The following is a 56,526-nucleotide window of genomic DNA, read 5'->3' as shown; positions in this document are numbered from 1 at the left end:
CCATCCCATAAGCTAGCGCTGGCGTGTTATTATCAAAGATTGTTTTGATGCGAGGATGCTTTCATGGGTGTTGTGGCCAAGCGGTCGTCGATGATCTTTTACTCTGGTAATGATGATCATTTTAGTCATCGTGTGCGCATTGTTCTGGCTGAAAAGGGGGTGGCGGTTGATATCGTTGATGTCAGCGATGAGCGTCCACCTGAAGAGTTAGCAGACCTCAACCCGTACAACAGCGTGCCTACGCTGCTAGATCGTGACTTAGTGCTCTATGAGTCTAAGGTCATGATGGAGTATCTGGATGAGCGTTTCCCTCATCCTCCTCTGCTGCCTGTTTATCCGGTGGCGCGGGCGCAAAGCCGTTTGTGGATGCATCGTATTGAGCGCGAGTGGTGCCCAATGCTGGAGCAGATACGCACAGGCGGTAAAAAAGAAGCGGAAAAGGCGCGTAAAGAACTGCGCGAAAGCCTCATTGGGATTTCGCCTATCTTTGAAGATATGCCTTACTTTATGAGTGAGGAGTTTACGCTTGTAGACTGCTGTTTAGCGCCGATTTTATGGCGTTTGCCTGAGCTGAATATTGAGTTGCCTGAGAAGCAGGTAAAGCCTCTGTTGGGCTATATGTCGCGAGTATTCGAACGTGAAGCGTTTAAAGCATCTTTAAACGAGCGTGAGAAAGAGATGCGCGCTTGAATTCATGCTGCCTCTTCTCCTTAATCGGGTAAGGGGCATATTTGTCAGGAGGAGGGAGTCTTATGAAATCGAGCCGTCCCTATCTCGCCCGAGCTCTCTATGAGTGGCTGTTGGATAATGAGTTGACGCCTTATGTGGTGGTTGATGCTACTCAGCCAGGCGTGGAAGTGCCGCGTCAGTTTGTTCAAAATGGACAAATTGTGTTGAATGTAGCGCCGACTGCTGTGCGTGACCTGTTTATGGAAAATCAGGCCATGGGGTTTAACGCTCGCTTTGGTGGCCAGCCTATGCAGGTAATGATTCCTACGCCTGCGCTTATCGCGATCTATGCTCGTGAAAATGGTGCTGGTATGGTGTTTGGGCATGAGCCAGAGCTGGATGCGGCAGAGTTTGATGATGCTGAGTTAGATGGCAACTTTTCAGACGCTTTTGATGAATCGTCTAAGCCTGAGTTAACAGTAACAGAGCCTGTCCCTGAAAAAGAGGGCGACGTTTCTGCGCTGCCATCTAAAAAGGCTAAGAAAAAGCCAACGCTACGCGTGGTTAAGTAGCGTGGTTTTTAGCTAAGTTGTTAACTTGTGCTTATGAGCGACAGTTTTTCTTAGCAAAGCAGTTGGTGAAAAAAAACCTCGTCTCGGTGAAAAGCCGGGGACGAGGTTTTTTTTATGGCGGCGTGCTAATCAATCCATATAGTCAAAGACTTTAACGATTCGTTGAATGCCGCCAACCGCTGATACTGCGTTAGCAATTCGGTTGCCTTCATCTCGAGTTACCATGCCCATCAGATACACCGTCGCGTTTTCTGTGGTGATTTTCAGCTTTGATGAGTCGATGCGGTCATTAGTGGCGAGTTGGCTCATGACATTGGTGGTTAGCCAGGTATCGTTTAGGCGTTGGCTAGCGGGTAGGTTTGCAGCAATGCTGAGTTCGTTGTGTACTTGGTCGACGCCGCGTAGAGAGCTGGCGACTTCACCTGCTTTGTTACGTAGTTCCTCGCTAGGCACTTGCCCTACCAGAAGTAATGAGCCGTTATAGCTATGTGCTCTAATTCGTGCATCTCTTAAGCGGGCGTCTGAGCGCTCCAGCGCACGTGGCGCTTCACGTTCAATGGTTGTGTCAATGGCTTCGACATCACTGCTGCGCTGACCATAGTTGGAAGGGTTAGATGCCGCGTTATTAGCACATCCAGTCAGTAAAATAACGCTTAGTGTCGCAACGGCGATCAGTTTGTATAAAGAATAGCGTAGGGCCATGGCGATGACTCCTTTCAAAATGTAAAGTCAGTAGGTATTAATCTACCCGTTTGATTGTGTCTGTGCAGTTTAATCTGCTCAGTTTAATTTGTTTGGTGCTGACTATTTAGTCGACTCCGCCAAAGAGCTGCTCGTCAATTAAATCACATAAGCAGTGGATGACGAGCAGGTGAACCTCTTGAATGCGTGCAGTGGATGTTGCTGGAACGCGAATCTCACAGTCATCCTGGCCTAGTAGTGACGCCATATCGCCGCCATCTCTGCCAGTTAGCGCGACGACCGTCATGTCGCGGTCATGGGCCGCTTGGATGGCTTGAACGATATTGGCTGAGTTGCCGCTGGTGGAAATGGCTAATAAGACATCACCGGGCTGGCCTAGCGCCCTGATCTGCTTGGAAAACACTTCATTATAACTGTAGTCGTTGGCGATTGAGGTCAGCGTTGAAGTATCGGTTGTCAGTGCTAGTGCGGGTAGGCTGGGGCGCTCACGTTCAAAACGATTCAATAGCTCGGACGAAAAGTGCTGGCTATCGCCTGCGCTGCCGCCATTGCCGCAGGCGAGAACTTTACCTTCGTTAACTAAGCACTGAACCATCATTTGGCTGGCGACTTCGATGAAAGGCGGCAGCACTTCGCTGGCATATGTCTTCGTATCTATGCTGGCGTTAAAGTGATTAAGTATGCGTGATTGAAAGTCCATTAGGGCTTCCTAGGTAAAAGTATCAGTAAGCATCAAAAGCCGCTTTTTCCCACTGGAATTCAAGCGCGGGAGGCGTGCCTGTGATCGCTAGGATATCAAAGCGACACGGACTTGAAACAGCATGCCGAGCGATATAAAGCTTGGCTGCTCGTATTAAGCGGTGGCGCTTCTGTGCAGTGACGGTCTCTAAGGGGTGGCCGTAACGAGTAGTGGTGCGATGTTTGACCTCGATAAAGACCAGGATGTCCTGGTCTTTCATCACAAGATCAAGCTCACCGCCTTTAACGTGATGATTGCTAGTGACAAGCGTTAAGCCATGTTGCTGCAGCCATTGAGCGGCTAATTGCTCAATGGCTGCGCCCCGTGTCCGCGCTGTTTGCGGTGTATTGGGATTCTGATAACTATTGGTCATCGTTCAGTAGGCCAGGGATCAAAATGGGCGAAGGTACGCCATTTTGGAATTTCGCCCACGGTAGTTCTCGAGAAACCCTGCCATCACCTGAAAGGCGAAGCGTACCGGTGCTTCCATTCATGCCGTCAAGGGCTGATAAGTCTGATAGGCGGATGCCAAGTTCGTAAGCGTCCACACCCATTGCCATTAGACGGAACATTGAGGGGTCTGACTCGTTGCGAAGCTCTGCATACGTCGAATAAAAGGGCAGCGCCTCTTCCCCGCCAACTGCTGCGTCAGGGATTTGCCAGGGAATATCGATAAACATTACATCATTTAGGTCTTGATCTAAGCGTGTCTGTAGGCGCCCTTCATGGAGATGGGAGGTGGCATAGATAGGCAGGTTGGGGGCGTAGTAGTAGTCCATGGTGGGTGGCACTTGGCGTGCGTATTCGGGAAGTGCCAGTAAGAATAGTGCATCAATGTTCCCTAGGCGGGCGCGATCGCCGCTGACATTGAGGGCTGTTTTGACTGCGTTAGCTACGGCGCTGCTAGGGTTATAGCGGACGGCATTGGTGATTTCGCCGCCTTGGCGTTGCCACTCATTCCAGAAGGCTTCACCGACGCGCCGTCCCCAGGCGTTGTCGGGCACCATGATAGACATTTGGCGGTGGCCGTCCTGAAAGGCTCGGCGAGCTGCTTGGCGGGCTTCATCTTCAGCAGATAAACCATACTGAAGTAGTTGAGGCGCTTGATTACTTGCGCTGTTGCCATAGTTCAGGGCCAGCGTCGGTAGTGGTACACTATTGCGCTGCTCAAGTTGGGTGACTTGACCTTTGTCAATTGGACCAATCAAAAGTTGAGCGTTCATTTGCTCTGCACGTTGGTAAATTTCATCTAATGAATATTGAGACGCATTGATAAAATTAAGTTGTACATTATCTCCGCGCAGGTCGTGATGACGGCGCATGGCAGAAGCGATAGCGTTAGCCACGCTACTTAGTGGGCCAGATTCTGGTAATGCCACTGCTATGCGGCGTATTTCGACACCCTCTAATTCAGGTATGGATACTTTCGTATATTCAGCTTGATCCAAGGCTTGACGTGCCCACTGCTGCCGTTCTGCAAGGGTTTCTTGTTGGTTTGCTTGCATCGGGAGTTCGTCGTCAAGCACCTGGGTCGCGCGGAGGACCGCGCGGGGATCGTCCATGCCACGAGCAAGTTCAGAGAAAAGCATTGCCCAGCGCACCCGATCCGATTCTGAAAGCATGTTTTCATCAACCGCATCGGCTGCGTCAAAAGCATTTTCGCGTTGTCCTTGTCTGGCGAGGATATTAGCCGCTTCGAGTCGCGTCTTGGCGGCTTGTTCAGGCGCTTGCTGCTCTGCTTGACTAAGTAGTCGGCTAGCATCCTGGGCAGGGACGCGGTCAACCACACTTGGGGATTGCATAGCGCATCCTGTAATCAGAAGCGCCATGAAGGCAGTGGCTAGTAATCCACGTATTGACTGTTTCATGTATCCTTCCTTAGTTTCCATTTGCGCTGCCGTCGCTCAATGAGCGGATAAATTTACCATTGCACAAGCATGGCGCACCGTCAGTGCAGGCTATTAACAAATCGGGAGTCACGATGACACACCAGCATCCGGGTATATTGTACGTGGTTGCAACACCAATTGGGAATTTGGAAGACTTATCGCCACGGGCTGCTCGGGTATTAGCGGAGGTATCACGTATTGCTGCGGAGGATACACGCCACAGCGGTCGCTTGTTAGCGCATTTGGGCATTAATAAGCCGATGCTCTCACTGCATGAGCATAATGAAGCACGGCGAGTCGATACGCTGGATGGTTACTTAATGGCGGGGGAGAATGTTGCCCTAATTAGTGATGCGGGGACGCCGCTTATATGTGATCCGGGGTTCGTGTTGGTAAGAGAGTTGCGATTGCGGGGTAGGCAGGTGGTGCCGCTTCCTGGGCCTTGTGCGCTAGTCAGTGCGCTTTCAGCGGCTGGGTTGCCGACTGATAGGTTTACATTTGGTGGATTTTTGCCATCCAAGCCGAGTGCGCGACGGCAAGCGCTTGAAAAATGGCAGTCTCGAGAAGAAACGCTGGTTTTTTACGAGTCACCTCACCGTATTGAGCACACGCTTGAATCGTTATGTGAGCAAATGCCTGAGCGAGCGGTTGTTCTGGCGCGAGAATTGACCAAAACGTATGAGACTTTTTTGCAGGGCTCGCCTTCCTCATTGCTTGAGCAGCTTAGGCAAGACCCTAACCAAGGTCGTGGAGAATTTGTCGTAATGATTGCTGGGGCGCCGCCCGCTGTTCAAAGCGATGAGCAATCTATTACTGCTGATGAGCTGCTTAAAGCAATGCTAGCAGAGGGTGTTGGCGTCAAGCAGGGGGCAGCCGTTGCTGCAAAAATGCTCGGCGGCCGAAAGCAGGAATGGTACGCAAGATTGCAAGCATTGAAAGGTGGGCATTGAGGCGACGGCGGGGCGCTGGTATGCTTGCCGCCGGAGTTGGCCAGACAGTCGCCGCTAATATGCCAGTAATGGCTGCTTAGGGGAGGAAAGTCCGGGCTCCATAGGGCAGAGTGCCAGGTAACGCCTGGGCGGCGTAAGCCGACGGAAAGTGCAGCAGAGAGTAGACCGCCTAAGCCTTTCGAGGCTGGTAAGGGTGAAAGGGTGCGGTAAGAGCGCACCGCGCGCCTGGCAACAGTGCGTGGCAAGGTAAACCCCACTCGGAGCAAGACCAAATAGGGATCCAATGGCGTGGCCCGCGCTGGATCCGGGTAGGTTGCTTGAGCGCTGTGGTGACGCAGCGCCTAGAGGAATGACTGTCCACGACAGAACCCGGCTTATCGGCCGACTCCCCATTTCCATAAAAGGTGCGCCGTTCGCACCTTTCTTAACACTGTGTGAGATTAACATGCCTTCTCCTGACGCTGACCAGGTCACTTCCCATTTTCGCCACACCAGCGTCTTACTAGAAGGGGCGGTAGATACACTTGTTCATAATCCCGATGGTATTTATTTAGACGGCACGTTTGGGCGAGGCGGGCACTCCCGCGTTATTCTTTCGCGCTTGAGCGAACAAGGTCGTTTAATGGCCATGGATCGTGACCCTCAAGCAATAGCAGCCGCTAAAGATATCGATGATCCTCGTTTCGACATAACGCAGCGAGAGTTCGCTCGGTTAGTTGAGTATGCACAAGAGCAAGGGGTTTACGGAAAGCTTTCAGGTGTATTGCTAGATATTGGTGTTTCTTCCCCGCAGTTAGATGATCCAGAGCGTGGCTTTAGCTTTATGCGCAACGGTCCTCTTGATATGCGTATGGACCCTACCCAAGGAGAGAGTGCAGCCGCGTTTTTAGCCCGGGCTAGCGAAAGTGATATTGCCAATGTGTTTAAAACCTATGGTGAAGAGCGTTACGCAAAGCGCTTGGCGCGTGCTGTTGTTACGCGACGTGTGGAAAAGCCTTTTACGCACACTGTTGACTTGGCCGAGGTATTGAAAGAGGCTCACCCTGCTTGGGAAAAAGGGCGTCACCCAGCGACCAAAGCGTTTCAGGGGCTGCGTATTTATTTAAATGGTGAGCTCGATCAACTGGATGCAGCGCTTGAGGGGGCATTGGAAGTGCTGGCTCCTGGGGGGCATCTGGTTGTGATTAGCTTCCACTCGCTTGAAGATCGTCGTGTAAAACGCTTCATTCGTCACCATGTGCGGGGTGATACGCACTTGCCACGGGGCGTGCCGATTCGCGATGATCAGCTAAATCGCCGTCTTGAAGCCTTGGGTAAAGGAGTACGCCCAAGTGACGAAGAGGTAGACGCTAACCCCCGGGCGCGCAGTGCCGTCATGCGAGCCGCCCGTAAACGAGTGTGATCATGAGCATGGATCGGATAGAGCGTTGGGCGTCAACGCTGCGCACCGAATGGCCTTTCAAGCTACGTTTTCGAGCTTGGCCGGTTATCCTTATTGCGCTGTTCTTAGCGTGTATCGTTACCGGTGGTTTAGTGGTTGCCACCACGCATATGACGCGAGTGCAGTATGCGCAGCTACAGCAGTTAGAGCAGGAAAAAAATCAGCTGCAAACCGAGTGGGGGCAGCTGCTATTGGAAGAGGGGGCGTGGTCTACTCCGGCCCGTGTAGAGCAAATTGCTACGGAACGGCTTGAAATGCGCATTCCCGATGTGAATGATGTCGAGGTGATTCGACCATGAAGCGCGAAAGTCGGGGAGGGATATCCCGTCAAATGCCTATTGCGCCGCCATTAGCTGGCGGGCGCTTTTTATTTATTCTCATTGTTGTAATGGTGGCGTCAGCCATTTTAGTCGGCAGGATTACGCTGCTTCAGGTAATTGATCGCCCGTTTTTACAGAGCCAGGGTGATGCCCGTACGCTGCGCCATGAGGCAATACCCGCACACCGCGGTATGATCACTGATCGTAATGGTGAGCCTCTGGCTGTTTCTACGCCTGTTGTGACACTTTGGGCGAATCCTCAAGAGCTGCCTACCGATGCCATTCAGCGAGTAATGCTGGCCCAAGCGTTAGGCATGTCGCTCGATGACTTTGAATCCCGCGTCTCTCGCTATAGCAGTCGAGAGTTTATGTACCTTCGTCGTCAAATGACGCCGGATGCGGCCCAACGTATATTGGATTTACGTACGCCTGGTGTTTATCAACAGCGTGAATACAAACGTTATTATCCAGCCGGTGAAGTGGCGGCGCAGTTGCTGGGTGTTACCAATGTGGATGATGTGGGGCAAGAGGGGCTGGAGCTCTCTTATCAGCCCTATTTGGCGGGACATCCTGGACAACGCCGAGTCTTAAAGGATCGACGCGGTCGGTTAGTTCGTGAGTTGGGTGTTATTCGTGAAGCGCAACCTGGTGGTGAGTTAACGCTGTCGATTGATCAGCGTATTCAATATATGGCCTACCGTGAGTTGCGTGCTGCTGTCGCTGAGCATGAGGCAGACGGTGGGGTGTTGGTAATGCTCGATGCGCGCACAGGGGAGGTGTTAGCAATGGCTAACTTGCCTTCTTACAACCCGAATAACCGCGCTGGGTTGGATCCGCGAGGGTTACGCAACCAGGCACTGGTTGATGTATTTGAACCTGGGTCTGTTATGAAGCCTTTGGCGATGGCTGCAATACTGGAAAGTGGTGTTGTAGATCGCGATGCTGTCGTTGACACCTCGCCTGGCTGGATGCGCCTGGATCAGTTCACTATCCGGGACTTCCGTAATTATGGCGATTTAGATTTAGCGGGGATTCTAGAAAAATCTTCAAATGTTGGCATGTCTCGTTTAGCGCTGCAGCTAAGTGACACGGCCATTTGGGAAAAATACAATCAGCTAGGCCTTGGTCAGGCACCAGGAACAGGCTTTCCTGGTGAGGCGACGGGCAGTTTGCCAGCGCCAGTTCGCTGGTCTCGAAGTGAGCGAGCGACGCTCTCCTATGGTTACGGTCTCTCTGTTTCAGCCGTTCAATTGGCCAGTGCTTACACAGCGCTCGCCAATAATGGCGTGCGTTTACCGCCCTCGCTGTTGAGGCTTTCCGAGCCTCCTCAAGGGAGTCCTGCTATATCGCCCACAGTGGCCAATGATTTGCTGAATATTTTAGAAGCGTCGGTCGCCGCCTATACCGGTGGGCGCCGAGCGCGCGTTGAAGGCTATCGTGTGGGGGGGAAAACAGGCACGGTGCGTAAAATAGGGCAGCAAGGTTATACCACCGATGCTTATCGCAGTGTTTTTGCGGGGATTGCGCCTATTTCCGACCCGCGTATTGTTACCGTCGTTATGATTGATCACCCCCGCGCTGGCCAATTTTATGGTGGCGCAGTAGCTGCTCCGGTGTTCTCTAGCGTGACAGGTAATGCCCTACGTTTGCTGGACGTGCCACCCGATCATGAGGTCGAGTAGCATAAGGAGATTGCATGAGGTTGTCCCCAGAGAGTCTATGGGTAGCGCTAAAGCAGGTTTGGCCTAACGCCGTGTTACCTAAGGAGCTGCCTAAATTGCCAGAGCAGCTTCGCTTAGTGACGGATACGCGTAAGTTGGCGATGGGCGATGTATTTGTGGCTGTCCCTGGTAGTCAGCGTGATGGTTATGAGTTTGTTGATCAAGCATTGGCAGCAGGTGCGTCGCTCGTTTTGGCGCACACGAAAGAAGGGGGTGTTTCACTGGACGGGCAAATACTTTATTTGCCTCATCTGTCTATGCGACTTGGCGAGCTAGGTCGCACACTGTTTTCTGTTCCCAAAGACCTTCAGGTGATTGGGGTGACGGGCACCAATGGGAAAAGCTCTGTTACCCATTACATAGCAGCGTTAAGTGAACTGCTTGGCAAGCCTGCTGGAGTGATCGGAACATTGGGTGTTGGTCGCCTTGGCCAATTGGTCGACACAGGCCTTACTACGCCTGGTTCATTGGCAATGCAAGAAACCTTGGCTGATTTAGCGAATCAAGGCGTCAAGCGTGTGGCGCTTGAAGTTTCTTCACATGCCCTTGAGCAACGCCGTTTAGACGCAGTGAACGTCGCCGCAGGAGTATTCACCAACCTGACACGAGATCACCTTGATTACCATGGCAGTATGGCGGCTTATGCCGCTGCAAAAGCAAAGTTGTTCCGGCGTTCTGAGCTAGTGCTTGCGGTCGTCAATGCAAATGATCCTCTTGCGCGGCTAATGTTGGCAGGCTGTGATAGCCGTGTGCGTGTTTTGGCAGTAGGCGACGATGAAGCAGTGACGCTGCGCGTGATTGGTTGGCATCCCCATGAGCATGGTCAACAGGCTCTTGTTGCTACGCCAGAAGGTGAAAAGACGCTTAATCTTGGTTTGATGGGGCGGTTTAATCTAGACAATGTGCTGTTAGCCATTAGTGTGCTTTATGGGTTGGGCGAGCCTTTAGACCAGTTGTTTGAGTCGGCAACTGAGTTGGGGCCAGTACCTGGGCGTATGGCGTTATACCGCGAGGTTAATGCGCCCAGCGTTGTTATCGACTATGCCCACACGCCGGATGCATTAGCTAATGCTCTCGAAGCGCTGAAAGAGCATTTAGGGAGCACTGGAAAGCTATGGTGCCTGTTCGGTTGTGGTGGTGAGCGTGATACGGGGAAGCGAACAGAAATGGCTGCAGTGGCGGAGCAGCGAGCTGACCGCGTGATCGTTACTGACGATAATCCGCGTACGGAGTCTGCCGAGCAAATTCGTCAACAAATTATTTCGGGGTTTTCTGCTGCGGCTGCCTTTACGGAAATAGGTGATCGTAGTCAGGCGATTTGTCATGCGGTTCAGCAGGCTGATCCCCAGGACGTTATCTTGGTGGCCGGAAAGGGTCATGAGGCCTATCAGCACATCGGTAACGTGCGTCATGACTACCAAGATAGCGAACAAGTGATTAAAGCCTTCAAACTTAGGGCTGCCATGTGATGAACTGGTCGTTAGCTAGTATTGCCTCAGCGCTAAAGCTTTCTGTCCCGCAAGCTTTATGCGAGTTGTCGGTGACGGCGGTAATTACCGATACGCGTCATATTGTGCCGGGGTGTCTGTTTGTAGCTTTGAAGGGGCCGCGTTTTGATGGCCATGATTTTATTGAGCAGGCACTTGAGAAAGGCGCTGCAGCTGCTCTGGTTGAGCGCCCGGTAAGCAGTTTGCTTCCTCAACTGGTATGCGCTGACACGCGTTTAAGCCTTGGCCTGCTGGCGCGGGTGTGGCGTCAGCGCTGCACATTGCCACTGGTGGCTGTCACCGGCAACAGCGGTAAAACAACCGTTAAAGAGATGACGGCCGCGCTACTTTCTCCATTAGGCGGTGTGCTTGCTACCGAGGGCAACTTAAACAATGACATTGGTGCGCCGCTGACGTTGCTGCGTTTAGCAACGCACCATCAGGCAGGTGTGATTGAGCTGGGGGCTAATCATTTGGGCGAAATTGCCTGGACCAGCCAGTTGACCTCTCCTAATGTCGCCATCATTACCAATGTAACAGGCGCTCATGTCGGTGAGTTTGGCGGTATGGGGCAAATTGCCCAAGCCAAAAGCGAAATATTAGCCGGGCTAGTTGAAGATGGTATTGCGGTGCTAAACCGCGATGACGACTACTTTGAATTTTGGTCAGCCTGTGCGGGAAGCAAGAAAGTTGTAAGCTACGGCTTACATGGCGATGCGGACGTTCACGCGTCCGCACTTTCGTGCGACTCTTTGGGGCGGTATGCTTTTACGCTTGTTGAACGTGGCCAAATACTGGGCGACGTGCAGCTGCCCTTGATTGGTAAGCATAATGTGAGTAATGCTTTGGCGGCTGCTACGGCGGCTCTCGCATTAGGCGTTACGCCTGAGCAAGTAGTGATGGGGCTATGCGAATTGTCCTCATTGTCTGGTAGGTTAAGCATCGTGCCCGGCGTGCGCAATACGACGTTGTTAGACGACACGTACAACGCAAATCCTGGTGCTGTGAAAGCGGCGTTGGATGCGTTAGCGAACTTTCCTTCACCGCGCTGGTGCGCGCTTGGCGCAATGGGGGAGCTGGGCAACGAGTCTCATGCCCTACATGCTGAGATCGGTCATTACGCTGCGTCACTGGGTATCGATACATTACTGACGTTTGGTGATGCCGCCCGTTCAGCAAGTGAAGCCTTCGGTCGCGGGCTGCATTTTGACGACCACGAGACGCTAGTGCGTCATGTTATTAATACTCTGCCGCCTAACACCACACTGTTGGTGAAAGGATCGCGTAGTGCAGGCATGGAAAATGTCATTGCTGCGCTACGTGCGGATGAAACAAGGTAAGCGCCGTTCATGTTACTTCACCTGGCGAATTTTCTAGCCCAATATCAGTCTACTTTCCAAGTTTTTAACTATTTAACCTTACGTGTCATTCTCGCAGCGCTAACGGCCCTCATGCTATGCCTGTGGCTTGGACCCTGGGTTATACGCCGGTTAGTGGAAGGCCAAATTGGCCAAGCGATTCGTGATGATGGCCCTCAATCTCATTTGTCTAAAGCAGGTACGCCCACGATGGGTGGGGCAATGATATTGTTGGCTATTGCTATCAGTACGCTGGTCTGGGGCGATTTAACCAATCATTATGTTTGGGTGGTGCTACTGGTCACATTAGGCTTTGGAGCTATTGGCTGGGTCGACGATTATCGCAAGGTTGTGGAAAAGAACCCGCGTGGATTGCCCGCTCGTTGGAAGTATTTCTGGCAGTCCGTGGTGGGTATTGGCGCTGCTTTGGTGCTTTATCTCACGGCCGCTACACCAGCTGAAACTAGCTTATTGATCCCGATGTTTAAAGATGTCGCGTTGCCGCTTGGCGTGTTCTATATCGTGTTGACTTATTTTGTGATCGTTGGCAGCTCTAATGCAGTCAATCTCACGGATGGTCTTGATGGTCTGGCGATCATGCCCACTGTGCTGGTGGCGATGGGCTTGTCCGTATTTGCCTATGCAAGCGGAAATGCTGTGTTTGCCAACTATTTACATATTCCTTTTATTCATGGTACCGGCGAGTTGGCTGTTTTCTGTGCCACTATTGCTGGTGCTGGCCTGGGCTTCTTGTGGTTCAACACTTATCCCGCACAGGTGTTTATGGGCGATGTGGGGGCGCTGGCACTAGGTGCAGCGCTAGGCGTTGTTGCCGTTATTGTGCGCCAAGAAATTGTGCTGTTTATTATGGGCGGTATCTTTGTACTTGAGACGGTCTCGGTGATTCTTCAAGTTGGCTCTTATAAGCTTACCGGTCGGCGTATTTTCCGTATGGCGCCGTTGCATCACCACTACGAGTTGAAAGGTTGGCCAGAGCCACGGGTAATTGTGCGTTTCTGGATTATTACCGTCGTGCTGGTGCTGTTAGGGTTGGCTACGCTTAAAGTTCGATGATTAGCAAAGTAATAGCGGCAGTGTTGCCACTATTAGCGTGATGCACAAAGGAGCCGGTCATCGTGCGAGTCGCAAATGGAATCACCGTTGTTATTGGCCTGGGAATTTCTGGGCAAGCTATTTGTCGGCATTTGGCGCGTCAAGGCGTGTCATTTATGGTGGCAGATACGCGAGCTGAACCTCCTGGGCTACACGCTTTTCAGAGCGAAAACCCCAATGTTGAGATTTATTGTGGTCCGTTAACGGCGCTTGATTTTACAGATGCCTACGAAGTGGTGGTCAGTCCTGGTGTAGATCCTCATTCGCCAGGACTTGATGGCTTGCTAGAGCGTTATAATCCAGCAACGGGGGAGCCCGTACTGGTAGGCGAGGTTGCTTTGTTTGTTCGTGCGGTGAATGCGCCGGTCGCTGCTATTACTGGCTCTAATGCCAAGTCAACCGTTACGACATTACTCGGCGAGATGGCTAGAGTTGCTGGTGTTAAAGCTGCGGTGGGGGGGAATTTGGGCACGGCTGCATTGGATTTATTAGCTGAACACCCTGATGCCGAGCTTTACATCCTTGAACTCTCAAGCTTTCAGCTGGAAACAACGCCTCATTTGGGGGCTAAAGCGGCTGCTTTTTTAAACCTCTGTGAAGATCATTTAGATCGTCATGGAGATATGGTGGGTTACCGTCGCGCTAAGCAGCGTATTTTTCGCGGTGCACAATCAGTCATTGTCAACGCGGATGACGCGCTCACTTGGCCAGAGTCGTCTGTGGATCATGTAGAGCGTTTCACGGCCTTCGCACCCGCAGGTAATGACTGGGGGGTCGTTGAAAAAGACGGCGAGTTAACGCTGTTCCATGGTGATAGTGCTTGGCTTGGCACAGCAGCTCTCAACATGGCAGGGCGGCATAACTATGCTAATGCACTTGCAGCATTGGCAATGGGTAAGGCGTTGGGCTTCGCAAAAGCACCGATGTGCCAAGCATTAACAGCTTTTAAGGGGCTGCCCCATCGTAGTGAAGTAATCGCTCGTATCAATGACGTTATGTGGGTGAATGATTCAAAAGGCACTAACGTTGGCGCTACGCTGGCCGCGATTCAAGGCATTAGCGCATCGCTGACAGGGAAAGTAATATTATTGGCCGGTGGTGTCGGTAAAGGTGCTGATTTTACCCCCTTGGCGATGCCGTTAGCAGAGTGTGCCAAAACTGCGGTGCTATTTGGCGCTGACGCACTCCGTCTTGAAGCCGCTTTGTCATCTGCGGTTCCAGTGCATCTAGTACACGATTTAACTCAAGCGATGGAAGTGGCCTGGGCAATAGCTGAGCCCGGCGACTGTGTATTGCTGTCACCCGCCTGCGCAAGCCTAGATCAGTTTGTCAATTACCAGGCGAGAGGCGATGCCTTTCGGGATTGGGTTGAGCAAAAGCATAAACAGCATAATCACTCAGGAGAGAGGTTATGAGTCGAATGCAGCGTATCCGCGATACTTTGACAACGCGGCATTTACCCTCCGATGTGTGGTTAATCGTCGCCGCCGTGGCGTTAGCTGGACTGGGCTGGGTGATGGTAAGTTCGGCATCGGTAGGTCTGCTTGAAAATACCTATCACTACTCTCGGCAGCATGGCATTTTTCTATTTCTGGCTATATTGGCTTGTTTTTTTATGCTGTGTGTTCCTTTGGAAGCATGGCGGCAAAACGCAGCGCTGATTTTGCTAGTGAGCATCATCATGCTAGTGCTAGTGCTCGTGATTGGTCAGGAAGTTAACGGCAGTAAACGCTGGATTTCACTGCCTGGGCCCTTGCCTAGCCTGCAAGTTTCCGAGCTTGGAAAAATCGGTTTGATTTTTTACATGGCAGCCTTCATGTCCCGCTTTACCTATGATCTGCGCCAACGTGCATTCAGTATGTGGCGACCTTTAGCGGTGCTTGCCGTTCCGGCAGGGCTGCTTTTTCTTGCTCCTGATTTTGGCGGCATGGTGGTATATACCGTTTGCGTTATTGGTATGTTAATGATGAGCGGCGCTTCCCTTACCTTACTATTTGGTAGTGGTGGCGTATTGGCTGTTGGTGCCGTCATGATGGTCGTTATGGAGCCTTACCGATTAGCGCGGTGGACGAGCTTTTTGGACCCATGGGCTGATCAGTTTGCGACGGGCTATCAGCTTACTCAGGCGCTGATTGCTTTCGGTCGTGGGCATGTGACCGGTACTGGTTTAGGGAATAGTGTTCAAAAGCTTCACTACCTGCCTGAGGCTCACACCGACTTTATTTTTGCTGTCATCGCAGAAGAACTTGGCATGATAGGGGCCATTCTCGTTGTACTGCTATTTACTTTGCTCATTACCAGGGCGATGTTGATTGGTCGTCGTGCAGAATTGGCAGGTCATTTATTTGGTGCCTACGTCAGCTATGGCATAGGTTTCGTTATCGCAGCTCAGGCATTTATCAATATGGCGGTAAGCTCGGGGCTGTTGCCAACGAAAGGGCTAACATTGCCGTTGATTAGCTATGGCGGTTCAAGTTTATTGGTAACCGGTATGATGATTGGCTTGTTGTTGCGCGTAGATGCAGAGACGCGTCACCGTCCGCGTCGCGTATCGACACCCTATAAATCACGCCATGAACCTCAGTTACCGTAACTACTCAAGGAGTTGTTTGTGACGACGAACGCACGTCGACGCATTTTAATTATGGCGGGAGGTACCGGAGGTCATGTTATTCCGGCGCTTTCATTAGCACGTTCGCTCAAAGCCCACAATGTCGACGTTGAGTGGCTGGGAAGCCCAAGAGGGATCGAAAATCGCCTAGTACCAGAAGCAGGTATTACGCTTCATACCATCGACATAAGCGGTCTGCGTGGCAACGGAATCACTGGCTGGCTGAAGGCACCGCTGAACCTTTCCCAAGCCGTACTGCAAGCGCGAAAGGTAATTCGCCGCTTCAATCCTGATGTGGTGGTTGGGTTAGGTGGGTTTGCCAGTGGCCCTGGTGGGCTGGCGGCGTGGCTTTCCAGAGTGCCATTAGTGATACATGAACAAAATGCTATTGCTGGGCTGACCAATAAAGTGCTCTCGAAATTGGCGACACGCACTTACGCGGCGTTTGTCGAGGCTTTTGGTGACAAGGCAGAAGTGATTGGCAACCCGGTGCGAGAAGATATTGCTGCACTGGGTGAGCACCCAAGGAGTGCTTCTGAGCTGGCCGTTCGCCCGCTGCGGTTATTAGTTGTTGGTGGCTCGCTAGGGGCGGTCGCATTGAATGAACGTTTACCGCCCGGGTTGGCGGGCTTGCCTCCAGAGCGACGCCCTGATGTTCGCCATCAAGCGGGCAAAGACCGAGATGTGGTGACGGCAAGCGCCTACGTCGAGCATGGAATTGTGGCAGATGTTACTCCTTTTATTGACGATATGGCGGCTGCGTATGAGTGGGCAGATTTAGTCGTTTGCCGTGCCGGAGCGCTAACAGTGGCAGAGCTTGCCGCAGCTGCAAAGCCCGCCTTGCTAGTGCCGTTTCCATTTGCTGTTGATGATCATCAGCGGGTCAATGCTGACGTTTTAGTAAAGGCCGGGGCGGCACTTTGTGTCACACAGTCTGAGCTTACCCCCGAGCGATTAACACACTATTTAGATGAGCTATTAGTCCCGAGCGTTTTGTCAGATATGGCTTCTAAAGCCCGCCAGGCGGCCTACTTAGAGGCGACTGAGCGTCTTACAAAGGGATGTTTAGCGCTGGTTAAACAAGGAGAGACTGCGTGACCAACTCTATTAATAATGCGTTGCACTCAGGTGTCCGTCCAAGCGGCCCTGGTATGCGCCGTATTAAGCGCTTGCACTTTGTTGGCATCGGTGGCGCAGGTATGTGTGGAATCGCTGAAGTGCTCGCAAATCAGGGTTACAGCGTCAGCGGTAGCGATATGAAGGCATCGACTGTTGTTGAGCGCCTTCGACAGTGTGGCGTTAACGTTGCTATCGGTCATGCTGAAGAGAATGTAGTAGGCGCTGACGTCGTGGTTGTCTCCAGCGCCATTGATGCAACAAATCCTGAAATCCGTTGGGCTCATGAGCATCGTGTGCCCGTGGTTAGGCGTGCTGAAATGCTGGCCGAACTAATGCGCTTTCGCCATGGCATCGCTGTCGCGGGAACCCATGGAAAGACGACCACAACCAGTTTGACGGCAACGCTGCTGGCGGAAGGCGGGTTGGACCCCACCTTTGTGATTGGTGGAAAACTCACCAGTGCTGGCGCTAACGCTCGGTTGGGTGAGGGGGATTATCTAGTCGCTGAGGCTGATGAATCGGATGCGTCGTTTCTTCATCTTCAGCCAATGGTCTCTATTGTGACGAACATAGATGCAGACCATATGGCGACCTATGGTGGCGATTTTGAGCGCTTAAAAAGCACATTCATCGAGTTTCTTCATAATTTGCCGTTTTACGGGCTGGCAGTGCTGTGTATTGATGACGCTAATATTCGGTCGATGCGTGATCAGGTGAAGCGCCAGTTTGTCACCTACGGTTTCGATGAAGATGCTGACTACCGCATTGTGGACTTTACTCAGCAAGGCGGTGAAGTCTCGTTCACCGCAGTGCGTCCTGGGGAAGCTGCTCCATTGGCTATTCGGCTAGCAATGCCAGGTCGCCACAATGCGTTAAACGCGATGGCGGCGATTGTTGTAGCAACGGATGCTGGAGTAAGTGACGCTGCTATTCTTCGTGGGTTGGCAAGTTTTGCCGGTGTAGGGCGCCGCTTTCAAGTGCATGGCCATTTCAGCGCCCCCAATGCTGATGGCGATATCATGTTAGTAGATGATTACGGACACCACCCCCGCGAAGTTGACATGGTTATCCAGGCGGTTCGTGCAGGTTGGCCGGAACGTCGATTGGTCATGTTGTACCAGCCGCATCGCTACAGCCGCACCCGCGATCTTTATGAAGATTTCGTTCGTGTGCTTTCTCAAGTAGATACGCTCGTTCTATTGGATGTTTATAGCGCTGGGGAAGCCGTGATTCCAGGCGCGGAGGGTCGCACCCTTGCTGGGTCTATTCGTCAGCGAGGAGAAGTCGATCCATTGTTCGTTGAGCATAAGCAGGAGCTACCTGCACTGTTGAGCAAGCTGCTGCGTCCTGGGGATATTTTTATTACTCAAGGCGCTGGTGATGTGGGCGGTATTTCGCTACGTTTCGCGCATGCCAAATTATCGCTAGATAAGGTAGAGCTATGAGTACAGCAATGTCATTGAATGACCCCTTGGCACGCGTTGTTGTTGTTTATGGTGGTACTTCAGCAGAGCGCGAAGTGTCGCTTAAAAGCGGTGCGGCTGTGCTTGACGCGCTAAAGCGTCAAGGTGTCGATGCCATTGGCTACGATCCAAAAGAAGAGGGTTTGGTAGGGCTAGAACGCCTTGCCCCAACGGCTATTTTTGTGGCTCTTCATGGTCGTGGTGGCGAAGATGGTACGCTGCAGGGAGCGCTAGAGCTTTTAGGGTTGCCTTACACCGGCAGTGGGGTGCTGGCGTCAGCGTTAGCAATGGATAAACAGCGTACGAAGCAGGTTTGGCAAGCCGTAGGCTTACCCACCCCTCAAAGCATCATGCTCAGCGAGACATCTGATTGGTCTATGGTGGTGTCGCAATTAGGTTTACCAATGATGGTAAAGCCTGTTCACGAAGGTTCCACGCTGGGGATTAGTATCGTTAAAAGCCAGGAGGCACTAGAGGCTGCCTATCATGAGGCGGCGAGCTATGACGCCCGTGTCATGGCTGAGCGGTTCGTTGTAGGTGAGGAGTATACCGTTGCTCTGCTTGGTAATGACGTGTTGCCGGCAATTCGTGTCGAAGTCCCAGGCGGTTTTTATGATTATGAAGCGAAATACATTGCTAATACTACTCAGTATCACCTGCCCAGTGGCTTAGCATCTGGTGATGAGCAGGCCTTGGCAGAACTATGCAAGAAAGCATTTGATGCTGTAGGTGGCGAAGGCTGGGGGCGTGTAGATGTGATGCGCGATGCGATGGGCAAGTTTTGGCTGATTGAAGTTAATACAGTGCCAGGAATGACGGATCATAGCTTAGTGCCTCAAGCGGCGGCGCATGCGGGTATAGAGTTTGATCAGTTGGTGTTGCGTATATTGAATACTGCGGTTCAACGCAGCTGCTCATGAAGAAGCGTAATGCGTGGTTAGGCCTCATATTGCTGGCATTGTTACTAGGTGCCGGTGGGCGTGCTTTATGGCTATGGTTAGATAAGCCTATTGAGCGTGTGTCTATTCGTGGCGAGTGGGAATATGTGAGTGCTGATTACCTCCGTACTCAGCTAGCGCCGCTCGTTCAAGAGGCAACTTGGCTCTCGGCAGATTTAGGTGAGCTGCGTAGGCGTGCGTTGAAAATTGGCTGGCTGGATGAAGTTAGAATTTCCAGAGAGTGGCCAAATGCACTTGTATTTGAGCTGGTAGAGCAAACGCCAGTGGCCCGCTGGAACGATGATTTTCTACTTAATCCCAAAGGTGAGTCGTTTGCGTTTGCGCCACTAGGTGTGCCTCAAGGGCTTCCTGATTTGGCTGGGCCGACGGGAAGTGGCGAAGAGGTGCTTACCTATTATCGCCGCTTAACACCTCATTTCCAGGGATTATCGTTGTCACTTTCTCAATTACGCTTAGAGCCCCGTGGTGCATGGCGGCTCCAGTTAAGTAATGGTGCCTGGGTAATGTTAGGAAGACGTCAGCATGAAATCCGACTAGCTCGTTTGTCGGCATCATGGCAGCGTGAGCTTGCTCAGGTTGGTGAGCATATTCGCTATATCGATTTGCGTTACCCTAATGGTGTTGCAGTTGCCTGGCACGGAGAAAGTGACTTTTCAGAAGAAGATGAGTAATAAGCGACTTACAATGTGCAAAAAGTAGGTAAATGTAAGTGGTTGCCAACAGCGAAAAGCCATGAATAGGGTTTAAATCGCACACAAAGGCGATTATCGTAGGCGTGCGCTAGTCGTATTGTCAGTATTGTTTCTATACTATGTTATAGCTGATGCTTTTTTATGGGCTTTTTTATTTAATCATGATCAGCATTTGGCTTGATATTACGGTAGGCGTCAATGTTATTCCGCGTGATTTTGTATCGCCGTTTTAACAATCTTGGCGCAGTTACGACGAACAAGTTTCTTTTAAAATTTTTCTAGGAGATTATCCGACTCATGGCAGGCTCACCCAACGCATCCAATATGGTTGTCGGGCTGGACATTGGAACGTCCAAAGTCGTCGCGATAGTCGGTCAACCCACCGATGACGGCGGGATTGAGATAGCGGGTATCGGCTCTCATCCATCACGCGGCATGAAGCGTGGTGTGGTCATTAATATCGAATCAACAGTGCAATCTATTCAGCGCGCTGTTGAAGAAGCGGAGTTAATGGCTGGCTGTGATATTCATTCTGTCTATGTCGGCGTTGCTGGTAGCCATATCAGTTCAATGAACTCAGATGGTGTGGTTGCTATTAAAGAAAGGGAAGTCACACCATCCGATATCGAGCGCGTTATTGACTCAGCCCGCGCACGTGCAGTCTCGGAAGGGCAGCGTGTATTACATGTATTGCCCCAAGAGTTCTCAATCGATGCTCAAGGTGGTATCCGTGAGCCTTTAGGAATGTCAGGCGTTCGTTTAGAGGCGCAGGTTCACCTTGTGACAGCGGCATTGAATGCCGTTCAAAATATTGAGAAATGTGTTCGGCGATGTGGTCTGGACGTTGACGCAATCATTCTTGAACAGCTAGCTTCTAGTATGGCGGTGCTTACCGAAGACGAGCGAGAATTAGGCGTTTGCATGGTGGATATTGGTGGGGGGACCACTGATATGGCCATTTTCAGTGAAGGTGCCATTCGCCATACTGCCGTTATACCGATAGCGGGCGACCAAGTCACTAATGACATAGCGATGGCATTGCGCACGCCAACGCAGCATGCCGAAGAGATTAAAGTTAAATACGCTTGCGCACTGACACAGTTAGCGGCAAGCGATGAAATGATTAAAGTTCCCAGCGTAGGAGATCGTCCGGCTCGTGATTTGTCGCGACAGGCACTTGCTGAAGTGGTTGAGCCGCGTTACGAGGAACTATTTACGTTGGTGAGAGACGAATTACGCCGTAGTGGCTATGAGGATATGGTGGCTGCTGGTGTGGTGCTCACTGGTGGCACCTCGCGTATGGAAGGGGTTAGCGAATTGGCAGAAGAGATTTTTCATATGCCTGTTCGTATTGCTTGTCCGCAAAATGTCAAAGGGTTGGCTGATGTGGTTCGCAATCCTATTTATGCAACAGGTGTGGGTTTACTGCATTATGCATTGCAAGAAGCGCGACATGGGCAAGGCCTAGAAAGCCACGGTGAAGTCGTTGCTGCACATAAAGGGCGCAACGAAGTCGTCCGGCGTGATATCAAGGAAGGTCAATCGGCGCTGGTAAGAATTAAAGGCTGGTTCAAAGGAAATTTCTGACAGGGCCGCAAGCGCGGTTCAGGAGACGGGGCTTATGTTCGAATTGGTAGATAACGCACCCTCGAGCAGTGCGGTCATCAAAGTGGTCGGTGTTGGCGGTGGCGGTGGCAACGCTGTCAACCACATGGTCGAAAGTAATATCGAAGGCGTTGAGTTTATCTGCGCTAACACCGACGCTCAAGCGCTTAAGCGGGTGTCTGCAAAAACAGTCTTGCAGCTTGGTGGTGAAATTACCAAGGGGCTTGGGGCCGGTGCTAATCCTGAAGTCGGCCGCCAAGCCGCCATGGAAGACCGTGATCGCATCGCTGAGTTATTAACCGGTGCCGATATGGTATTCATCACAGCTGGCATGGGTGGTGGTACAGGTACCGGAGGTGCGCCTGTCGTTGCTCAGGTCGCCAAAGAGTTAGGTATTTTGACGGTTGCCGTGGTAACTCGCCCCTTCCCGTTTGAAGGGCCGAAGCGCATGCGCGCCGCTGAAGAAGGTATGAAAGAGCTTTCTGAGCACGTTGATTCGTTGATCACTATTCCAAACGAAAAACTGCTTTCTGTGCTAGGCAAGAACGCCACGCTGCTAACCGCCTTCAGCGCTGCTAATGATGTGTTGTTGGGAGCCGTTCAAGGTATCGCAGAGTTGATTACCAGCCCAGGCATTATTAACGTCGACTTTGCTGATGTACGCACCGTTATGTCCGAAATGGGCATGGCGATGATGGGCACCGGTGGGGCAACGGGCGAGAATCGAGCTCGCGAAGCGGCTGAAAAAGCCATTCGTAGCCCGCTGCTTGAAGACATTGATCTGCACGGTGCCCGCGGTATTTTGGTTAACATTACTGCCGGTCCCGATTTGTCGATCGGTGAGTTCAATGACGTAGGCGCTACAGTTCAAGAGTTTGCTTCTCAGGAAGCAACCATTGTGGTGGGTACCTCTATCGACATGGAAATGTCCGATGAGCTACGTGTGACCGTGGTGGCTGCTGGGCTGGATGGTAACAAAGGCAAAGTTGCCTCACGTGAGCCAGTGCGTCGATCTGCTGCCGAAGCGTCCTCAGATTATCGCAAGTTGCAACAGCCAACTGTCATGCGTCAGCAGGCAACGGCGCGTAAAGAAGCGCCTGAGCCCGCTGCGAAACCTCGTGCCGAGAAGCGTCGCGCCCCTGATGCAGATGACTATTTGGACATTCCCGCATTCTTGCGCCGTCAGGCAGATTAACTGACGCTATCGGGGTCATTGAAATAGCAAACGAGAGTTTTATTGGTTAAAACGCTCGTTTGCTGTTAAAGTGAACACTGTTTCTTAACTTTCTTTCCCCTAGCGGTACTTGTCGGCACTTTTGCCGGTGACCGCCGTCATTAGAGTTCGACCACTGCCCATGATCAGACAACGCACATTACAAAACGTCATTCGCGCCACCGGAGTGGGTCTGCACTCTGGCAAAAAAGTCCACTTGGCTTTGCGCCCGGCGCCAGCTAATACCGGAATTGTGTTTATCCGGACCGACCTGGAGCCTGTGGTTCACGTGCCGGCTCGTGCCGAATTGGTGGAAGACACCACATTATGTACCGCGCTTTCTTACAGCGGTGTGAAAGTCGCGACGGTCGAACATTTGATGTCGGCATTTGCTGGATTGGGCATTGATAATGCCTATGTCGATGTAAGTGCACCTGAAGTGCCTATCATGGACGGCAGCGCCAGTCCTTTTGTGTTCTTAATTCAGTCAGCGGGCATTTTAGAGCAAGATGCACCTAAGCAATTTATCCGAATTAAGCGCCGTGTTGCCGTTAGTGATGGCGATAAAGAAGCCGTCTTTTTGCCTCATCAAGGGTTTAAAGTCTCCTTTTCAATCGACTTTAATCACCCTGTATTCGAGCAACAAAAACAAACCGCGTTAATCGATTTTTCAACAACGTCGTTTGTGAAAGAGGTTTCTCGTGCACGTACCTTTGGGTTTATGCGCGATTTGGAATTTTTGCGTTCCAATAATCTTGCGCTTGGCGGTAGCTTAGATAATGCCATTGTTGTCGATGATTACCGCATCGTTAACGAAGGTGGATTGCGCTATGACGATGAGTTCGTCAAGCATAAAGTGTTGGATGCTATTGGAGATTTGTACCAACTTGGCCACAGTTTGATTGGCGAGTTCCAGGGTGTTAAATCAGGTCATGCGCTCAATAATCGGTTGTGCCGCGAGTTATTAGCGCAGCCCGACGCCTATGAGATCGTCACCTTTGAAGAAGACAAAGCGGTTGCACCTATCTCTTACTCGGCACCTGCCATGGCATAGATTGAACGCTTGTTGGGCGGGTGAGTGGCATGTGGCAATAGTAAAAGTAAAAAGCACCGCTTTAGCGGTGCTTTTTGCGTATTGACGCTGGCAATAGGTGGCTATGAATATTTGTCATCTGAATGATTAGGTGCATGCGCCGCAAGGCGCTCCAGGGCATTTTTAAGTGAGGGGTTGTCTGTGTCTTTAGCGCATTCGGTTAGCGTTTTTCCTGCATTTTCTGAGAGGGTGCGGGTGTAGCGCTTAGGGCTTTCAATTGGCCGAACGGGCCGCACTTTTAGGGTAAAGCCGGTAACGCTTTCAAACCCTGGCAACTGATGCAGTAGGGTTAGCAATCGCGGCTGTTCATAGCGTAACCACGTTAACCAGCTTGCTTGGCCGCTTATTAACGTCAATCGTCCGTCTCGAAAGCCACCGACGAAAATATGCTCACGCATTGCTTCAGGAAGGTGGGCGCGTAAATGACGCTGAGCCTGATCAATTAAGCGGGACTGTCGCATAAGCTGTCCAGCGCTGCCAGACTTGGTCAGCAGTTGGGTAATGGGCTGTGCGCGGGATCGCTTAACCTTTATACTCATTAACTTGATTCCTGGAACGTTGTTGGCTGCGCCACACTCATGGTTGCCACCAGCGTTTTGTATTGTCTTTTAATTGATAGAGCCTAACACGCTCGGGAGCCAGTCCACAGCATGTCATCAACGCCAGATGTTTTGTCTGCTTCGCCGCGGCGGCAACGCCGAAATGGCCTAGCGCGTTGGTGGCTGGCAGGCCTCTTAGTGAGCTGTTTGTTACCTGCTAGTTTACATCCTTCAGATGCATTTCGTAGTGGTGAACGCGGCGTCATCATCTGTTTTTGGGTACCCGCGATGCTGCGTGCCCAATCTGAATGGATCGCTAAGAAGCGCTGTGCGCTGCGCCGCTGGGTACGAAAAAAAGCGCGTATCTACCCTGTTGTCTTGCACTGTTCCCGCTACTTTCTTCATATCCCACGTCGATTGGTTGCCGCGATTGATGTGCTGACCCCTCGTGGCCCGCCAGCTCAGCTGTCCGTTTACTAAATTTACCCTTATTTGCCTTATATAAAAGGGCGTGCCTCAAGGGGGCGCTCGTGAAGATTTGGAACTTTCATGATTAATAATTTGTTACGTAAAGTCGTTGGCTCTAAAAATGATCGCGACGTTAAACGCATGCAAAAAAGTGTGCTCAGTATTAACGTTTTAGAGCAAGCACTTGAAGGGGTGAGTGACGCTGAGTTGCAGGCAAAAACAGAGCTACTCCGTCAAAAATTAGCAGAAGGCGCGTCTGTTGATAGTTTATTACCTGAAGCGTTTGCCGTCGTACGAGAGGCCAGTAGGCGGGTAATGAAAATGCGCCACTTTGACGTCCAGATGGTCGGTGGCATGACGTTGCACCGTGGCCGTATTGCGGAAATGAAAACCGGTGAGGGTAAAACCCTGGTGGCGACGCTTGCTGTCTATTTAAATGCGCTGCCAAGCAAGGGCGTGCATGTTGTCACCGTTAACGACTACCTTGCTCGCCGTGATGCTGAGTGGATGCGGCCCTTGTATGAGTTTCTTGGGCTATCGGTAGGCGTTATCTTTGCTGGTCAAACGGGTGAAGAGAAACGCCATGCCTATCAGTGTGACATCACTTACGGCACTAACAATGAGTTTGGTTTCGACTACCTGCGCGACAACATGGCATTCTCACTTGAAGATAAAGTGCAGCGTGGTCTGCATTACGCCATCGTCGATGAAGTCGACTCTATTTTAATTGATGAGGCTCGTACGCCGTTAATTATCTCTGGAGCCGTGGATGAAAACACCGATTTATACGGCATTGTAAATCGCCTGGCTCAGCAGTTAGAAGAGGGCGAGGCCTCTGAGGACAGTGATGCGCCAGTCACGGGAGATTTCCTGCTTGATGAAAAGCAAAAGCAGGTAGAGCTTACCGAACAGGGGCATAACAAAGTTGAAGAGCTAATGCGCGCTGAAGGCCTGCTTGGCGAAGGCGAATCGCTGTATGCCGCACAAAACCTAAACTTGCTCCAGCACATGCACTCCGCGCTGCGCGCACGGCATCTTTATCATTTAGACGTTGACTACATTGTGTCTGAAGGCCAGGTCGTCATCGTTGATGAGCATACCGGGCGTACTATGCCAGGACGCCGTTGGTCAGAAGGGCTGCACCAAGCGGTTGAAGCGAAAGAGGGTGTGACGGTTCAGCGAGAGAGTCAGACTCTGGCATCGACTACTTTCCAGAACTATTTCCGTTTGTATGAAAAGCTCGCAGGTATGACCGGCACCGCTGATACCGAAGCGTTCGAATTTCGGCAAATTTATGGCCTGGATGTGGTTGTCATTCCAACGAATCGACCGCTTGCTCGTAAAGATCTGAATGATTTGGTTTATCTGAGTGCGGAAGAGAAATACGAAGCGATTATTAAGGACGTGAGGGCCGAAACCGAGGCAGGGCGCCCCGTGCTCGTCGGTACGGCGTCGATTGAAACCTCAGAGTACCTAGCTCGTCTTATGCGCGAAGCTGGCCTGACGTTTAATTTGTTGAATGCTAAACAGCACCAAAGCGAAGCGGAAATCATCGCTCAGGCAGGTCGCCCTGGTGCCATTACTATTGCAACGAATATGGCGGGACGTGGTACCGATATCGTCTTGGGGGGGAACTGGGAAGCAGAAGCAGCTAAGCTGCAAAATCCCACTCAAGAACAGATTGATGCTCTCAAGGCAGAGTGGCAGAAGCGCCATGACGGTGTTTTAGAAGCGGGTGGTTTGCATGTGATTGGTTCTGAGCGCCATGAGTCCCGTCGTATTGATAACCAGTTGCGTGGTCGTGCGGGACGTCAAGGTGACCCAGGCTCTACACGCTTCTTCCTCTCGTTAGAAGACAGTTTGATGCGCTTGTTTGGTTCTGACCGAGTGAAGCGCTTGATGCTGGCTCTTGGGCTAGAACGCGGTGAGGCGATTGAGCACAAGATGGTGTCTAACGCTGTAGAGCGCGCCCAGAAAAAAGTAGAGGGGCGCAACTTTGATATCCGCAAGCAGTTGCTCGAATACGATGATGTCGCTAACGATCAGCGCCGAGTTATCTACGAACAGCGTAATGAAATTCTTTCCGCTGATGAGGTTTCCGATGCCGTTATCGGTATTCGTGAAGAAGTTATGGAAGATGCCATCAGCGGTTTCGTGCCGCCTCAGAGTTTGGCTGAGCAGTGGGATTTGCCTGGGCTAGAGGCGCATCTTAAAACTGAATTCAATCTTGATGCTCCTGTTACGCAGTGGGCGGCAGAGGATGAGCGCTTCAGTGAAGAGAAACTGCGTGAGCGTTTACAAGCGATGCACCACGAGGCTTATCAGGCCAAAATTGAGGCTGCTGGCGCCACGTTGATTCGCCGTTTTGAAAAGCAAGTAATGCTCCAGGTATTGGATACCCGTTGGAAAGAGCATCTTCAGTCGATGGATCACCTGCGTCGCGGCATTCATTTGCGTGGCTACGCTCAAAAGAATCCTAAGCAGGAGTACAAGCGAGAGTCCTTCGAGTTGTTCCAGCATCTGCTAACGAACATCAAAGCTGACGTTACGCGTATTTTAAGCCACGTTCAGGTTCGCCAGCCTGAAGAGGTTGATGCGTTAGAGCAAAAGCGCCGTGAAGAGTCAGTGCGTGAACGTGCGACAGCAGCAAGTCGCCACGATGACCCTAACGCCCAGCAGGACGATGTTTCACAGGAAGCACCAGGGGCTGATGGTCGTCCGCTGCGTCGTGAAGGACCAAAAGTAGGGCGCAATGATCCGTGCTCATGTGGGTCCGGTAAAAAATATAAGCAGTGCTGCGGAAAACTAAGTTAATCACGCGTGGCGAAACTGAGCGTAAAGGAGAAAAACATGGCGGTGGGAAATCTTGCTTTTCCGGAATTGCCACCCCTTAACGGGGTGCGCCTGGGTAGTGCAATGGCAGGTATTAAAAAGCCGGATCGCCGTGATGTTGTGGTGATTGAGCTACCTGAAACGGCCACGGTAGCTGGGGTTTTTACTCGTAATGCGTTTTGTGCTGCCCCAGTAGTCGTTGCGAAAGCGCACCTTGAAGCGTGTGCAAGCGCTGGGCGTGTGCCTCGCTACTGGTTGGTAAATACTGGCAATGCCAATGCTGGTACTGGCGCATCGGGCTTGCAAGATGCTTATGCCAGCTGTGAGGCGCTTGCTGAGCAAATGGGTGTTGATAAAAGCCAGGTCATGCCCTTTTCAACCGGCGTGATTGGCGAACCTCTGCCCATGACGCGCCTGCTTGCCGGTATACCCCATGCGCTAAATTCCTTAACGGATACTAGCCTTGCTTGGCAGCAAGCGGGTGAGGGAATTCTAACCACGGATACCCGTGCCAAGGGCGCAACGGCAACCGTTTCAATTGGCGATCAGCAGGTCACGATCAACGGTATTACCAAAGGTTCAGGCATGATTAAGCCTAATATGGCGACCATGTTGGGCTTTGTAGTAACGGATGCGGCGATTGCGCAGCCGTTGTTAGCGAGTTTGTTACGTGAAACGGTAGATCACTCCTTTAACTGCATCACTGTCGATAGCGATACATCAACCAACGATGCGTGCATGTTGGCAGCGACAGGTACCGGCGCTCGCATCGAAAATGAAGAGCAGGTGGCCATTTTCCGCAATGCGCTGCAATGCGTCATGACCGAGCTTGCTCAAGCGATTATTCGCGATGGCGAAGGGGCAACTAAGTTTGTGACGCTCCAGGTAGATGAAGCGACCACTCGGCAGGAAGCCTTGGATGTTGCTTTTACCGTTGCTCACTCGCCGCTGGTGAAAACCGCACTCTACGCTTCTGATGCTAACTGGGGGCGTATTTTAGCCGCTGTTGGGCGCGCGCCGGTTGAGGCATTCGATGTTAATCAAGTCGTGATTGATTTGGGTGACGTTCGCTTGGTTGAACAGGGCGGCCGTGCCGACAGTTATACAGAAGCAGCGGGCAGCGCCGTCATGGCGCAGGAAGAGATCATCATTCGCATTAATTTGGGCCGTGGTGAAGAGAGTGCCACTGTGTGGACCTCGGACCTATCTCATGACTATGTGACTATCAACGCGGATTACCGTAGCTGAAGTGCACTGAAAAGTAGCCAAAAACAGTTGCAGTGACGTGCTAATGCAGCGAGATAGCGTCGTCTTTGGTTAAGGCGGCGCGCAAAAAGTGGGTAAAGACGTAATGAGTGTAATGGTAAAACGACGAGTTCATGTCGCGGCGGCTGCAATGATCAGCGCCGATCAGAAGCGGGTGCTGATTGCGCGTCGGCCCTCTAATGTCGATCAAGGCGGCCTATGGGAGTTTCCTGGGGGCAAGCTGGCGCCTTATGAAACAGGGTTGGAAGGTCTCAAGCGAGAGCTTCACGAAGAGCTTGGCGTCGAGATTGTACGGGCCCGGCCACTTATCCGCGTTCATCATGAGTATCCTGATAAGCACATTCTGCTAGATGTTTGGCAAGTCCAAGAGTTTGCAGGTGAGCCGTTTGGCCGCGAGGGGCAGGCTGTGCGCTGGGTGCCTATGGAAGAGTTGGTGAACTATCCTTTCCCTGCCGCTAACTTGCCTATTTTGCGTGCGGTGATGTTGCCCACCGATTATCTGATTACCGGCGAAGAAGCTGACGAAGAGCGTTTCGATAGCTTGTTAGAAAGAGCGCTTAGTGAAGACGGTGTCAGACTAGTACAGCTGCGGGCAAAAAATCTTGATGAAGCGGCATACATTGCTCGTGCTGAGCGCGCCCTGCGCCTTTGCCGTCAGTACGATGCAAAGCTGTTGCTGAATGGCGAGCCTGCATTGCTTGACGCTGTTGATGCTGACGGTATTCATTTAACCAGCGCACGGTTAATGGACCTTGAGCGTCGCCCGATTGCAGAAAATAAATGGCTCTCGGCGTCGACTCACGATCAAAAGCAACTTTCTCAGGCGGCGGTTTTGGGTTGTGATTTTGTCACGCTGTCGCCGTTGCGCACTACGCCTTCTCATCCTGAAGTGGCGCCACTGGGGTGGCATGACTTCCAGCAGCTAGTGGAACGTGCTGGTATGCCGGTGTTTGCACTGGGTGGTATGACACGTTTTGATGCTAACCATGCACGCGCTGTTGGCGCTCAGGGAATTGCGTCTATTCGTGATTTTTGGAAATAAAACCAATCGCCACACGTTATTTTTTTGAACGCTGCGCCTGCTCTCGATGAGAGCAGGCGTCTATGTTTTTACCAGCCTACGTTTTAACCAACTTATGTTTTTATCAGTCGAGATGGGTTATCTAGCGAGTGGGTAATCAATCGCGATAGCGGCGTGTTAAGTCACCGTAAGCATCAATGCGGCGGTCGCGCAAATAAGGCCAAATACGCCGAGTGTTCTCGCTACGCGCCATATCGATGTTGACGACTAGTTGCTGCGTCTCTTCACCTGCATGCGCTAGCATTTCTCCCTGTGGGCCGCATACAAAACTTCCTCCCCAAAACGCAATGCCGTTACCAACGCCAGAGTGGTCGGGTTCAAAGCCGACTCGGTTAGCGACTAGCACGGGCAGCCCGTTAGCGACGCCATGGGAGCGCTGTATAATTGTCCAAGCATCTTTCTGACGGGCTTTTTCAGCGTCATCATCACTTGGATCCCAGCCGATGGCCGTGGGATAGAGAAGCAGCTCTGCACCACTTAGTGCCATTAAGCGTGCCGCTTCCGGGTACCATTGATCCCAACAAACCAGAATACCTAGCCGCCCAACAGAGGTGTCAATAGGCGTGAAGCCTTGGCCACGTCCGTCGTCAACATCGCCAGGGGTAAAGTAAAACTTTTCGTAAAAGGCCGGATCATCCGGGATGTGCATTTTACGGTACTGTCCTACACGTCCTTTTGAGCGGTCATAAACGACGGCTGTATTGTGGTAAAGCCCCGCCGCCCGCTTTTCAAACAACGACCCCACCAGCACAATATTCAGCTCCTTGGCTAGTTCGGCCAGGTGCTGACCAGTAGGGCCGTCTAGTGGTTCAGCCAAATCAAACAGTGCAGGGTCTTCGTACTGGCAAAAGTAGTGCGTGGCATGCAGCTCCTGAAGCAACACTAATTGTGCGCCTTGGCTAGCAACTGAGCGTATGCCTGCTTCGCTGGCAGCAAGACTACGTGCTTTATCTGGCCACGCGGGCTGTTGAACAACACCGACGGTTAAGCTGTTAGACATGATGGCTCCTTAGGATTGACTAAGCGCAGGGGCAAGGGTGCCTTTCGGTAGCTGCATGGTTAAGCAGTGAAGGCTGCCATGCTGGCGAATGACGCTATTACACTCGATAGGAATCAGGGTGTGTTCTGGAAAGGCAATACTCAACGCTTGTAGCGCGACCAGGTCGGCGGGATCGCCGTAAGTGGGCACCAGTACGGCATTATTGATAATTAAAAAATTCGCGTAGGTAGCCGGGAGGCGATGACCATCTTCAGGATCAAAGCAGGCCTGTGGCCACGGCAAGGCAATTAATTGGTAGGGCTCGCCGTTGCGCTGGCGAAACGCCATGAGCTCTTGCTCCATTGCGTTTAGCGCTGGATAGTGAGGATCAGTCGGGTCGTCGCAGCGGACATACGCAATGGTAGAGGGATTGCAAAAGCGCGCGAGCGTATCAACATGACTGTCAGTATCGTCACCTTCAAGATGCCCATTTGCTAACCATAGGACTCTATCGACGCCAAAATCTTCCGCTAACTGGGCTTCAACATCCGTACGCGAAAGCGACGGATTGCGGTTGGGGTTCAGTAAGCAGGCCTCAGTGGTTAGCAGCGTGCCCTCTCCGTCGGTTTCAATTGCGCCGCCTTCTAGCACCATGCTGCGTGGCGCGATGGGGCAGGTCCACACTCCTGCATCGTCCAGCCACTGAGTGAGGCGATTGTCATGCTCGGCAGGAAATTTACCGCCCCAGCCAGTAAACGTGTAATCCAACATGAGTGGCTGCTGCGCTTCGTCCACCACGGTGATCGGCCCATGGTCTCGGGCCCAAGTGTCATCCGTGGGGGCGACAATGAGCATCAGTTGTTGTTGGGCAATGCCATAGGCCTCAAACGTCGCAGCCAAGCGACGCTGAGTGGTGTCATCAGGAACGCTGATTAACACGCGCTGATAGCGTGTCGTGGCAATCACGATACGCTCAAGTGTTGCTTCGATGCGCGATAACAGCGGTGCCCAGTCGCCGTCTGGGCGGGGCCAAGTCAGTTGCAAGCCGTCTTGGGGGGACCACTCGGGCAATAAACGGTAAGTCTTGTTAGCCAACGTCACGAATGCTCTTGGATAGTCGAAAAAATCCTTGCCCTAAAGACAAGCAGAATGGGCGCAATTTAGGGGCTTGTTTAGCAACATGCAAGCGTTACCGTGCTTGAGGGAACGGTAGGCAGACTTGTTACTCTAACGCAGCGTTCGTACATGCACCCATGCTAAAAAAACCGTACCATGGACGCTTATTACTAAGGAATGATGCCATGCTTGATCGTTTGCCTTTTCTGGTGGGGCTGCGCTACGTGCGCGCTAAACGCCGGAACCACTTTATTTCATTTATTTCGCTAACTTCAATGCTGGGGTTAATGCTTGGCGTGGCGGTGCTCATTCTTGTGCTGTCGGTGATGAATGGTTTTGATCACGAGCTCCGTACTCGAATTTTGGGAATGGTGCCTCACACTAAAATTGAATCACAAGCAGGGTTAGTTGAGTGGCAGGCGTTAGCAGAACAGCTTGTTGAGCGGGAGCGAGTCATTGGTGCAGCGCCTTATGTTGAACAGCAAGGTATGTTTTCAGCGGGTGGTAGAAACCAAGGCGCTATGGTGAATGGCATCCACCCAGACTGGGAAGATCAGGTGTCGATTATTGGTGAGCATATGCGCCAAGGTCAGCTTTCTGATCTGGTGCCTGGTGAGTGGCACGTAGTGCTGGGGTCTATGCTGGCACGTCGCTTGGGCGTTGGGGTAGGTGACCGCGTCACGCTACTTGTTCCAGAGGCATCGATTACACCCGCAGGGGTTTTTCCAAGACTCAAGCGGTTCACTGTTAGCGGTATCTTTAGTGTAGGCGCTGATTTAGACGCTAATCTGGCCTATGCCAATATTGAAGATATGCAAACGTTAGCGCGCTTGGGCGACGCGGTGGGTGGCCTACGGCTGGAGCTAGATGACCTGTTCGTGGCTGGCAGTGAAACGCAAGCGATCGTTAACGAACTTGGCGCAGGGTACCGCGGTACGGATTGGACTGCTTCCCATGGCAGTCTATTTCAAGCGATACAGATGGAAAAGCGTATGATTGCATTGCTGCTTACGGTCATCATTGCCGTTGCCGCGTTTAATATAGTGTCTACGCTAGTGATGGTAGTGACCGATAAGCGAGCGGATATTGCCATTTTACGAACCATAGGTGCCACCCCACGTTCGATCATGGGGATTTTTATCGTGCAAGGGCTCACCATCGGTCTGATAGGTATTGCGATTGGCGTTACTGTGGGTGTTCTCCTGGCACTTACTGTCTCTGATTTGATCAGTTGGTTTGAAACAACTTTCGGTATTCAGTTCTTGGATGCCGGGGTTTACTTTATAAGTGACTTGCCCTCACAACTGCAGTGGGGTGATGTGCGCGATATTGTCATCGCTGCCTTTGGTCTGACCTTCCTCTCGACGCTTTATCCCGCTTGGCGGGCTGCTCGGGTTCAGCCTGCCGATGTACTGCGTTATGAATAAGGAAGCAACGATGACCTCAAGTACCCAGCACTCAACCACAGTTATGTTGGAATGTAACAGCCTGACACGGGTATATAGCGAAGGCCCTCAAGATCTTACCGTATTAGATCAGCTTGAGCTTAAGGTACATGCTGGAGAGCGTGTTGCCATTGTAGGGAGTTCAGGCTCGGGTAAAACAACGCTGTTAAACCTGCTAGGAGGGCTTGATCGGCCTAGCGCTGGTAGCGTAGTGATTGCTGGCGAGCCGTTAGCCGGTCTTAACGAAGCGGCACTAGGTCGTTTTCGGAACCGTTATATCGGCTTTGTCTACCAGTTTCATCACTTGCTAGCTGAGTTCACTGCGCTAGAGAACGCCGCGCTGCCGTTAATTATTCGCGGCCAGTCTAAAAAGGCAGCGGAGCAGCGGGCTATGCAGTTGCTCGAACGAGTGGGCATGAAGGCGCGAGCAGATCATAAACCGGGCGAACTTTCGGGAGGGGAGCGTCAGCGGGTGGCCATTGCCCGTGCATTAGTGACAGATCCCCGTCTTGTGCTAATGGATGAGCCAACCGGGAATCTTGATCAAACCACGGCAGGTACCATTTTAGCGCTTATGGATGAATTGGCTAAAGAGAGTGCCTGCGCGTTTGTTATTGTGACTCATGATGTCAGTTTGGCTGCCCATCAGGATCGGGTGTTAAGGCTGGATAGTGGGCGGTTAATTGAGCAGAACAACGACTAATACCCTAGGGGGTTAGTCGTCGAACTCTGATTCAATACAAGCCCGGCGCTGTCGTCTCTTCAGGCGGCGGCGCTTCCAGTGATGGGAAACATGCCAGCGCCAAATTAGCCGTATGACGATATTGGCAATTATGGCTAATAGTAAGGCAGAAATTAACGATCCAAGCATTAGCGGTGGCAGGATGTCGTGCATTTGTTCTGCAATCCAGCGCGTGGATATACGCGATGGCGCCTCTCTCACTGGTGCTTCTAACAGAAACGTGCCAATTCGATAATTAAAATAAAAAATGACCGGCATGGTAAGTGGATTGGTAATCCACACCAATCCTACTGAAAGTGCCAAGTTACAACGGCTAAATCTTGCTCCCAGTGCCGCAACTACCATTTGAAACGGTATAGGCAGCATGGCGCAAAAAAGCCCCACGCTGAATGCGTTTGCAACGCTTCGACGTGTTAAAAGCCATAACCCGGGGTCCGCAATTAACGGCGCAATAAAGCGTAGTGAGCGCTGTCGCCTTAATGTGTCGGGTTTGGGCATGTAGCGCTGCAGGAAACGGCGCGGCATGTCAGGTACTCTTTCAATTGGTACATCCTATTATCCATATAGCAGCGTGCTTCGGCTATGGCGTGGGTATGAATGACCCAGTTCCAAGGAGGGGATATGCAACTAGGCGCTGCACTACCGGCTGCCTTGGCAGTATTGATGGGGGCGCTAGCGGCGTGGATCAGCGGCCCCGAGGCGCGCCTGCAGATTTTGCTGCCAGGCGTGCTTGTGGTGCTGCTTTGCTTGGTTGTATGTCGGCGTAGCCTATTAATTTGGCTGGTTATTTCAAGCTGGGTTTTTATTAGCGTGCAGCAGGAGTGGGGGCACCGTTTGCCTCCTGGGCTCAGTGGAGAGGATGTCACTCTGGAGGCCCGAGTAATCAATGTTCAAACGCAAGCGGAGTCGTCACGAGTGCGCTTGGCAGTGGAATCTTGCCGCTCTCCCGAGGGACTGCCAAGTTGTAGCGCACTGCGTAGCGTGCGAGTAAGTGCCTATGGCAACCAGCGTTACCTCGTTGGTGAGCGCTGGCGGATGACGCTGCGGCTCCGCCCGCCCAGTGGCTTTTCTAACCCAAATACGTTTGATTACCAGCAATGGTTATGGCGTGAAGGCATACATGCGACGGGCTATGTGCGCCAGGAGCCTACGCCCGAACGCCTGTCGGGGGCTGCGCCGACACTTCGTCAGCGAGCAATGGCGACGCTGGCTAGTCAGCCGTTGCAAGAGCGAACCCGGCGCTGGCTTGCGGCGCTGACGCTGGGAGATAGTGAGCAGTTGACCCAAGATGATTGGACCTTACTCAATGCAACGGGTACGACGCATTTAGTGGTCATTTCTGGGTTGCATGTTGGGCTTGTCGCTTCATTTGTGCTGTTGTTGGCACGTTTTACTGCCAGGCTGATAACGCCCACCAATTGGCGCCTGCGTGCTTGGCCCTGGTGGTTAGCAGGGGTGGCGGCTGTGGGTTACGCCATGTTAGCCGGACTAGCACCTCCTGCCATGCGCGCCATGATCATGACGCTGTTAGGCTTGTGGGTGCTTAGCGGACGTCATGCGCCAGGAGCTTGGCAAGCTTGGTGGCTTGCGCTCGGGATAGTGTTAGTGGTTGATCCGCTTGCACTGTGGAGGCCTGGTCTGTGGCTATCGTTTATTGCGGTAGGCTGGTTGATTATTATTTGGCAAGGCCGCCCCCGCCCACAGGGTCTAAAAGGGTGGTGCTGGGCGCTACTGCGTTCTCAACTACTCATTGCACCGCTGATGGCGGCTGCAGTGCTGTTGGCATTTGGAAGAGTAGCCCCTGCGGCCCCGCTGATTAATCTTGTTGCTGTACCTTGGGTAAGCTCCGTTATGGTGCCCAGTGCGCTATTGGGGTGGGTGCTGTCGCCACTGCCTGGAATAGGGCTTTTTGTGTGGTGGTGTTTTGAGCAGGCACTGCAGGTTTTTCATCAGTTACTCGTCATTGCCGTGCAGTGGGCACCGCTTTTGCAGCCACCGTCAATACTGGTGTTTCCGCTGGTAGGTGCACTGTTATTGATGTCGCTGTGTTGGGGGCTTCCCAATGTCCCAGGATGGTTGCGTGTTAGTGCGACATTACTGCTATTAAGCTTTCCGTGGTGGTCTGCGGACGAACAGTTTAACCAAGGTGAGCTGCGTGTCATTGTTTATGATGTCGGGCAAGGCCAACTGATTGAATTACGTAGCGCCAACTATCGATTGCTATACGACACAGGACCTCGTTTTCGCAGTGGGTTTATGCCACTGCAAACTCTTTGGCCCCCAGGCCAATCGTTCGATCACGTCATTGTCAGCCATGCCGATACCGACCATGCGGGAGGAATTGGTGCGCTTTTAAAAGACCATCAAGTAACGCAATGGTGGGTTCCCCGTGGAGAGCTTCTGCCTGTTGCGAGTACAGAGTGTGTTCAAGGGCAGCAGTGGCGACGTGATGGCATTGACTATCAGATACTATGGCCCCCAAAAGGGGAGAACGTGCTCTCCTCAAATGACCGCTCCTGTGTACTTCAAATAAGCGCGGGTGGGCAGCGTTTGTTGATTACCGGTGACGTTGGTAAGGACGTTGAAAGGAGAATCTTAGCGAAAGTTATTACGCCGATTGGCGTGTTAGTGGCTGGGCATCATGGAAGCAATACAAGTTCGGGTGTTCAGTTCGTTCAAGTAAGTCGTCCTCGGCATGTCATTTTTAGTGCTGGGAAAGATAATCCCTTTAACCATCCGGTCGACGCGGTAGTGCGCCGCTTTCGGGAACAACAGAGCTGCTTATGGAGTACCGCCCAGGATGGCGCTCTCGAATTTAGCCTCACAGCGACTCAGCCAATTCAGATCATTCCCATGCGAAAGCAACAGGGCGTTCGTAAGCGGTGTTGATGCGCGTCACCATAAGGTAGAATTCTCGCAACTGCACACTATGGCCGGGAGCGCGTGTGACTGATTCAGGTTGGGTTCTCTACAAGCGATTATTAACTTACGTCAAACCTCACTGGCGCGCATTCGCGTTAGCGATCGTCGGTTTTATTATTTATGCCGCCTCTAGTACGGCACTAGCTGAAATGATGAAGCAGCTGATTGATGGCATTCAAAACCCTGATGCTACCTTTCGTTTACTGCTCCCACTGTTTGTGGTGATTATGTTCGCTTCGCGTGGGTTGGGGACATTTTTAAGCACCTACTTTATGTCTTATGTCGGACGTTATGTGATTCACACGCTGCGCTGCGATGTGTTTGCGCATTTGCTACATTTGCCTGGGCGGTTCTTCGACCACCATTCCAGTGGCCATTTGGTATCTCGAGTAACGTATCACGTAGAGCAGGTCGCAGGTGCTGCCACGAAAGCGGTCACTATTATTCTGCGTGAAGGTCTGTTCGTTATCGGGCTGATCGGTTATCTGTTTTGGACCAACTGGATGCTAACGCTGCTATTTTTGGGCGTAACACCGGTGATTGCTGTTGTGGTGAGCTATGCCAGCAAGCGTTTTAGGCGTATCTCTAAGCGTATTCAGCACTCCATGGGGGACGTTACTCATGTCGCTTCTGAAGCGCTCTCCGGCTATCGCGTCGTGCGCACGCATGGTGCTGAAGAGTATGAAAAACAGCGTTTTGAACGGGTAAGCGAAGAAAATCGCCGTCAGAGTATGAAAGAGGCGATGACGCGTGCTGTGAGTTCACCAGTGATCTTGATGCTGGTAGCGATTTCCATGGCTATTCTGGTTTGGCTTGCCATGGCGCCTGCGCTTATGGAAAACATGACGCCGGGGGAGTTTGTTGCCTTTATTACCGCAGCAGCGCTAATGATCAAGCCGGTGCGCCAGCTCACAGAAGTGAATAGTGAGATTCAAAAAGGCATTGCGGCGGCTTCGGAGCTATTTGGCTTGCTTGATTTGACCCCTGAGCAGGATGAAGGGAAGACAATTCCCCGTCAGCTTACAGGCAGCGTGGTGATTGATAATGTCAGTTTCCGCTACGCTGATGACCAGCCTAATGTATTGCACGATATTAATATTAGTGTTGCCCCTGGTGAGCTAGTGGCGATTGTTGGGCGCTCTGGTAGTGGTAAATCAACATTGGTCAGCCTGCTGCCGCGTTTTTATCGTCCTAGTGAAGGGCGCATTGTGATTGATGGGGTAAATGCCGATGATTATGCGTTGGGCCCTTTGCGTCAGCAAATTGCATTAGTATCGCAACAAGTCACGCTATTTAATGCAACCATTGCTGACAACATCGGCTATGGCGTTACCAACCCAGACCCTGCCGCCATTGAAGCGGCCGCTCAGGCGGCTTACGCCAGTGAGTTTATTGAAAAACTGCCTCAGGGCTATGCCACGGTAGTGGGTGAAAACGGTGTGATGTTATCCGGTGGGCAGCGCCAGCGCTTAGCAATCGCTCGGGCGATTTTTAAAGATGCACCTATTCTTATCTTGGACGAAGCGACATCGGCACTGGATACCGAATCTGAGCGCTATATCCAGAAAGCGCTGGAGCATGTGTGTGAAGGGCGTACCACGCTGGTCATTGCCCACCGTCTATCCACCATCGAACGGGCTGACCGTATTTTAGTGATGGATCAAGGGCGCATTATTGAGCAGGGTACCCACCAAACGTTGTTAGAAGCGGGAGGTGCCTATGCGGCGCTGCATCAGCTTCAGTTTCAGGAGAGTGAATGAGCCTGGAACAACGCTGGCTTAAGGCGGCTTACCAGGGAAGCCGATGGCTAACGCCGCTGTATCCGCTGGGTGATTTATACCGTTATCTTGTGGCGCGCCGTAGCTCTCACTATCACGCTGGTAAAAAGCTAGCTGTTAAAGCATCCGTACCCGTTATCGTGGTGGGTAATATCACCCTTGGTGGAACCGGTAAATCGCCGCTAGTGGCGTGGCTGGTCAACTGGCTGAGGAAGCAGGGGTGGTCGCCAGGTATTATTACCCGTGGTTACGGTGGTAAAGCATCGCACTACCCGTTACGGGTAACCGCAATCACTGACCCTGCGCAAAGCGGCGATGAGCCATTAATGTTGGCGCAACAAACGGGCTGCCCGGTCGTGGCTGATCCGCGCCGTCCACGAGGCGTTCAAGCCCTGGTTGATAGTGGGTGCGACATTATTGTCAGTGATGATGGGTTACAGCATCTGGCGTTAGGACGTGATATTGAATTGGTTGTTGTTGATGGAGCTAGGGGGCTAGGGAATGGGCGCTGCTTACCTGCTGGGCCGCTGAGAGAATCACCCAGTAAATTAGCTCAAGTTGATGCTGTGATTATTAATGGTGAGCAGCGTCGCCCTCTGCCTATAGAGGGAGTGGCGATGCAACTAGCGCCGCTCAGCTGGCGTCGAATGCAGGATGGTCAACGTGTGCCACTCACTCCTCTGCCATTTACGCTACCTGTGAATGCTGTGGCGGGTATTGGCCATCCTGAGCGTTTTTTTAATACGCTGCGTAGTTTAGGGGTGGAGGGCGAGATGCGTCCGCTAGCAGATCATCAGCGTTTTGATGACCAGACTTTCCGTTTTAGTCATCAGCGGCCCGTTGTAATGACCGCCAAAGACGCAGTGAAGTGCCAAGCGTTAGCGCCACCCGATAGCTGGGTGTTAGAGGTAGAAGCCGTGCTTCCGCCAGAGTTTGAACACTGGCTGGCAGCTAAATTGTCAGCGCTTTCTGAAAAGGGATACACCGATGGATAAAGAACTACTGGCAATGCTGGTTTGCCCGCTTTGCAATGGCAAGCTCAAGTATAATCGTGAAGCCCAGGAACTTTGCTGCCACTACGACGGTTTGGCGTATCCTATTCAAGAAGGCATCCCTGTGATGCTTCCCGAAGAGGCGCGCGCGATGGATGCCGATGAAAAGCTACCTATCTCGCCTGGTCGTACCGGAGAGGTGTAATGTCAGTCGCTAAGACCGAATTTATTGCCGTTGTTCCCGCGCGTTTTGGCTCGTCCCGCTTGCCGGGTAAGCCACTGCTGGATATCGCGGGTGAGCCTATGGTTGCCCATGTCTGGCGAAGAGCCTGTCAAAGCCAAGCAAGTCGTGTCGTGGTAGCCACTGACGATCCTCGTATACGTGATGCGATGTTGCCCTACGGTGCGGATGTCGTTATGACTCGCGCGGATCATCCTTCTGGTACCGACCGACTGGCCGAAGTGGCAGAGCAGCTCGGGCTAAGCGACGACACTTTAGTGGTGAATGTGCAAGGCGATGAGCCGCTTATCCCACCGGCCTTAATTGACCAAGTGGCGATGCGTTTGGCCGAAGATCAAGAAGCGGCCATTGCGACGCTTGCTGAGCCTATTACTGATGTTGAAACGTTATTTAACGCTAACGTCGTCAAAGTTGTTCGCTCCTTGCAGGGGCGTGCTCTGTACTTTTCTCGTGCTCCCATTCCTTGGGATCGAGAGCAATTTAAAGTCCAGCCCGCGCTTTTAGCCACCGATGCGTGGTTGCGTCATATTGGTATATACGCCTACCGTGCCAGTTTCCTTGCCGCTTATCGTGAGCTGGCGCCGTCGAGCCTTGAGCAGTTGGAGCAGCTAGAACAGCTGCGTGCGCTACAGCATGGCTATGCCATTCAAGTTGCGCTAGCCAGCACTATCAATCCTCCTGGTGTGGATACGCCGGAAGACTTAGCCAGGGTGAGAGCGCTTCTGGCGAGTGAAAGTGAAGGTGGAAGCGAATGAAGCGCGTCCTATTTGTCTGTTTGGGCAATATTTGTCGTTCGCCAACGGCCGAAGGCGTCTTTTGGCACGCTGTTGAAGAGGCTGGCTTAAGTCGTCATATCAACGTTGACTCTTGTGGTGTGGGTAGCTGGCATGTTGGAAAAGCGCCAGACAGCCGTGCCCAGGCAACTGCTTTGCAGCGTGGTATTGATATTAGTCATTTGCGCGCTCGTCAGCTAAGCGCCAGTGACTTTCTTGAATTCGACTATGTGCTAGGCATGGATCGCGACAACCTCAAGGCAATGCGAGCGCTACAGCCGAGTACCAGTCGTGCCCATGTGGGGCTCTTGCTAGATTTTGCCGATATGCCTGATGCTGAAGTGCCCGACCCTTATTACGGTGGTGATGAGGGCTTTGAACATGTCCTGAATTTAATTGAGGCGGCTTCTACAGGGCTAATTGCCCAGCTGAGAAATGACGGGCTAAGAAATGACAGGTTGTGAAATCACGAGTTGTGAAAGAACTAATAATGATTTGCTTAGTCGTTGCCAGTCAGTCGATTTAACCTCTGCGAACACGCTGCGTTTACCCTGTCAGGCGGAGCGGTATGTTGCCCCTGAAACGCTAAGTGCACTCCAACATGTGGTGCGTGAAGCCGTTGCTAAGCAGTGGCACATTACGCTCTTGGGAGGTGGTAGTAATGTGCTGCTTCCCGCTAAGCTGAAAGGCATTGCGGTTCGGCCTGCTATGCAGCAGTGGTGGTTAGAAAGTTGCGGAGAGTCTGTTGTTGCTCATGTGGGAGCAGGCGTTAATTGGCATTCGTTAGTCATGACGCTAGCGGCTCGCGGCCTGTGGGGTATTGAAAACTTAGCGCTGATTCCTGGTGATTGCGGCGCAGCACCGGTACAGAACATTGGTGCATACGGTGTCGAGCTTAAAGACGTTCTGGTAGGGGTGCAGGTAGTAGAGTTGGCGTCGGGTAGTGTACGTTGGTTAAGCGCCGATGCTTGCCAATTTGGTTACCGAGATAGCATCTTCAAAAAATCGCTAGCGGATAAAGTCGTCATTACTCAGTTGGCGCTTCGGCTATCAAAAACGCCGCTGCCAAGACTGGGTTATGGAGATTTAGCTGCCCGAGTAGCCGCTTCGGCGAATTGCTTGGCGGTGGCTCAAGCAGTGTGTGCTATTCGTCAGGAAAAACTGCCGGACCCTCAGGTGCTCGCAAATGCGGGTAGCTTCTTTAAAAACCCGCTAGTTAACAGCGATCAGTTATCACGCTTATTACAGGCATACCCTAGCATGCCATATTTTCCGCAGGTTAACGGTCAATCCAAACTGGCAGCGGGGTGGTTAATTGATCAATGCGGGCTGAAAGGGATTCAGCAGGGGGCTTTCGGTGTTCACGCGCGGCAGGCCTTGGTGCTTGTGCATTTTGGCGGTGGCGATCGGTGTGAGCTACTGCAGTTTGCAGAGTATATTGCCCACAAGGTCTATGACCAATTTGGTGTTGAGTTAGAGCCTGAGCCTCGCTTGGTACAAGCATAAAAAAAACCCCGCTTAGCGGGGTTTTTAGTGCTAGTGTCGAGTACTAGCGATCACTCATTAGTCGTGTTCTGTGCTTGTTTACGCAGTTCACGAGGATCGTTATGAGCACGACGGCGGCGGCGTGGCTTAGGTGCCTCGTCTTGGGGAGAAGCCGCAGGCGCTTGCTTTGCTTCTTCAGGTGCCACTGTTTCAACGGGGGCCTCTGGTGAAGGCGTTTGAACCTCTTCATTAGTCGCCAATGTAGGCTGCTCTGTGTTTTCTTGAGCAGCAGCGCTGTCATTCGCGGTTTCTGAAGCAGCGCTCGTGTCTGAAGCAGTTGTATTGCTCACTGCGTCGCTGTCTAAAGAAGATGCTTCCGGCTGCTCAGCAAACTCTGGTGAGCTTGCTTCAATGCTAGCTGCTACGCTTTGCGACGGTGTCTGAGTGTTAGCGTCACTGTCGACAGTCTCAGCAGTCTCAGCAGTCTCAGCAGTCTCAGCAGTCTCAGCAGCTTTCGGCGCTTCTGCATGTATGTCGGCGTCTGCGGATGTCTCTTGTGCCGTCTCCTGAGGTGCTTGAGACAACACAGGTTCCTGACGCACAAGTTCTTGAGACACAGGTTTTTGAGACTCAGAAGGTTCTTGAGGCTCAGCAGCTTGAGATACCGACTGCTGGGGCTTGTCGCTCTCTTTTGCAGTTTCTTCATCGCTACGTGAGCTTACTGATTCGCTGTTGGCGGCATCAAGCTCTTTCACGTTTGAAGTACTCTCTTCCTCCAGCTCTACTCCCGCATCAGCTTTCACGATCTCAGACGAACCGCTAGCCGCCTCTTGAGCAGCAGTTGCATCATAAGTTGGCTGTTGAGGTTTGGCCTCAGCGCTTTTCTCTACACGTTCTTCTGCTGCAGGTTCCGCTTTCTCTGCCGCTTGCTGAGGTTGGCGACGCTGGCGCGTAGCCTTGCGTGCTTTCTCCGCCTTTTCGGCAGGGCGCTCAGCCGTTGTTCCATCGGCAGCTGCTGATTCCTCTACAGCTGGTTCAGGCGCTTCAGTGGCTACTTCAACGCTTGGTGTGGCAGCTGTGCTGGCCTCATCTTGCAAAGAGGGGCTGGCCGGCGTTGCTTTACTGCTGTTCACTTCAACAGCAGGCGCTTCTACCGCCGGTGATTCAACAGCAGCTTCAGCAGAAGGAGCGTCTGCAGAAGGAGCTTCAGCCGCTGCGGCTTGCAGTTTCAGCTGTTCCGCTTCGGCTTGAGGATTAACGGCCTGTTTACGCGTGCGGTTGCGCGGATTGTTACGCGTGCGTTTCGGCTTGCCGTCATCCTGTTTGTCGTCCGTTTGTGATGCAGGCTCACGGGCAGCTTCGTTTTTCGGCTTGGCATCACGTGGTTTATCGCGACGATTTTCTGGTTGAGCAGTAGGTTTAGCCGCCTCATCTTTAGATGACTCTTTAGCCGCTAGGTTTGTCTGCTGCTCTTTTTGACGACTGCTCTTTTGATCATTGTCCTGGAGCTTGGCATCGTCTTGCTGAGGGTGGCGTCGACGGTTGCGAGTACGACTAGGACCGCTACGTTTATCGTTGGCATCGTCGTTATTATCAGCGTTGCGCGGTTGGCTAGGCTGCTGGTTACTCGGCTGTTGATTGCTCGATTGCTGCTGGCTGCGCTGCTCGTTTCTGCTGGCACTTTCGCCACGTTCACGGGCAGGCTTTGGCTTGCTTTCGCTGCGCTGTGAGCGATTTTTGCTCGTTCTCTCAGGCTGCTTGCGGGCAACAGGAGCTTCCGGTTCGGGCTGGCTCGTGCTGGTATCTTCACCGCCTAGCAGTTTGGCAAAGCCTCTGATAAAGCGGCCAATCACACTGGGTTGCTCTTCAGTGACGGTGGGAGTCGCTGTAACGGCTTTATCTGCTTTGGCAGCTCTCTCTGCCTTCTCTTCAGTCTGAAGAGAGGCGGGCGCGGGTGCATTATGTACAACGCTTTTAACCGCTGCTTCAGCGCGCATGGCGGGCGGAGTGAAGCTAGGATCGGGTTCTTTACCTACTTCAGTGTCAGTCGAAAGCTCGAAGCTGGATAGCGTCAGGCTTTCATCATCGTCTAGGTGGTCATCACGTAGTCGCTGAACGTCGTAATGCGGCGTATCCATTTCGGGGTTCGGCAGTAGAACTACGCGTACGCCTTGACGTGATTCGATGTCTGCTAGAACGCTGCGCTTTTCATTCAATAAGTAGGTGGCGACAGGTACTGGAAGAATGGCGCGGATTTGTGCGCTGCGCTCTTTCATGGCTTCTTCTTCAATCAGGCGCATGATAGAGAGCGAAAGCGAGCGAACATCACGAATAGTGCCTTGGCCGTTACAGCGCGGACAAACAACGCCGCTGGTTTCGCCTAGCGAGGGGCGCAGCCGTTGACGTGACATTTCCATTAAGCCAAAGCGAGAAATCCGACCAATCTGAACGCGAGCACGATCCAGCTTCAGGGCATCGCGCATGCGATTTTCAACCTCGCGCTGATTGCGCGCAGGGCCCATATCGATAAAGTCGATAACGACGAGGCCGCCGATATCACGCAGGCGCAACTGTCGAGCAATCTCATCGGCTGCTTCAGAGTTGGTTTGTAGCGCGGTTTCTTCAATATCGCTGCCGCGTGTAGCCCGGGCAGAGTTGATATCAATAGATACCAGCGCTTCGGTGTGATCGATAACAATGGAACCACCAGAAGGAAGTTTTACTTCGCGCTGGTAAGCAGTTTCGATTTGCGACTCAATTTGGAAACGCGAGAAAAGCGGAACTTCATCGGCGTAGAGTTTAATTTTCTGCTGGTAAGAGGGCATTACCTGACGAATAAAGCCCAGCGCTTCTGCATGAATCTCGGGGCTGTCAATTAACACCTCGCCAATGTCTTGGCGCAGGTAATCGCGCATGGCGCGGATAATGACATTAGATTCGCGGTAAATCAGGAATGGGGCTGAGCGCTTGCCAGCTTCAGTGGTAATGGACTCCCACACTTGGACGAGGTAATCCAAGTCCCACTGCAGCTCTTCTGGGCTACGGCCGATACCGGCGGTGCGAACGATCAGGCCCATTTTGTCTGGCACTGTCAGTTGGCCCATGGCATCTTTCAGCTGGCTGCGGTCATCACCTTCAATGCGGCGTGAAATACCGCCTGCACGGGGATTGTTCGGCATCAGAACAAGAAAGCGGCCCGCTAAACTAATAAAGGTAGTCAGTGCTGCCCCTTTATTGCCACGCTCTTCTTTATCAACTTGGACGATGACTTCTTGGCCCTCTTTCAGCACCTCTTTGATGCTGGGGCGACCAGAAACATCTTTGATAAAATATTCGCGGGAAATTTCTTTTAGTGGCAGGAAACCATGGCGTTCGGCGCCAAAATCAACAAAAGCGGCTTCAAGGGAAGGTTCTACCCGGGTGATTTTACCCCGATAAATATTGGCTTTCTTCTGTTCTCGAGCGCCAGATTCGATGTCTAAATCGTAAAGGCGTTGCCCGTCTACCAGCGCAACCCGCAGCTCTTCTGGCTGGGTTGCGTTAATCAGCATCCGTTTCATATTGTCTCACATAGCATTGCGAGCCGACGAGCCGTCTAGGCGTGGCGTAGACGAATCGCTGGGTGCTGCGTGCTTGTGCTCGGCGCATTGCTATGCTGACGCATTAAGCCGGGAAGGCAATCATGCCGACCCGGCCGAAAGGGCGTTGAGTACGTGGCGGAGGCAGAACATGTTTCGGTGGCTGTCACGTCCATCCGGCTCTGCTGACACCGCCAACACCTAGCATTCATCGATTCGTCAACGCCGGTCATCGGCACAGCGTTGAACTTGGCGCCCCAAGTCAAGCGTCACCTTGTGACGAACAGGATAGGCTGCTTGGGGCGTGACGTTTGTTAATTCAATTGCCTGCCATTGCGGGCGAAGCAAAAGTGTCTCTGCCGTCAAAAAGCATGCGACAGAGTAACTGTATATCCAGTACGTAAGGCGTGTGGGTAATGCGTACACTACGCCATTTTGCCTGTGCTCTGGCCTGCGTGTTTGTCGGGCAGGCGCTTGGCAAGCGTGGTAGTGCTCCCGTTACGACGTGTCTGTTTACGGGTAAGCCACACTTGGCCGCTGAACGTTTTGGAATATAACAGTAAAGACAACTACCAGCAATTGACGCAATGCGCATTGGTCTACGCTAGAATGCCGTTTTTAGCCTGTCGCTATTAGATCACACCAGGAGTGAGCGTTAATGTCCGAAGGGCGGGAAGTACAGTGGGTGGATATCGCCCCGGAACAAGCAGGTCAGCGAATCGATAATTTTCTGATGACGCGTTTAAAAGGTGCTCCTCGTGCATTGATTTATCGCATTGTGCGGAAAGGCGAAGTAAGGGTTAATAAAAAACGCGTCAAAGTAGATTATCGACTTCAAGCGGGTGATCTAGTGCGTGTGCCGCCACTGCGATTAGCACCGAGAGAAGCGGTTAAAGAGGTGAGTGACAACTTACGTGATTTATTAATTGGTAGCGTCATTATGGAAGGACCCGATTGGATGGTGATTAACAAACCATCCGGATTGGCAGTCCATGGAGGAAGTGGCGTTAAAATTGGCCTCATTGAAGCGCTTCGGCAAGTGCGCGATGACCTTACTTTTTTAGAGCTTGTCCACCGATTGGATCGTGATACATCGGGCTGTTTACTGTTGGCAAAATCTCGTGATGCGCTCGTCACACTCAACGAATCGCTGAAAAAACATGCAATGGACAAACGCTACTTAGCGTTAGTGAGTGGTCGTTGGCCTGCTCGGAAGAGCTATGTGAGTGCTCGCTTAGACCGCTTTGATGCGGGTAACGGTGAAAGGCGAGTGCGGGTAGATCCAAATGGCAAGGTTTCACGGACTCACTTTTCGGTAGTGGAAACCTTTGAAAAGGTCACGCTGATAGAGGCGGAGCCTGTGACTGGCCGCACTCATCAGATTCGTGTCCATGCGGCTCATGCTGGTCACGCCTTACTGGGCGACGATAAATACGGTACCCGCGAGAGTAATCATATGGCGCAGCGCCTTGGTTTGGGGCGTCTATTTCTTCATGCCCGTGCATTAACGTTTCCTGAGCCTGGCAATGGTCGACCCGTTACGGTGAAAGCACCGCTGCCTGAAGCATTGGAAGAAGCGTTAAAACGCGCTCGTAAATAAGGAAGCGAAATGCGCTATGAGCTAATTATCTTTGATTGGGATGGCACATTGATGAACTCCGTGCCGAAAATTGTCGCCTGCATGCAGGCAGCTGCTTCTGATGCCGAGTGGAATGAGTTAGACGTTAGTGCTATCGAGAATATTATTGGCTTGGGCCTGCCTGAGGCGATAGCGACGTTATGTCCTGGTATTGAAGCGGTTCAGGCCGAGCGCTTGCGTCAACGCTATGCCTACCATTTCGTTCATGGTGATTCGACACCCATGCCTTTTTTTGAAGGCGTTAAAGAGCAAGTTGCTCGTCTGCGTGAGCGTCCTTATCAGCGTTTGGCGGTGGCGACGGGAAAGAGTCGTCGTGGTCTAGATCGGGTTTTTGCCGAAACAGAGTCAGGTGGTTGGTTTAATGCCAGCCGAACAGCAGATGAAACGCGCTCTAAGCCTCATCCGCAGATGCTCCTTGAGCTGCTCGAAGAGCTAAAGGTTCCCGTTGAGCGCGCTGTGATGGTGGGTGATACCGAGTATGACCTTGAAATGGCAAGGTCTATTAATATGGATCGTGTGGGCGTTACTTACGGTGTGCATACCCCCGCTCGGTTAGCGGCTAGTCAGCCTGTGTGGCTGGCGGATGATGTAGATAGCCTGTTCGACTGGCTTCACGGTTAGCGGCGTTAGCAACCCCTGTGGATAGTGGTTGTACGATCAAGCGAACACTAGGAATCGTATATGAGTGATGAGCAGCAGCGCGATGGAAGTGATAATGGTGGTGGCTCTCAGGCGGGTGATGATTTTTCTGGCCAGGAGAGTGGTGACCGTTGGACTGATGGGCCGGAGGTTGTCCAGCAGGCCAAAAAGCAACCGCTACCGGGAGCGGAGAGTGATGATGCCGAAACACTGCGCGAACGCCAGCGATTAGCGCAGTTGGAAATGATGGACCGCTGGGTTGGCGGTGTTTTAACGGAGCAACGCAGAACCCGGCGCTGGAAGCTGTTCTTTCGTTTGATGTTGCTAGCGATTGTATTGATACCGTTAACAGCAATGCTATACCGCGTGTTTCTCGCTGAGCCAACGGCCTCATTGCCCACCGAGAGCCACGTAGCACTGGTGGAAGTGCATGGTGTGATTGCCAGTGATGCACCAGCAAATGCTGAACGCATCATTAAGGGGTTGGATCGCGCATGGTCATCAGAGAGCGCTGCTGCTGTTGTGTTGCACATTGATAGTCCTGGTGGAAGCCCTGTGCAATCGCAGCGTATTTACGACGAAATTATGCGGCTGCGTGATCAGGGCGACAAGCCCATTATTGCCGTGATAGAGGATATTGGTGCGAGCGGCGCTTACTACGTTGCTTCAGCTGCCGATAGCATCGTGGCGTCCCGTGCAAGCTTGGTTGGCTCTATTGGTGTTATCTATGCTGGCTTTGGCTTCCAGGAAGCGATCAACCAGATTGGTGTAGAGCGTCGCGTAATGACTGCCGGTGAAAACAAAGCCTTTTTGGATCCTTTTCAGCCACTTGATGAAGAGGCTGCTGATTTCTGGCAGGGCGTTCTGACTCAAACCCATGAGCAGTTTATAGACGATGTGAAGGCAGGGCGTGGTGATCGTTTGAGTAACAGCCCTGAGATTTTCTCAGGGCTTATCTGGAGCGGTGAGCAAGCGTTAGAGCTAGGGTTGATAGATGAGCTGGCCAGTCTTGAGCAAGTAGCTCGTGAGCAGGCAGGCGAGGCTGAATGGGAGAACTATACGCCCAGCTTAGACCCCTTCGAGCGTTTGACACGCCGCTTTACTCAAACAGCTGCCGAAGTGCTGGGGCTTCAGCATGCGCATGCTCCTTTGCGCTTTCAGGCTCAGTAACGACTAAGCGTCGCCGAGTGGGTTCATACCTGCTTGGCGAAGCATGTCGCATAGTGCGATGAGTGGGAGCCCTATGAGTGCGTTTGGGTCTCGGCCTTCGAGTTTTTCAAACAAGCTAATCCCCAGTCCTTCCATGCGGAAGCTGCCAGCGCTGTCTAAAGGTTGCTCAAGGGCAACATATCGTGCAATTTCTTGCTGGCTCAGTGAGCGAAAAACCACCTCAAACGGCTCGATATGGACGTGATGCCGTTGGTGGCGGGTATCAACTAATGCTAAGCCCGTCAAAAAAGTCACTTTTTGGCCAGAAAAGCGCGCCAGATTCTCCCGAGCGCGCTCTTCTGTATGAGGTTTGCCGAGAATGTCACCCTCAAACAGAGCTATTTGATCAGAGCCAATGATGCAATGATTGGGGAAGCGCTCAGCAACGGCGTTGGCTTTGCTGAGTGCCAGGCGGTGCACTAAGGCGTTGGGCGTCTCATTAGGATAGGGTGTTTCGTCGATGTCTGGAGAGCAGCACTGATAGGGCAGTAATAGCTTGTCCAGTAGCGCTTGGCGGAAGCGAGAGCTTGATGCAAGGACAAGTGGCGCGTTATTGGTTTGAGGCACAGTGTTCTCCTTAATAGGTCTGGTTGAGCATTAATCGGCGTTCAAAGGAGTGTAACGAAACCTTGGTAGCCTGCCTATTTACGTGGTTTTGGGAGATAATCTCATAAGAATTGTACCGACAGCTTTGACAGCGGGGGGGCGAGTGCCTATCATTGCGCGCCTATGTTGACCTCACAAATCCCCAGCCGGGTTGAGCCTTATAAGCTTGCAGCCCGCCGCGAACGACTAGAAGGCATTGTGGCGCTGAACAAGCTGCCACGCCTAGCTGAAGAAGCAGGTGACCAAACCGGCGACTGTCATGTCGTACTCGAGTTTGGCGTTGATGCCCAAGGCCGTCGCGAAATTCGTGGCCATTTGCAAGCGACCCTGGCGTTGCCTTGTCGCCGTTGTCTAGTGCCGCTAAGCCAAGACGTTTCCAGTGATTTCTTATTAGGAATGATTGCAGACGAAGCTTTGGCTGCCGAGCTACCTGCTAGTCATGAGCCGGTGCTGGTGGAAAATGAACAGCTGGACTTGCTGACGGTAATAGAGGATGAACTTATCCTTAGCTTGCCGCAGGTGGTCTATCACGATGAGACCGAATGCCATGTCTCGGCGGAGCAGCTGGTCAGCAAGACCGAAGGCACGGCGGAAGACTCCGCTCCGGCCAAGAACCCTTTCGCAGTGCTTAATGCTTTGAAAAGCAGTGGCGCTTTGAAAGGCAAAAGTAAGCATCACTTACCTTAATTACCTTGGAGTAAACACCCATGGCAGTTCAACAGAACCGTAAAACTCGTTCCAAGCGCGGTATGCGTCGTAGCCACGATGCGCTGAGCGCACCGACTCTGTCTCAGGACAAAGAAACCGGTACTACTCACCTGCGTCACCACGTTTCTCCCGACGGTTTCTACCGCGGTCGTAAAGTGGTCGAAGTTTAAGCCTTAGCGCTTTTATGAGCGGCAAAACAGGGTGGGTGCTGTGTGCGCCTAGCGATTGATGTAATGGGGGGTGACCAAGGCCCCCGTGCCATTATCGAAGGCTCCGCAAGGGCGGTTGTTGAACGCCCCGACCTAGCATTAACTCTGTTTGGTCCGCGTCAGCAGATTGATGCTGAACTTTCGCGTTTGCCGCAGCCTTTGGCTGCGGCAACGTCACGTTTGGTGGCAGTCGATGCTCCAGAAAGTGTTTCTCAAGCGGCAACTGCTGCCTGGGCAATGCGCCGCGGAAATGCTACCAGCATGGCGTGTATGCTGCGCAGTCTGTCTTCAGGTGAAGCAGTTGCAGGCGTGAGTGCGGGAAATACCGGAGCTTTGGTCGCTTTGGCGAGGCGCGAGCTTGGAATGTTGCCTGGTATCTCAAGGCCGGCAATCAGCACCGCAATCCCCGCGCGTGGAGGGCGACGCTGTTATTTGCTTGATTTAGGGGCAAATGTAGATTCGCCTGCATCCAGGCTGTTTGATTTTGCCATGATGGGTGCCGCCATGGCTCAGTGTATGGATCGCATCAAACGGCCTCGTGTTGCCTTGTTGAATGTGGGGTCTGAAGCCACGAAAGGAAGTGCGAGTGTGCGCGAAGCGGATCGTTTGCTGCGTGAAAGTGCCAGCGATTTAAGCTTTGATTACCTTGGTTATGCCGAGGGTGGGGATATTTTTCAGGGTGATCTTGACGTCGTGGTTTGCGATGGCTTTGTTGGTAATGTCACGTTGAAAGCCAGTGAAGGCTTGACTCGTATGTTGGTGGAACGTGTACAAATGGCGTTTGAATCACGCCTGAGTGGGCGTTTGGCAAGTATACTGGCCAAGCCTGTACTGAAGAGGCTGAAGCGGGAGCTAGACCCTGTACGTTATAATGGGGCCAGCCTCTTGGGGTTGCAGGGTATTGTGGTGAAAAGCCACGGCAGCACCCAAGCGGATGGTTTTTATTATGCTATTCAGCGTGCATTGCAAGAAGTGGAGCATGATTTGCCTGTACGAATTGCAGCACGCTGGTCGCGTTCTTGAGCGCTATCAGCGCAGTAGATAATAAGACGTTATATATTTTTGCGGGCTATTGGTGGTAGCAGAATGTGCCAAAAACTGTTTTAGCAACGGCGCCAATAGCACGCTTATCGCTCAACTGAGCAAATGCCTACAAGAGCAAAGGTGAACGACATGTCTCAACCCCTTGCCCTCATTTTTCCCGGGCAAGGCTCTCAGCAGCTTGGAATGTTGCGAGAGCTAGCCGAGCGCTACAGTGTGGTGGGAACTACATTTGAGGAAGCGTCAGACGCTCTGGGCTACGATTTGTGGAAAGTCGTCCAGGAAGGTCCAGAAGAAGCGTTGAATGCGACGGCATGCACTCAGCCGGCACTACTTGCCTCCAGCGTAGCTATCTGGCGTATCTGGCAAGAGCTGGAAGGGCCTCGCCCAAGTGTCATGGCCGGCCATAGTCTTGGTGAATATAGTGCTATGGTTTGCGCTGGAGTGATGGGGTTCGCTGAAGGCGTGCGCCTTGTTCGCCTGCGTGGTGAAGCCATGCAGGAAGCTGTCCCTGCAGGAGAAGGGGGTATGGCGGCGATCCTTGGGCTTGACGATAGCGCAGTTGAAGCGGCCTGTGCCCAAGCGGCTGAAGGAGAAGTAGTATCTGCCGTTAATTACAACTCGCCTGGGCAGGTGGTTATCGCAGGTGGCAAAAATGCCGTGGAGCGTGCTATCGCAGCCTGCCAGGAAGCGGGCGCCAAGCGAGCGCTTTCACTGCCGGTGTCAGTGCCTTCCCATTGTGCGTTAATGCGGCCAGCTGCTGAGCGACTTTCCGACGCTATGCAAAAAATTGAGCTGCGTGCCCCTCGTTATGCGGTTATCCAAAACGTCGATGCGCAAGCCCATGCTGATATTGAGACATTGCGTACGCGCCTAATCGAACAGTTGTATCAGCCCGTTCGTTGGTCATCTTGCGTTGAAGCAATGGTCGAGCAAGGTGCTAATGTGTTCATTGAATGTGGGCCTGGTAAAGTGCTTACCGGATTGAATAAGCGCATTGTGCGTAGTGCCAAAGGGTTGGCGGTAAATGATCCTGATAGCTTGGATTCAGCCCTTGAGTTAGCACGTGAGGCGTCGGCGGGTGGTGCGTGAAAAATGGTGCGTGTTAAGTCGCTATTTTCCGCTACCCTTGCTTAGTTAGGTTGAAGGAAGAACGTTATGACTCAAGAACGAAGAGTTGCACTGGTCACTGGTGCTAGCCGAGGTATTGGGCGAGCCATTGCTCATGAGCTTGGGCGTCAAGGACGTATTGTGGTGGGAACTGCCACTAGCGAATCTGGCGCTGAAAAAATTGATGCTGATCTAAAAGAGCATGGTATTGAAGGTGCCGGTATGTGCCTTAATGTTACTGATCAGCAGAGTATTGATCAGGTGCTCAAAACAATTGGCGAACGTTTTGGTGCGCCCACGATTTTGGTCAATAATGCCGGTATTACCCGTGACAATTTGTTAATGCGCATGAAAGAGGATGAGTGGGACTCCGTGATGGATACCAATCTCAAATCTGTTTATCGCGTTAGCAAGGCGTGTCTGCGTGGTATGACAAAGGCACGCTTTGGGCGTATCGTGTCGATAAGTTCGGTAGTGGCAACGATGGGTAACCTAGGCCAAACTAACTACGCCGCCGCCAAAGCGGGAATGGAAGGTTTTAGTCGTGCTTTAGCGCGTGAAGTCGCTTCCCGTGCAATTACGGTTAATGCGGTTGCGCCTGGGTTTATTGCAACGGATATGACTGAAGCGTTGCCTGAAGCGCAGCATGAAATGCTGCTCAAGCAAATTCCTCTTTCGCGTTTAGGCGGGCCTGAGGAAATTGCCGCTGCCGTTGGATTTTTGACAAGTGATGCTGCAGGTTATATCACTGGCGAAACGCTACACGTTAACGGCGGCATGAATATGCGTTGATGGCCTTAGGTTTGGCGGTTGCGTCAGCTTAAGGGCGTCTATAAACTACCCCGCAGCTTTTGGCTTGCGGTTTCCAAATGGCTGGTTATCAAAAACGGCTAATGTGAACGACTGGAGTACGTTGATGAGTACTATTGAAGAGCGCGTTAAGAAAGTTGTGGCAGAGCGCCTGAACGTTAAAGAAGAAGATATCCAGAACAGCTCTTCTTTTACTGAAGACCTGGGTGCTGATTCTCTTGACACCGTTGAGCTGGTGATGGCGCTTGAAGAGGAATTTGATACTGAAATTCCTGACGAAGAAGCTGAAAAAATCACCACGGTTCAAGAAGCTATCGACTACGTAAACGCCCATCAGTAAGGGTTGAGTCGAAGCAGTGAGCCAGGGTGGGGTGCTTACCCACCCGTATAAAAAGCCGTCCTGAGTAGGGGCGGCTTTTTTGCTTTGTTGTCACAATGAATATAACGTTCAATCTCCGTTATACTAGTCACCAAATCTCTGCAGCAAATGACCCAGATGGGTCGTGTCACCATGGATGCCTGGAGGAAAGCTAATGGCGCGAAGAAGGGTAGTGGTAACTGGGTTAGGCCTGGTGACCCCAGTGGGTAACAGTGTTAATGAGTCGTGGGCAAATATTGTCGCCGGCAAAAGTGGCATAGCGCCGATTGAGCACTTTGATACAAGTGGCTTCAACACGCGTTTTGGAGGATCGGTTAAAAATTTCGATATTAGCCCCTATCTGAATCCTAAAGACGCACGCAAGATGGATTTGTTTATCCAGTACGGCATGGCGGCGGGAGCCCAGGCCGTTCAGGACTCAGGGCTTGAATGTACCGAAGAGAATGCTGAGCGCATTGGGGTGGCTATCGGTTCAGGCATTGGTGGTTTGCCGATGATTGAACATAACCATAATGCGCTGAATAAGGGCGGCGCACGCCGCGTCTCGCCGTTTTTTGTGCCAGGTTCAATCATTAATATGATTTCTGGCAACATGGCGATTCAGCACGGCTTCAAAGGCCCGAATATCGCGATCACTACAGCGTGTACAACGGGTACCCATAATATTGGCTACAGTGCTCGCACGATTGCATACGGCGACGCCGATGTAATGATCTGTGGTGGTGCGGAAATGGCCACTACCCCATTAGGGTTGGGCGGATTTTCGGCCGCGCGAGCGCTCTCTACCCGCAATGAAGACCCTCAGGCGGCGAGTCGTCCATGGGATGCTGATCGTGACGGCTTCGTGCTGTCAGACGGTGCGGGTGTGCTTGTTTTGGAAGAGTACGAGCACGCTAAAGCGCGTGGTGCCAACATCTACGCAGAGCTTGCAGGCTTTGGTATGAGTGATGATGCCTACCATATGACGGCGCCGCCGGAAGATGGGCGTGGTGCTGCACTCTCCATGAGCAATGCCATTAAAGATGCGGGTATTGATCCAGCGGATGTGCATTATATTAACGCGCATGGCACGTCTACCGCAGCGGGTGATTTAGCAGAAAGCCGGGCGATTGAAAAAGTGCTTGGTAGCGCAGCTCAGCAGGTTGCCGTGAGCTCTACCAAATCAATGATTGGCCACCTATTAGGTGCTGCAGGAGCGGTTGAAGCGGTATTTAGTATTCTGGCTATTCGAGACCAGATTGCGCCGCCGACCATTAACCTGGATAACCCACAGGAAGGCTGTAATCTTGATTACGTGCCGCACGCCGCGCGGGAGATGCCCATTGAAATAGCGCTCTCAAACTCGTTTGGGTTCGGTGGTACCAACGGCTCACTGCTGTTTAAAAAGGTATAACACGCAATGCCAATGCCCCAGGTGCCGTTTGACGACCGAGGGCTTGCGTATGGTGACGGAGTATTTGAAACAGTGCTGCTGCGCGCTGGTGTCCCTGTGCTATGGGATTATCATTACGCGCGCTTACGGCTGGGCTGTCAGCGTTTGAATATTCCGTTGCCCTCCATGGAGCAGTTGGTCGCCACCTGGCAATCTCCGTCTAACGCCGAGCTTGAAATACTCAAACTAATCCTAACCCGAGGAAGTGGTGGGAGAGGGTATGCAACGCCGGATAGCTCTCAACCTCGCTTGCTTAGCCGTAGAATGCCTTTTGTGGTAAATGCTGACCGTTGGCATGAGGGAGTTAACGTACGGATTTGTCAGTTGCGTTTGGGGCATCAGCCGCTTTTAGCAGGCATTAAACACCTTAATCGATTGGAAAATGTGCTAGCGCGCCAGGAGTGGAATGATCCCGACATCGCCGAGGGGTTGCTTGGAGATGCTGATGGCTGGCTGGTAGAAGCCACCAGTATGAATGTCTTTTGGCAGCAAGCGGGAGTGCTCTTCACACCGCCATTATCGCAGTGTGGCGTGGCGGGTACGCTGCGAGCCGCATTATTGGATCATGGCGTCGTACAGGAAGCCCCTATTGCGCTGAACGCTATCCATGAAGTTGAGCGTCTTTGGGTGGCTAACTCGGTACAAGGTGTATGGCCAGTGAATAAGCTGTTAAGTGAAACAGGTGTAGTCCTGAAGTCCTGGCCGCTGACAGGCCAAGATAGGCTGCAAGCAATAGGCCATGACTTACTTGGCTATTCGCCGACATCCCGTTAGGCAGAATTTTATCAACA

At 52.2% G+C, this 56,526-nt stretch carries 53 protein-coding genes and 1 other RNA gene; 44 read left to right on the top strand and 10 right to left on the bottom strand.

Annotated features, from left to right (window positions below; genetic code table 11):
- The first annotated feature begins 63 nt into the window (after positions 1-63).
- A complete protein-coding gene (sspA, locus tag NDQ72_12400; GenBank protein ID WKD26868.1) occupies positions 64-690 on the top strand; it encodes a stringent starvation protein A in 627 nt (208 codons plus the stop codon).
- A 62-nt stretch (positions 691-752) separates the two neighbouring features.
- Entirely contained in the window at positions 753-1,241 is a 489-nt protein-coding gene (locus tag NDQ72_12395) for a ClpXP protease specificity-enhancing factor (protein ID WKD26867.1), read from the top strand.
- Between the two features lie 129 nt (positions 1,242-1,370).
- Here the strand turns inward: NDQ72_12395 and NDQ72_12390 are convergent, their stop codons facing one another.
- The 4 genes from NDQ72_12390 to NDQ72_12375 form a co-directional block, all read right to left on the bottom strand.
- A complete protein-coding gene (locus tag NDQ72_12390) occupies positions 1,371-1,943 on the bottom strand; it encodes a BON domain-containing protein (protein WKD26866.1) in 573 nt (190 codons plus the stop codon).
- 106 nt (positions 1,944-2,049) lie between these two features.
- Positions 2,050-2,643 carry a phosphoheptose isomerase gene (locus tag NDQ72_12385; protein WKD26865.1) on the bottom strand — a complete coding sequence of 198 codons (594 nt, stop codon included), beginning with the start codon at positions 2,641-2,643 and terminating at the stop codon, positions 2,050-2,052.
- A 22-nt stretch (positions 2,644-2,665) separates the two neighbouring features.
- Positions 2,666-3,055 (bottom strand): YraN family protein, encoded by a 390-nt coding sequence (locus tag NDQ72_12380; protein WKD26864.1) that lies wholly within the window; start codon positions 3,053-3,055, stop codon positions 2,666-2,668.
- Positions 3,045-4,550 (bottom strand): penicillin-binding protein activator, encoded by a 1,506-nt coding sequence (locus NDQ72_12375; protein ID WKD26863.1) that lies wholly within the window; start codon positions 4,548-4,550, stop codon positions 3,045-3,047. Before NDQ72_12375 ends, NDQ72_12380 begins: the two co-directional genes overlap by 11 nt.
- Before the next feature lie 113 nt (positions 4,551-4,663).
- On the opposite strand from NDQ72_12375, the gene rsmI reads away from it, so the two are divergent.
- The 17 genes from rsmI to lpxC all read left to right on the top strand — a co-directional run bounded on the left by rsmI (position 4,664) and on the right by lpxC (position 23,677).
- Positions 4,664-5,521 (top strand): 16S rRNA (cytidine(1402)-2'-O)-methyltransferase, encoded by an 858-nt coding sequence (gene rsmI, locus NDQ72_12370; protein ID WKD26862.1) that lies wholly within the window; start codon positions 4,664-4,666, stop codon positions 5,519-5,521.
- Positions 5,522-5,553: 32 nt separating this feature from the next.
- Positions 5,554-5,914, top strand: an RNA gene (gene rnpB / locus NDQ72_12365) — RNase P RNA component class A.
- Positions 5,915-5,966: 52 nt separating this feature from the next.
- Entirely contained in the window at positions 5,967-6,923 is a 957-nt protein-coding gene (rsmH, locus tag NDQ72_12360; GenBank protein WKD26861.1) for a 16S rRNA (cytosine(1402)-N(4))-methyltransferase RsmH, read from the top strand.
- Between the two features lie 2 nt (positions 6,924-6,925).
- Complete coding sequence (gene ftsL / locus NDQ72_12355; GenBank protein ID WKD26860.1) at positions 6,926-7,261, top strand: cell division protein FtsL; 336 nt, start codon at positions 6,926-6,928, stop codon at positions 7,259-7,261.
- Entirely contained in the window at positions 7,258-8,964 is a 1,707-nt protein-coding gene (locus NDQ72_12350; protein ID WKD26859.1) for a penicillin-binding transpeptidase domain-containing protein, read from the top strand. Before ftsL ends, NDQ72_12350 begins: the two co-directional genes overlap by 4 nt.
- Before the next feature lie 14 nt (positions 8,965-8,978).
- On the top strand, positions 8,979-10,472 hold the full coding sequence (locus NDQ72_12345) for a UDP-N-acetylmuramoyl-L-alanyl-D-glutamate--2,6-diaminopimelate ligase (protein WKD26858.1): 1,494 nt from the start codon (positions 8,979-8,981) through the stop codon (positions 10,470-10,472).
- The gene (locus NDQ72_12340) at positions 10,472-11,830 is read left to right on the top strand and encodes a UDP-N-acetylmuramoyl-tripeptide--D-alanyl-D-alanine ligase (GenBank protein ID WKD26857.1); all 1,359 of its coding nucleotides are present in this window, start codon (positions 10,472-10,474) and stop codon (positions 11,828-11,830) included. The genes NDQ72_12345 and NDQ72_12340 overlap by 1 nt, the downstream gene beginning before the upstream one ends.
- Positions 11,831-11,839: 9 nt before the next feature.
- Positions 11,840-12,922: a phospho-N-acetylmuramoyl-pentapeptide-transferase gene (mraY, locus tag NDQ72_12335; protein ID WKD26856.1), complete on the top strand. Its 1,083-nt coding sequence runs from the start codon at positions 11,840-11,842 to the stop codon at positions 12,920-12,922.
- Positions 12,923-12,981: 59 nt separating this feature from the next.
- Positions 12,982-14,376: a UDP-N-acetylmuramoyl-L-alanine--D-glutamate ligase gene (gene murD / locus NDQ72_12330; protein ID WKD30391.1), complete on the top strand. Its 1,395-nt coding sequence runs from the start codon at positions 12,982-12,984 to the stop codon at positions 14,374-14,376.
- Positions 14,373-15,554 (top strand): putative lipid II flippase FtsW, encoded by a 1,182-nt coding sequence (gene ftsW, locus NDQ72_12325; GenBank protein WKD26855.1) that lies wholly within the window; start codon positions 14,373-14,375, stop codon positions 15,552-15,554. The genes murD and ftsW overlap by 4 nt, the downstream gene beginning before the upstream one ends.
- An 18-nt stretch (positions 15,555-15,572) precedes the next feature.
- A complete protein-coding gene (gene murG / locus NDQ72_12320) occupies positions 15,573-16,670 on the top strand; it encodes an undecaprenyldiphospho-muramoylpentapeptide beta-N-acetylglucosaminyltransferase (GenBank protein WKD26854.1) in 1,098 nt (365 codons plus the stop codon).
- A 53-nt stretch (positions 16,671-16,723) separates the two neighbouring features.
- Positions 16,724-18,136 (top strand): UDP-N-acetylmuramate--L-alanine ligase, encoded by a 1,413-nt coding sequence (gene murC, locus NDQ72_12315; protein WKD30390.1) that lies wholly within the window; start codon positions 16,724-16,726, stop codon positions 18,134-18,136.
- Positions 18,133-19,074: a D-alanine--D-alanine ligase gene (locus NDQ72_12310; GenBank protein WKD26853.1), complete on the top strand. Its 942-nt coding sequence runs from the start codon at positions 18,133-18,135 to the stop codon at positions 19,072-19,074. The genes murC and NDQ72_12310 overlap by 4 nt, the downstream gene beginning before the upstream one ends.
- Positions 19,071-19,784: a cell division protein FtsQ/DivIB gene (locus NDQ72_12305; protein ID WKD26852.1), complete on the top strand. Its 714-nt coding sequence runs from the start codon at positions 19,071-19,073 to the stop codon at positions 19,782-19,784. The genes NDQ72_12310 and NDQ72_12305 overlap by 4 nt, the downstream gene beginning before the upstream one ends.
- Before the next feature lie 318 nt (positions 19,785-20,102).
- A complete protein-coding gene (gene ftsA, locus NDQ72_12300; GenBank protein ID WKD26851.1) occupies positions 20,103-21,392 on the top strand; it encodes a cell division protein FtsA in 1,290 nt (429 codons plus the stop codon).
- A gap of 34 nt (positions 21,393-21,426) precedes the next feature.
- On the top strand, positions 21,427-22,605 hold the full coding sequence (ftsZ, locus tag NDQ72_12295; protein WKD26850.1) for a cell division protein FtsZ: 1,179 nt from the start codon (positions 21,427-21,429) through the stop codon (positions 22,603-22,605).
- A gap of 160 nt (positions 22,606-22,765) precedes the next feature.
- Positions 22,766-23,677 (top strand): UDP-3-O-acyl-N-acetylglucosamine deacetylase, encoded by a 912-nt coding sequence (lpxC, locus tag NDQ72_12290; GenBank protein ID WKD26849.1) that lies wholly within the window; start codon positions 22,766-22,768, stop codon positions 23,675-23,677.
- Positions 23,678-23,778: 101 nt separating this feature from the next.
- Here lpxC and NDQ72_12285 read toward each other — a convergent pair whose 3' ends face one another.
- Positions 23,779-24,255: a DciA family protein gene (locus NDQ72_12285; protein WKD26848.1), complete on the bottom strand. Its 477-nt coding sequence runs from the start codon at positions 24,253-24,255 to the stop codon at positions 23,779-23,781.
- A 111-nt stretch (positions 24,256-24,366) separates the two neighbouring features.
- On the opposite strand from NDQ72_12285, the gene NDQ72_12280 reads away from it, so the two are divergent.
- From NDQ72_12280 to NDQ72_12265, 4 genes are all read left to right on the top strand, one after another.
- On the top strand, positions 24,367-24,735 hold the full coding sequence (locus tag NDQ72_12280) for a hypothetical protein (protein ID WKD26847.1): 369 nt from the start codon (positions 24,367-24,369) through the stop codon (positions 24,733-24,735).
- A 69-nt stretch (positions 24,736-24,804) separates the two neighbouring features.
- On the top strand, positions 24,805-27,537 hold the full coding sequence (secA, locus tag NDQ72_12275) for a preprotein translocase subunit SecA (GenBank protein ID WKD26846.1): 2,733 nt from the start codon (positions 24,805-24,807) through the stop codon (positions 27,535-27,537).
- A gap of 36 nt (positions 27,538-27,573) precedes the next feature.
- Positions 27,574-28,803 carry a bifunctional glutamate N-acetyltransferase/amino-acid acetyltransferase ArgJ gene (gene argJ, locus NDQ72_12270; GenBank protein WKD26845.1) on the top strand — a complete coding sequence of 410 codons (1,230 nt, stop codon included), beginning with the start codon at positions 27,574-27,576 and terminating at the stop codon, positions 28,801-28,803.
- Positions 28,804-28,915: 112 nt separating this feature from the next.
- Positions 28,916-29,863, top strand: coding sequence for a Nudix family hydrolase (locus tag NDQ72_12265; protein ID WKD26844.1), 948 nt, complete (start codon positions 28,916-28,918; stop codon positions 29,861-29,863).
- A 136-nt stretch (positions 29,864-29,999) separates the two neighbouring features.
- Here NDQ72_12265 and NDQ72_12260 read toward each other — a convergent pair whose 3' ends face one another.
- Both NDQ72_12260 and NDQ72_12255 read right to left on the bottom strand, forming a co-directional pair.
- Complete coding sequence (locus NDQ72_12260) at positions 30,000-30,902, bottom strand: carbon-nitrogen hydrolase (GenBank protein ID WKD26843.1); 903 nt, start codon at positions 30,900-30,902, stop codon at positions 30,000-30,002.
- Between the two features lie 9 nt (positions 30,903-30,911).
- Entirely contained in the window at positions 30,912-31,982 is a 1,071-nt protein-coding gene (locus NDQ72_12255) for an agmatine deiminase family protein (GenBank protein WKD26842.1), read from the bottom strand.
- Positions 31,983-32,182: 200 nt separating this feature from the next.
- Between NDQ72_12255 and NDQ72_12250 the strand changes: the two genes are divergently transcribed.
- Positions 32,183-33,424: a lipoprotein-releasing ABC transporter permease subunit gene (locus NDQ72_12250; GenBank protein WKD26841.1), complete on the top strand. Its 1,242-nt coding sequence runs from the start codon at positions 32,183-32,185 to the stop codon at positions 33,422-33,424.
- A gap of 10 nt (positions 33,425-33,434) precedes the next feature.
- Positions 33,435-34,145: an ATP-binding cassette domain-containing protein gene (locus NDQ72_12245; protein WKD26840.1), complete on the top strand. Its 711-nt coding sequence runs from the start codon at positions 33,435-33,437 to the stop codon at positions 34,143-34,145.
- A 12-nt stretch (positions 34,146-34,157) separates the two neighbouring features.
- Here NDQ72_12245 and NDQ72_12240 read toward each other — a convergent pair whose 3' ends face one another.
- Positions 34,158-34,709, bottom strand: coding sequence for a DUF2062 domain-containing protein (locus NDQ72_12240; GenBank protein WKD26839.1), 552 nt, complete (start codon positions 34,707-34,709; stop codon positions 34,158-34,160).
- A 96-nt stretch (positions 34,710-34,805) separates the two neighbouring features.
- Here NDQ72_12240 and NDQ72_12235 point away from each other — a divergent pair, with 96 nt between their 5' ends.
- Genes NDQ72_12235 through murB form a run of 7 tightly spaced genes read left to right on the top strand, consistent with a single transcriptional unit; the run spans position 34,806 to position 42,396 of the window.
- Entirely contained in the window at positions 34,806-37,073 is a 2,268-nt protein-coding gene (locus tag NDQ72_12235) for a DNA internalization-related competence protein ComEC/Rec2 (protein ID WKD26838.1), read from the top strand.
- Between the two features lie 56 nt (positions 37,074-37,129).
- A complete protein-coding gene (gene msbA, locus NDQ72_12230) occupies positions 37,130-38,866 on the top strand; it encodes a lipid A export permease/ATP-binding protein MsbA (GenBank protein WKD26837.1) in 1,737 nt (578 codons plus the stop codon).
- Positions 38,863-39,879, top strand: coding sequence for a tetraacyldisaccharide 4'-kinase (gene lpxK, locus NDQ72_12225; GenBank protein WKD26836.1), 1,017 nt, complete (start codon positions 38,863-38,865; stop codon positions 39,877-39,879). Before msbA ends, lpxK begins: the two co-directional genes overlap by 4 nt.
- Entirely contained in the window at positions 39,872-40,081 is a 210-nt protein-coding gene (locus NDQ72_12220; GenBank protein WKD26835.1) for a Trm112 family protein, read from the top strand. Before lpxK ends, NDQ72_12220 begins: the two co-directional genes overlap by 8 nt.
- On the top strand, positions 40,081-40,872 hold the full coding sequence (kdsB, locus tag NDQ72_12215; protein WKD26834.1) for a 3-deoxy-manno-octulosonate cytidylyltransferase: 792 nt from the start codon (positions 40,081-40,083) through the stop codon (positions 40,870-40,872). The genes NDQ72_12220 and kdsB overlap by 1 nt, the downstream gene beginning before the upstream one ends.
- On the top strand, positions 40,869-41,354 hold the full coding sequence (locus tag NDQ72_12210) for a low molecular weight phosphotyrosine protein phosphatase (GenBank protein ID WKD26833.1): 486 nt from the start codon (positions 40,869-40,871) through the stop codon (positions 41,352-41,354). The genes kdsB and NDQ72_12210 overlap by 4 nt, the downstream gene beginning before the upstream one ends.
- Positions 41,341-42,396, top strand: a complete 1,056-nt coding sequence (gene murB, locus NDQ72_12205; GenBank protein WKD26832.1) for a UDP-N-acetylmuramate dehydrogenase — start codon at positions 41,341-41,343, stop codon at positions 42,394-42,396. The genes NDQ72_12210 and murB overlap by 14 nt, the downstream gene beginning before the upstream one ends.
- Before the next feature lie 50 nt (positions 42,397-42,446).
- On the opposite strand, the gene rne is transcribed toward murB, so the two are convergent.
- Positions 42,447-45,935, bottom strand: coding sequence for a ribonuclease E (rne, locus tag NDQ72_12200; GenBank protein ID WKD26831.1), 3,489 nt, complete (start codon positions 45,933-45,935; stop codon positions 42,447-42,449).
- A gap of 434 nt (positions 45,936-46,369) precedes the next feature.
- Between rne and NDQ72_12195 the strand changes: the two genes are divergently transcribed.
- The 4 genes from NDQ72_12195 to sppA all read left to right on the top strand — a co-directional run bounded on the left by NDQ72_12195 (position 46,370) and on the right by sppA (position 49,401).
- Entirely contained in the window at positions 46,370-46,510 is a 141-nt protein-coding gene (locus tag NDQ72_12195) for a hypothetical protein (GenBank protein WKD26830.1), read from the top strand.
- A gap of 101 nt (positions 46,511-46,611) precedes the next feature.
- On the top strand, positions 46,612-47,553 hold the full coding sequence (locus NDQ72_12190) for an RluA family pseudouridine synthase (GenBank protein ID WKD26829.1): 942 nt from the start codon (positions 46,612-46,614) through the stop codon (positions 47,551-47,553).
- 9 nt (positions 47,554-47,562) lie between these two features.
- Complete coding sequence (locus NDQ72_12185; GenBank protein ID WKD26828.1) at positions 47,563-48,213, top strand: HAD-IA family hydrolase; 651 nt, start codon at positions 47,563-47,565, stop codon at positions 48,211-48,213.
- Positions 48,214-48,273: 60 nt separating this feature from the next.
- Positions 48,274-49,401: a signal peptide peptidase SppA gene (gene sppA / locus NDQ72_12180; GenBank protein ID WKD26827.1), complete on the top strand. Its 1,128-nt coding sequence runs from the start codon at positions 48,274-48,276 to the stop codon at positions 49,399-49,401.
- Positions 49,402-49,404: 3 nt separating this feature from the next.
- On the opposite strand, the gene NDQ72_12175 is transcribed toward sppA, so the two are convergent.
- Positions 49,405-50,007: a Maf family nucleotide pyrophosphatase gene (locus NDQ72_12175; GenBank protein WKD26826.1), complete on the bottom strand. Its 603-nt coding sequence runs from the start codon at positions 50,005-50,007 to the stop codon at positions 49,405-49,407.
- Between the two features lie 162 nt (positions 50,008-50,169).
- Between NDQ72_12175 and NDQ72_12170 the strand changes: the two genes are divergently transcribed.
- The 8 genes from NDQ72_12170 to pabC all read left to right on the top strand — a co-directional run bounded on the left by NDQ72_12170 (position 50,170) and on the right by pabC (position 56,509).
- Entirely contained in the window at positions 50,170-50,733 is a 564-nt protein-coding gene (locus tag NDQ72_12170; protein WKD26825.1) for a YceD family protein, read from the top strand.
- Between the two features lie 20 nt (positions 50,734-50,753).
- Entirely contained in the window at positions 50,754-50,924 is a 171-nt protein-coding gene (gene rpmF / locus NDQ72_12165; protein ID WKD26824.1) for a 50S ribosomal protein L32, read from the top strand.
- A 42-nt stretch (positions 50,925-50,966) separates the two neighbouring features.
- Positions 50,967-51,986 carry a phosphate acyltransferase PlsX gene (plsX, locus tag NDQ72_12160; GenBank protein WKD26823.1) on the top strand — a complete coding sequence of 340 codons (1,020 nt, stop codon included), beginning with the start codon at positions 50,967-50,969 and terminating at the stop codon, positions 51,984-51,986.
- A 150-nt stretch (positions 51,987-52,136) separates the two neighbouring features.
- Positions 52,137-53,096 (top strand): ACP S-malonyltransferase, encoded by a 960-nt coding sequence (gene fabD / locus NDQ72_12155; protein WKD26822.1) that lies wholly within the window; start codon positions 52,137-52,139, stop codon positions 53,094-53,096.
- Positions 53,097-53,162: 66 nt separating this feature from the next.
- Positions 53,163-53,906, top strand: coding sequence for a 3-oxoacyl-ACP reductase FabG (fabG, locus tag NDQ72_12150; protein ID WKD26821.1), 744 nt, complete (start codon positions 53,163-53,165; stop codon positions 53,904-53,906).
- Between the two features lie 124 nt (positions 53,907-54,030).
- Positions 54,031-54,264: an acyl carrier protein gene (gene acpP / locus NDQ72_12145; protein WKD26820.1), complete on the top strand. Its 234-nt coding sequence runs from the start codon at positions 54,031-54,033 to the stop codon at positions 54,262-54,264.
- A 193-nt stretch (positions 54,265-54,457) separates the two neighbouring features.
- Complete coding sequence (gene fabF, locus NDQ72_12140) at positions 54,458-55,696, top strand: beta-ketoacyl-ACP synthase II (GenBank protein WKD26819.1); 1,239 nt, start codon at positions 54,458-54,460, stop codon at positions 55,694-55,696.
- A 6-nt stretch (positions 55,697-55,702) separates the two neighbouring features.
- Positions 55,703-56,509 carry an aminodeoxychorismate lyase gene (gene pabC, locus NDQ72_12135; protein ID WKD26818.1) on the top strand — a complete coding sequence of 269 codons (807 nt, stop codon included), beginning with the start codon at positions 55,703-55,705 and terminating at the stop codon, positions 56,507-56,509.
- Positions 56,510-56,526: the final 17 nt, after the last annotated feature.

The organism is Halomonas sp. KG2, from assembly GCA_030440445.1.
Classification (GTDB): domain Bacteria; phylum Pseudomonadota; class Gammaproteobacteria; order Pseudomonadales; family Halomonadaceae; genus Vreelandella.
This window is presented reverse-complemented; position numbering and strand designations above follow the sequence as displayed.

What these genes read in the sequence shown, in the direction of transcription:
- sspA (WKD26868.1), top strand. Translation starts at nt 64, where the DNA reads ATGGGTGTTGTGGCCAAGCGGTCGTCGATGATCTTTTACTCTGGTAAT.
- NDQ72_12395 (WKD26867.1), top strand. Translation starts at nt 753, where the DNA reads ATGAAATCGAGCCGTCCCTATCTCGCCCGAGCTCTCTATGAGTGGCTG.
- NDQ72_12390 (WKD26866.1), bottom strand. Translation starts at nt 1,943, where the DNA reads ATGGCCCTACGCTATTCTTTATACAAACTGATCGCCGTTGCGACACTA.
- NDQ72_12385 (WKD26865.1), bottom strand. Translation starts at nt 2,643, where the DNA reads ATGGACTTTCAATCACGCATACTTAATCACTTTAACGCCAGCATAGAT.
- NDQ72_12380 (WKD26864.1), bottom strand. Translation starts at nt 3,055, where the DNA reads ATGACCAATAGTTATCAGAATCCCAATACACCGCAAACAGCGCGGACA.
- NDQ72_12375 (WKD26863.1), bottom strand. Translation starts at nt 4,550, where the DNA reads ATGAAACAGTCAATACGTGGATTACTAGCCACTGCCTTCATGGCGCTT.
- rsmI (WKD26862.1), top strand. Translation starts at nt 4,664, where the DNA reads ATGACACACCAGCATCCGGGTATATTGTACGTGGTTGCAACACCAATT.
- rsmH (WKD26861.1), top strand. Translation starts at nt 5,967, where the DNA reads ATGCCTTCTCCTGACGCTGACCAGGTCACTTCCCATTTTCGCCACACC.
- ftsL (WKD26860.1), top strand. Translation starts at nt 6,926, where the DNA reads ATGAGCATGGATCGGATAGAGCGTTGGGCGTCAACGCTGCGCACCGAA.
- NDQ72_12350 (WKD26859.1), top strand. Translation starts at nt 7,258, where the DNA reads ATGAAGCGCGAAAGTCGGGGAGGGATATCCCGTCAAATGCCTATTGCG.
- NDQ72_12345 (WKD26858.1), top strand. Translation starts at nt 8,979, where the DNA reads ATGAGGTTGTCCCCAGAGAGTCTATGGGTAGCGCTAAAGCAGGTTTGG.
- NDQ72_12340 (WKD26857.1), top strand. Translation starts at nt 10,472, where the DNA reads ATGAACTGGTCGTTAGCTAGTATTGCCTCAGCGCTAAAGCTTTCTGTC.
- mraY (WKD26856.1), top strand. Translation starts at nt 11,840, where the DNA reads ATGTTACTTCACCTGGCGAATTTTCTAGCCCAATATCAGTCTACTTTC.
- ftsW (WKD26855.1), top strand. Translation starts at nt 14,373, where the DNA reads ATGAGTCGAATGCAGCGTATCCGCGATACTTTGACAACGCGGCATTTA.
- murC (WKD30390.1), top strand. Translation starts at nt 16,724, where the DNA reads ATGCGCCGTATTAAGCGCTTGCACTTTGTTGGCATCGGTGGCGCAGGT.
- NDQ72_12310 (WKD26853.1), top strand. Translation starts at nt 18,133, where the DNA reads ATGAGTACAGCAATGTCATTGAATGACCCCTTGGCACGCGTTGTTGTT.
- NDQ72_12305 (WKD26852.1), top strand. Translation starts at nt 19,071, where the DNA reads ATGAAGAAGCGTAATGCGTGGTTAGGCCTCATATTGCTGGCATTGTTA.
- ftsA (WKD26851.1), top strand. Translation starts at nt 20,103, where the DNA reads ATGGCAGGCTCACCCAACGCATCCAATATGGTTGTCGGGCTGGACATT.
- ftsZ (WKD26850.1), top strand. Translation starts at nt 21,427, where the DNA reads ATGTTCGAATTGGTAGATAACGCACCCTCGAGCAGTGCGGTCATCAAA.
- lpxC (WKD26849.1), top strand. Translation starts at nt 22,766, where the DNA reads ATGATCAGACAACGCACATTACAAAACGTCATTCGCGCCACCGGAGTG.
- NDQ72_12285 (WKD26848.1), bottom strand. Translation starts at nt 24,255, where the DNA reads ATGAGTATAAAGGTTAAGCGATCCCGCGCACAGCCCATTACCCAACTG.
- NDQ72_12280 (WKD26847.1), top strand. Translation starts at nt 24,367, where the DNA reads ATGTCATCAACGCCAGATGTTTTGTCTGCTTCGCCGCGGCGGCAACGC.
- secA (WKD26846.1), top strand. Translation starts at nt 24,805, where the DNA reads ATGATTAATAATTTGTTACGTAAAGTCGTTGGCTCTAAAAATGATCGC.
- argJ (WKD26845.1), top strand. Translation starts at nt 27,574, where the DNA reads ATGGCGGTGGGAAATCTTGCTTTTCCGGAATTGCCACCCCTTAACGGG.
- NDQ72_12265 (WKD26844.1), top strand. Translation starts at nt 28,916, where the DNA reads ATGGTAAAACGACGAGTTCATGTCGCGGCGGCTGCAATGATCAGCGCC.
- NDQ72_12260 (WKD26843.1), bottom strand. Translation starts at nt 30,902, where the DNA reads ATGTCTAACAGCTTAACCGTCGGTGTTGTTCAACAGCCCGCGTGGCCA.
- NDQ72_12250 (WKD26841.1), top strand. Translation starts at nt 32,183, where the DNA reads ATGCTTGATCGTTTGCCTTTTCTGGTGGGGCTGCGCTACGTGCGCGCT.
- NDQ72_12245 (WKD26840.1), top strand. Translation starts at nt 33,435, where the DNA reads ATGACCTCAAGTACCCAGCACTCAACCACAGTTATGTTGGAATGTAAC.
- NDQ72_12240 (WKD26839.1), bottom strand. Translation starts at nt 34,709, where the DNA reads ATGCCGCGCCGTTTCCTGCAGCGCTACATGCCCAAACCCGACACATTA.
- NDQ72_12235 (WKD26838.1), top strand. Translation starts at nt 34,806, where the DNA reads ATGCAACTAGGCGCTGCACTACCGGCTGCCTTGGCAGTATTGATGGGG.
- lpxK (WKD26836.1), top strand. Translation starts at nt 38,863, where the DNA reads ATGAGCCTGGAACAACGCTGGCTTAAGGCGGCTTACCAGGGAAGCCGA.
- NDQ72_12220 (WKD26835.1), top strand. Translation starts at nt 39,872, where the DNA reads ATGGATAAAGAACTACTGGCAATGCTGGTTTGCCCGCTTTGCAATGGC.
- kdsB (WKD26834.1), top strand. Translation starts at nt 40,081, where the DNA reads ATGTCAGTCGCTAAGACCGAATTTATTGCCGTTGTTCCCGCGCGTTTT.
- NDQ72_12210 (WKD26833.1), top strand. Translation starts at nt 40,869, where the DNA reads ATGAAGCGCGTCCTATTTGTCTGTTTGGGCAATATTTGTCGTTCGCCA.
- murB (WKD26832.1), top strand. Translation starts at nt 41,341, where the DNA reads ATGACAGGTTGTGAAATCACGAGTTGTGAAAGAACTAATAATGATTTG.
- rne (WKD26831.1), bottom strand. Translation starts at nt 45,935, where the DNA reads ATGAAACGGATGCTGATTAACGCAACCCAGCCAGAAGAGCTGCGGGTT.
- NDQ72_12195 (WKD26830.1), top strand. Translation starts at nt 46,370, where the DNA reads ATGCGTACACTACGCCATTTTGCCTGTGCTCTGGCCTGCGTGTTTGTC.
- NDQ72_12190 (WKD26829.1), top strand. Translation starts at nt 46,612, where the DNA reads ATGTCCGAAGGGCGGGAAGTACAGTGGGTGGATATCGCCCCGGAACAA.
- NDQ72_12185 (WKD26828.1), top strand. Translation starts at nt 47,563, where the DNA reads ATGCGCTATGAGCTAATTATCTTTGATTGGGATGGCACATTGATGAAC.
- sppA (WKD26827.1), top strand. Translation starts at nt 48,274, where the DNA reads ATGAGTGATGAGCAGCAGCGCGATGGAAGTGATAATGGTGGTGGCTCT.
- NDQ72_12170 (WKD26825.1), top strand. Translation starts at nt 50,170, where the DNA reads ATGTTGACCTCACAAATCCCCAGCCGGGTTGAGCCTTATAAGCTTGCA.
- rpmF (WKD26824.1), top strand. Translation starts at nt 50,754, where the DNA reads ATGGCAGTTCAACAGAACCGTAAAACTCGTTCCAAGCGCGGTATGCGT.
- fabD (WKD26822.1), top strand. Translation starts at nt 52,137, where the DNA reads ATGTCTCAACCCCTTGCCCTCATTTTTCCCGGGCAAGGCTCTCAGCAG.
- fabG (WKD26821.1), top strand. Translation starts at nt 53,163, where the DNA reads ATGACTCAAGAACGAAGAGTTGCACTGGTCACTGGTGCTAGCCGAGGT.
- acpP (WKD26820.1), top strand. Translation starts at nt 54,031, where the DNA reads ATGAGTACTATTGAAGAGCGCGTTAAGAAAGTTGTGGCAGAGCGCCTG.
- fabF (WKD26819.1), top strand. Translation starts at nt 54,458, where the DNA reads ATGGCGCGAAGAAGGGTAGTGGTAACTGGGTTAGGCCTGGTGACCCCA.
- pabC (WKD26818.1), top strand. Translation starts at nt 55,703, where the DNA reads ATGCCAATGCCCCAGGTGCCGTTTGACGACCGAGGGCTTGCGTATGGT.